53 protein-coding genes and 1 riboswitch (1 of these 54 running past the window's edge) are annotated in these 56,048 nt (G+C 67.0%); of the genes, 31 read left to right on the forward strand and 22 right to left on the reverse strand.

The genetic code is table 11. The features are described 5' to 3' along the window. Positions 1-257: transposase (locus tag BLS66_RS17540; RefSeq protein ID WP_143025190.1), on the forward strand; the 257-nt coding region annotated here is incomplete at its 5' end. A gap of 11 nt (positions 258-268) precedes the next feature. Here BLS66_RS17540 and BLS66_RS17545 read toward each other — a convergent pair. Next, positions 269-1,174: a LysR family transcriptional regulator gene (locus BLS66_RS17545; RefSeq protein ID WP_074726429.1), complete on the reverse strand. Its 906-nt coding sequence runs from the start codon at positions 1,172-1,174 to the stop codon at positions 269-271. A 118-nt stretch (positions 1,175-1,292) separates the two neighbouring features. Between BLS66_RS17545 and BLS66_RS17550 the strand changes: the two genes are divergently transcribed. Next, positions 1,293-2,066: an SDR family oxidoreductase gene (locus tag BLS66_RS17550; protein WP_049469943.1), complete on the forward strand. Its 774-nt coding sequence runs from the start codon at positions 1,293-1,295 to the stop codon at positions 2,064-2,066. Positions 2,067-2,173: 107 nt separating this feature from the next. On the opposite strand, the gene leuB is transcribed toward BLS66_RS17550, so the two are convergent. From leuB to ilvC, 9 genes are all read right to left on the reverse strand, one after another. Beyond that, a complete protein-coding gene (gene leuB / locus BLS66_RS17555) occupies positions 2,174-3,235 on the reverse strand; it encodes a 3-isopropylmalate dehydrogenase (RefSeq protein ID WP_074726430.1) in 1,062 nt (353 codons plus the stop codon). Beyond that, on the reverse strand, positions 3,225-3,803 hold the full coding sequence (gene leuD, locus BLS66_RS17560; RefSeq protein WP_005410953.1) for a 3-isopropylmalate dehydratase small subunit: 579 nt from the start codon (positions 3,801-3,803) through the stop codon (positions 3,225-3,227). Before leuD ends, leuB begins: the two co-directional genes overlap by 11 nt. After that, positions 3,803-5,221: a 3-isopropylmalate dehydratase large subunit gene (leuC, locus tag BLS66_RS17565; protein ID WP_074726431.1), complete on the reverse strand. Its 1,419-nt coding sequence runs from the start codon at positions 5,219-5,221 to the stop codon at positions 3,803-3,805. The genes leuD and leuC overlap by 1 nt, the downstream gene beginning before the upstream one ends. 60 nt (positions 5,222-5,281) lie before the next feature. Then, positions 5,282-6,061: a class I SAM-dependent methyltransferase gene (locus BLS66_RS17570; protein ID WP_074726432.1), complete on the reverse strand. Its 780-nt coding sequence runs from the start codon at positions 6,059-6,061 to the stop codon at positions 5,282-5,284. A gap of 10 nt (positions 6,062-6,071) precedes the next feature. Further along, the gene (locus BLS66_RS17575; protein ID WP_053461333.1) at positions 6,072-7,658 is read right to left on the reverse strand and encodes a 2-isopropylmalate synthase; all 1,587 of its coding nucleotides are present in this window, start codon (positions 7,656-7,658) and stop codon (positions 6,072-6,074) included. Beyond that, positions 7,655-8,746 carry a threonine dehydratase gene (locus BLS66_RS17580; protein ID WP_074726433.1) on the reverse strand — a complete coding sequence of 364 codons (1,092 nt, stop codon included), beginning with the start codon at positions 8,744-8,746 and terminating at the stop codon, positions 7,655-7,657. Before BLS66_RS17580 ends, BLS66_RS17575 begins: the two co-directional genes overlap by 4 nt. Positions 8,747-8,842: 96 nt before the next feature. Further along, complete coding sequence (locus BLS66_RS17585; RefSeq protein ID WP_049469921.1) at positions 8,843-9,094, reverse strand: ACT domain-containing protein; 252 nt, start codon at positions 9,092-9,094, stop codon at positions 8,843-8,845. Further along, entirely contained in the window at positions 9,078-10,814 is a 1,737-nt protein-coding gene (gene ilvG, locus BLS66_RS17590; protein WP_057494572.1) for an acetolactate synthase 2 catalytic subunit, read from the reverse strand. The genes BLS66_RS17585 and ilvG overlap by 17 nt, the downstream gene beginning before the upstream one ends. Before the next feature lie 39 nt (positions 10,815-10,853). Continuing rightward, complete coding sequence (gene ilvC / locus BLS66_RS17595; RefSeq protein WP_074726434.1) at positions 10,854-11,828, reverse strand: ketol-acid reductoisomerase; 975 nt, start codon at positions 11,826-11,828, stop codon at positions 10,854-10,856. 673 nt (positions 11,829-12,501) lie between these two features. Between ilvC and ggt the strand changes: the two genes are divergently transcribed. Beyond that, positions 12,502-14,220: a gamma-glutamyltransferase gene (gene ggt, locus BLS66_RS17600; RefSeq protein ID WP_049469915.1), complete on the forward strand. Its 1,719-nt coding sequence runs from the start codon at positions 12,502-12,504 to the stop codon at positions 14,218-14,220. 257 nt (positions 14,221-14,477) lie between these two features. Here the strand turns inward: ggt and BLS66_RS17605 are convergent, their stop codons facing one another. Further along, positions 14,478-16,055, reverse strand: coding sequence for a BCCT family transporter (locus tag BLS66_RS17605; protein ID WP_049466615.1), 1,578 nt, complete (start codon positions 16,053-16,055; stop codon positions 14,478-14,480). Positions 16,056-16,321: 266 nt separating this feature from the next. Further along, positions 16,322-16,425: riboswitch (TPP riboswitch) on the forward strand. Between the two features lie 82 nt (positions 16,426-16,507). Between BLS66_RS17605 and thiC the strand changes: the two genes are divergently transcribed. The 6 genes from thiC (at position 16,508) to BLS66_RS17640 (ending at position 25,984) form a co-directional block, all read left to right on the forward strand. Further along, positions 16,508-18,352 carry a phosphomethylpyrimidine synthase ThiC gene (gene thiC / locus BLS66_RS17615; RefSeq protein ID WP_049466619.1) on the forward strand — a complete coding sequence of 615 codons (1,845 nt, stop codon included), beginning with the start codon at positions 16,508-16,510 and terminating at the stop codon, positions 18,350-18,352. Positions 18,353-18,444: 92 nt separating this feature from the next. Continuing rightward, entirely contained in the window at positions 18,445-19,116 is a 672-nt protein-coding gene (locus BLS66_RS17620) for an ion channel (RefSeq protein ID WP_064239142.1), read from the forward strand. A gap of 258 nt (positions 19,117-19,374) precedes the next feature. Next, entirely contained in the window at positions 19,375-21,693 is a 2,319-nt protein-coding gene (locus BLS66_RS17625) for a winged helix-turn-helix domain-containing protein (RefSeq protein WP_074726435.1), read from the forward strand. A 115-nt stretch (positions 21,694-21,808) separates the two neighbouring features. Beyond that, positions 21,809-22,708, forward strand: coding sequence for a helix-turn-helix transcriptional regulator (locus BLS66_RS17630; protein ID WP_049466623.1), 900 nt, complete (start codon positions 21,809-21,811; stop codon positions 22,706-22,708). Between the two features lie 49 nt (positions 22,709-22,757). After that, positions 22,758-25,604 carry a TonB-dependent receptor gene (locus BLS66_RS17635; protein ID WP_049466624.1) on the forward strand — a complete coding sequence of 949 codons (2,847 nt, stop codon included), beginning with the start codon at positions 22,758-22,760 and terminating at the stop codon, positions 25,602-25,604. A 170-nt stretch (positions 25,605-25,774) separates the two neighbouring features. Then, positions 25,775-25,984 (forward strand): hypothetical protein, encoded by a 210-nt coding sequence (locus BLS66_RS17640; RefSeq protein WP_049466627.1) that lies wholly within the window; start codon positions 25,775-25,777, stop codon positions 25,982-25,984. Positions 25,985-26,042: 58 nt separating this feature from the next. Here the strand turns inward: BLS66_RS17640 and BLS66_RS17645 are convergent, their stop codons facing one another. Further along, complete coding sequence (locus BLS66_RS17645; protein WP_057495195.1) at positions 26,043-27,164, reverse strand: HDOD domain-containing protein; 1,122 nt, start codon at positions 27,162-27,164, stop codon at positions 26,043-26,045. A 152-nt stretch (positions 27,165-27,316) separates the two neighbouring features. Continuing rightward, the gene (ppa, locus tag BLS66_RS17650; protein WP_005410935.1) at positions 27,317-27,853 is read right to left on the reverse strand and encodes an inorganic diphosphatase; all 537 of its coding nucleotides are present in this window, start codon (positions 27,851-27,853) and stop codon (positions 27,317-27,319) included. Positions 27,854-28,038: 185 nt separating this feature from the next. On the opposite strand from ppa, the gene BLS66_RS17655 reads away from it, so the two are divergent. The 4 genes from BLS66_RS17655 to BLS66_RS17670 all read left to right on the forward strand — a co-directional run bounded on the left by BLS66_RS17655 (position 28,039) and on the right by BLS66_RS17670 (position 33,236). Then, positions 28,039-28,512, forward strand: coding sequence for a hypothetical protein (locus tag BLS66_RS17655; RefSeq protein WP_057495196.1), 474 nt, complete (start codon positions 28,039-28,041; stop codon positions 28,510-28,512). Between the two features lie 71 nt (positions 28,513-28,583). Then, complete coding sequence (locus tag BLS66_RS17660) at positions 28,584-29,084, forward strand: RNA polymerase sigma factor (RefSeq protein ID WP_057495197.1); 501 nt, start codon at positions 28,584-28,586, stop codon at positions 29,082-29,084. Between the two features lie 99 nt (positions 29,085-29,183). Then, positions 29,184-30,116, forward strand: a complete 933-nt coding sequence (locus BLS66_RS17665) for a FecR family protein (RefSeq protein WP_057495198.1) — start codon at positions 29,184-29,186, stop codon at positions 30,114-30,116. Positions 30,117-30,317: 201 nt separating this feature from the next. After that, entirely contained in the window at positions 30,318-33,236 is a 2,919-nt protein-coding gene (locus BLS66_RS17670) for a TonB-dependent receptor (protein ID WP_074726436.1), read from the forward strand. A gap of 78 nt (positions 33,237-33,314) precedes the next feature. Here the strand turns inward: BLS66_RS17670 and BLS66_RS17675 are convergent, their stop codons facing one another. Next, a complete protein-coding gene (locus BLS66_RS17675; RefSeq protein WP_053461321.1) occupies positions 33,315-33,572 on the reverse strand; it encodes a DUF2789 domain-containing protein in 258 nt (85 codons plus the stop codon). Positions 33,573-33,678: 106 nt separating this feature from the next. On the opposite strand from BLS66_RS17675, the gene BLS66_RS17680 reads away from it, so the two are divergent. From BLS66_RS17680 to BLS66_RS20970, 3 genes are read left to right on the forward strand one after another with little or no spacing between them, the layout of a single operon-like run. Continuing rightward, positions 33,679-34,266 (forward strand): biliverdin-producing heme oxygenase, encoded by a 588-nt coding sequence (locus BLS66_RS17680; protein WP_049466640.1) that lies wholly within the window; start codon positions 33,679-33,681, stop codon positions 34,264-34,266. Between the two features lie 31 nt (positions 34,267-34,297). Continuing rightward, positions 34,298-34,765 carry a YbaN family protein gene (locus tag BLS66_RS17685; RefSeq protein WP_057495212.1) on the forward strand — a complete coding sequence of 156 codons (468 nt, stop codon included), beginning with the start codon at positions 34,298-34,300 and terminating at the stop codon, positions 34,763-34,765. Continuing rightward, positions 34,752-35,072, forward strand: a complete 321-nt coding sequence (locus BLS66_RS20970) for a hypothetical protein (RefSeq protein WP_244153013.1) — start codon at positions 34,752-34,754, stop codon at positions 35,070-35,072. Before BLS66_RS17685 ends, BLS66_RS20970 begins: the two co-directional genes overlap by 14 nt. On the opposite strand, the gene BLS66_RS17695 is transcribed toward BLS66_RS20970, so the two are convergent. Further along, positions 35,035-37,062: a sodium-translocating pyrophosphatase gene (locus BLS66_RS17695; protein WP_074726437.1), complete on the reverse strand. Its 2,028-nt coding sequence runs from the start codon at positions 37,060-37,062 to the stop codon at positions 35,035-35,037. The two genes, BLS66_RS20970 and BLS66_RS17695, sit on opposite strands and share 38 nt — an antisense overlap. Positions 37,063-37,373: 311 nt before the next feature. Between BLS66_RS17695 and BLS66_RS17700 the strand changes: the two genes are divergently transcribed. Beyond that, positions 37,374-37,877, forward strand: a complete 504-nt coding sequence (locus BLS66_RS17700; protein ID WP_049438804.1) for a hypothetical protein — start codon at positions 37,374-37,376, stop codon at positions 37,875-37,877. A gap of 91 nt (positions 37,878-37,968) precedes the next feature. On the opposite strand, the gene BLS66_RS17705 is transcribed toward BLS66_RS17700, so the two are convergent. Both BLS66_RS17705 and BLS66_RS17710 read right to left on the reverse strand, forming a co-directional pair. Continuing rightward, positions 37,969-38,358 (reverse strand): DUF488 domain-containing protein, encoded by a 390-nt coding sequence (locus BLS66_RS17705; protein WP_074726438.1) that lies wholly within the window; start codon positions 38,356-38,358, stop codon positions 37,969-37,971. Positions 38,359-38,472: 114 nt separating this feature from the next. Further along, positions 38,473-39,729 carry a 6-phosphofructokinase gene (locus BLS66_RS17710; RefSeq protein ID WP_057495204.1) on the reverse strand — a complete coding sequence of 419 codons (1,257 nt, stop codon included), beginning with the start codon at positions 39,727-39,729 and terminating at the stop codon, positions 38,473-38,475. 136 nt (positions 39,730-39,865) lie between these two features. On the opposite strand from BLS66_RS17710, the gene BLS66_RS17715 reads away from it, so the two are divergent. The 3 genes from BLS66_RS17715 (at position 39,866) to BLS66_RS17725 (ending at position 42,696) form a co-directional block, all read left to right on the forward strand. After that, positions 39,866-40,429, forward strand: a complete 564-nt coding sequence (locus BLS66_RS17715) for an adenylate kinase (protein ID WP_005419045.1) — start codon at positions 39,866-39,868, stop codon at positions 40,427-40,429. A 327-nt stretch (positions 40,430-40,756) separates the two neighbouring features. After that, on the forward strand, positions 40,757-42,121 hold the full coding sequence (gene mpl, locus BLS66_RS17720; RefSeq protein ID WP_053505849.1) for a UDP-N-acetylmuramate:L-alanyl-gamma-D-glutamyl-meso-diaminopimelate ligase: 1,365 nt from the start codon (positions 40,757-40,759) through the stop codon (positions 42,119-42,121). Beyond that, positions 42,118-42,696 (forward strand): LON peptidase substrate-binding domain-containing protein, encoded by a 579-nt coding sequence (locus BLS66_RS17725; protein ID WP_074726439.1) that lies wholly within the window; start codon positions 42,118-42,120, stop codon positions 42,694-42,696. The genes mpl and BLS66_RS17725 overlap by 4 nt, the downstream gene beginning before the upstream one ends. Positions 42,697-42,818: 122 nt before the next feature. On the opposite strand, the gene BLS66_RS17730 is transcribed toward BLS66_RS17725, so the two are convergent. Further along, positions 42,819-44,816, reverse strand: a complete 1,998-nt coding sequence (locus tag BLS66_RS17730) for a bifunctional DedA family/phosphatase PAP2 family protein (protein WP_053505847.1) — start codon at positions 44,814-44,816, stop codon at positions 42,819-42,821. Between the two features lie 85 nt (positions 44,817-44,901). Here BLS66_RS17730 and BLS66_RS17735 point away from each other — a divergent pair, with 85 nt between their 5' ends. From BLS66_RS17735 to BLS66_RS17755, 6 genes are all read left to right on the forward strand, one after another. Further along, positions 44,902-45,564 (forward strand): serine/threonine-protein kinase, encoded by a 663-nt coding sequence (locus BLS66_RS17735; protein WP_057495206.1) that lies wholly within the window; start codon positions 44,902-44,904, stop codon positions 45,562-45,564. Beyond that, on the forward strand, positions 45,561-46,067 hold the full coding sequence (locus BLS66_RS17740; protein WP_049466658.1) for a DUF2867 domain-containing protein: 507 nt from the start codon (positions 45,561-45,563) through the stop codon (positions 46,065-46,067). Before BLS66_RS17735 ends, BLS66_RS17740 begins: the two co-directional genes overlap by 4 nt. Before the next feature lie 181 nt (positions 46,068-46,248). Continuing rightward, the gene (locus BLS66_RS20650) at positions 46,249-46,605 is read left to right on the forward strand and encodes a hypothetical protein (RefSeq protein WP_143025191.1); all 357 of its coding nucleotides are present in this window, start codon (positions 46,249-46,251) and stop codon (positions 46,603-46,605) included. Between the two features lie 229 nt (positions 46,606-46,834). After that, complete coding sequence (locus BLS66_RS17745) at positions 46,835-47,182, forward strand: DUF6984 family protein (protein WP_074726440.1); 348 nt, start codon at positions 46,835-46,837, stop codon at positions 47,180-47,182. A 1-nt stretch (position 47,183) separates the two neighbouring features. Next, positions 47,184-47,747 (forward strand): hypothetical protein, encoded by a 564-nt coding sequence (locus BLS66_RS17750; protein WP_074726441.1) that lies wholly within the window; start codon positions 47,184-47,186, stop codon positions 47,745-47,747. A 157-nt stretch (positions 47,748-47,904) separates the two neighbouring features. Further along, positions 47,905-48,267 (forward strand): DUF4288 domain-containing protein, encoded by a 363-nt coding sequence (locus BLS66_RS17755; RefSeq protein WP_074726442.1) that lies wholly within the window; start codon positions 47,905-47,907, stop codon positions 48,265-48,267. Between the two features lie 45 nt (positions 48,268-48,312). Here BLS66_RS17755 and BLS66_RS17760 read toward each other — a convergent pair whose 3' ends face one another. After that, on the reverse strand, positions 48,313-48,996 hold the full coding sequence (locus tag BLS66_RS17760; protein ID WP_074726443.1) for a hypothetical protein: 684 nt from the start codon (positions 48,994-48,996) through the stop codon (positions 48,313-48,315). 108 nt (positions 48,997-49,104) lie between these two features. On the opposite strand from BLS66_RS17760, the gene BLS66_RS17765 reads away from it, so the two are divergent. From BLS66_RS17765 to BLS66_RS17775, 3 genes are all read left to right on the forward strand, one after another. After that, positions 49,105-49,923 carry an SDR family oxidoreductase gene (locus BLS66_RS17765; RefSeq protein ID WP_074726444.1) on the forward strand — a complete coding sequence of 273 codons (819 nt, stop codon included), beginning with the start codon at positions 49,105-49,107 and terminating at the stop codon, positions 49,921-49,923. Positions 49,924-50,016: 93 nt separating this feature from the next. Then, a complete protein-coding gene (locus BLS66_RS17770) occupies positions 50,017-51,009 on the forward strand; it encodes a YiiG family protein (protein ID WP_074726445.1) in 993 nt (330 codons plus the stop codon). Between the two features lie 160 nt (positions 51,010-51,169). After that, the gene (locus BLS66_RS17775) at positions 51,170-52,111 is read left to right on the forward strand and encodes a YiiG family protein (RefSeq protein ID WP_074726446.1); all 942 of its coding nucleotides are present in this window, start codon (positions 51,170-51,172) and stop codon (positions 52,109-52,111) included. A gap of 102 nt (positions 52,112-52,213) precedes the next feature. On the opposite strand, the gene BLS66_RS17780 is transcribed toward BLS66_RS17775, so the two are convergent. Beyond that, entirely contained in the window at positions 52,214-53,086 is an 873-nt protein-coding gene (locus BLS66_RS17780) for an ion transporter (protein ID WP_049413719.1), read from the reverse strand. Positions 53,087-53,149: 63 nt separating this feature from the next. On the opposite strand from BLS66_RS17780, the gene BLS66_RS17785 reads away from it, so the two are divergent. Continuing rightward, on the forward strand, positions 53,150-54,376 hold the full coding sequence (locus tag BLS66_RS17785) for an acetylornithine transaminase (RefSeq protein ID WP_049413720.1): 1,227 nt from the start codon (positions 53,150-53,152) through the stop codon (positions 54,374-54,376). Positions 54,377-54,429: 53 nt separating this feature from the next. On the opposite strand, the gene BLS66_RS17790 is transcribed toward BLS66_RS17785, so the two are convergent. Next, positions 54,430-55,032, reverse strand: coding sequence for an HAD-IA family hydrolase (locus tag BLS66_RS17790; protein WP_074726447.1), 603 nt, complete (start codon positions 55,030-55,032; stop codon positions 54,430-54,432). A gap of 122 nt (positions 55,033-55,154) precedes the next feature. Here BLS66_RS17790 and azu point away from each other — a divergent pair, with 122 nt between their 5' ends. Further along, a complete protein-coding gene (azu, locus tag BLS66_RS17795; protein WP_049466671.1) occupies positions 55,155-55,604 on the forward strand; it encodes an azurin in 450 nt (149 codons plus the stop codon). Positions 55,605-55,675: 71 nt separating this feature from the next. On the opposite strand, the gene hemL is transcribed toward azu, so the two are convergent. Further along, positions 55,676-56,048: the final stretch of a glutamate-1-semialdehyde 2,1-aminomutase gene (gene hemL, locus BLS66_RS17800; protein WP_074726448.1), read on the reverse strand. Its footprint extends 917 nt past the window's final position; 373 of the gene's 1,290 nt are visible here — the last part of the coding sequence; its start codon lies beyond the right edge, outside the window; the stop codon is at positions 55,676-55,678.

A 56,048-nucleotide genomic window follows, 5' to 3' on the forward strand; every position in this document is an offset into this window, starting at 1 on the left:
TGGCCCCGATGAACCGCGAAAGTGGCACCTGGCAGGGCCAACGGCGGATCAGTGGTGGGCGCGCGGTGGTACGCGAAGCCCTTTACATGGCGGCCCTGACGGCCATCCGGTACGAGCCAAGACTGCGCGCGTTTTACGCTGGTCTGAAGGCCAAGGGCAAAGCGAGCAAGGTGGCGCTCGTGGCGGTCATGCGCAAAATGCTGGTGATCCTAAACGCCCGTAAGCGGGACGCCGAGGTGGCCCTCGGCTGCCCCTGACAAGACAGTTGCTACTGCAGCTGCAGGCCGGTCCGTAGCACCGGCAGCAGCCACTCGACGAACACCTGCACGCGTAGTGCGCGGTGTTGCCGGTGCGGTTGCAGCAGGGTCACCGGCAGCGGCTGCGCTACGTGCTGCGGCATGACCTCCACCAGGGCGCCGGATTGCAGCTCGGCCTGCACGTCGTAGCGCGGAATCTGCAGCAGCCCCAAACCCGCCACGCAGCACGCGATCGACGCCTCGGCGCTGTTGACCCGCACCCAGCCGGGCATCGGCAGCGTGCGCAGCTGGGCGCCATCCTGCCATTCCCACGGTTCCACCCGTGCCGTGGTCGGCGACGCATAGTTCACCGCGCGGTGCTGCTGCAGCTCGGCAGGATGCTGCGGAACACCGTGCTCGCGCAGGTAGGCGGGCGCGGCCACGTTGACGAAGTCGAGCTGGCCCAGCGTGCGCGCCACCAGGCTGGAATCGCCCAGCTGGCCGACCCGCAGCACGGCATCGCAGCCGTCTTCGATCAGGTTCACCGCGCGATCGGTCATGCCCAGGTCCACTTCCACCTGCGGCTGGCGCGCGAAGAAGTCGGGCAGGGCCGGGGCGATGATGCGGCGGCCGATGCGGCTGGGCACATCGATCTTCAGCAAGCCCATCGGCTGCGCGTCGTCCTGGCGGAACAGCGATTCGGCGTCCTCAACCTCGGCGATCAGGCGCAGGCAGCGCGCATGGAACACGTCGCCGTCGTGGGTGGTGGACACCCGGCGGGTCGAGCGCTGCAGCAGGCGGGTGCCGAGCCGCTGCTCCAGCTCCGCAATCGCCGCCGAAACGGTGGAGCGGGGCAGGCCGAGCTGGTCGGCGGCGCGGGTGAAGCTGGCGCACTCCACAACCCGGGTGAAGATGCGGAAGCGGTCGATCCGGTCCATTGTTCGCGGGCTCTGGAAAGTTAAGTCAATGCGGCGGGCTTTATCCGCATTTTCTGCACGATATCGTCGTCAGGGCAGGGTTGCCACCCCGGGCCACCCTCCTCCCGAGACTCACGCCATGACCGACCATTCCCTGAAGGGCAAGACCGTGCTGATCGCCGGTGGCGCCAAGAACCTGGGCGGACTGATCGCCCGCGACTTCGCCCGCCAGGGCGCCAAAGCCATCGTCATCCACTACAACAGCGCCGCCAGCCAGGCCGACGCCGAAGCGACCGTTGCCGCCGTGCAGGCTGCCGGCAGCAAAGCGGTGGCGCTGCAGGGCGACCTGACGACGGCGGCAGCGATGGAGCGCCTGTTCGCCGAGGCCGTGGCAGCGGTCGGACGTCCCGACATCGCCATCAATACGGTCGGCAAGGTGCTGAAGAAGCCGCTGCTGGACATCAGCGAAGCGGAGTATGACGAGATGAGCGCGGTCAACGCCAAGGCCGCATTCTTCTTCCTGAAGGAGGCCGGCCGTCATGTCAACGACGGCGGCCGCATCTGCACTCTGGTCACCTCGCTGCTGGGTGCGTTCACGCCGTTCTATTCCAGCTATGCCGGCACCAAGGCGCCGGTCGAGCATTTCACTCGCGCGGCGTCGAAGGAGTTCGGTGAGCGCGGCATCTCGGTGACCGCGATCGGCCCCGGTCCGATGGACACGCCGTTCTTCTATCCGGCTGAGAGTGCCGACGCGCAGGCGTATCACAAGACCGCGGCGGCGCTGTCGGCGTTCACCCGCACCGGGCTGACCGACATCGCCGACATCGTGCCGTGGATCCGCTTCCTGGTCACCGATGGCTGGTGGATGACCGGTCAGACCATCCTGGTCAATGGCGGTTACACCACCAAATAACGCAGCCATGCAGGGCGTGGCCGCGGCATATCTGTAGCGTCGAGCCATGCCCGACTGCTGTTGCATGAGTCGAGCACGGTTTGACGCTACAGGTATTACCGGATGGGTCAGCCCAGCTTCGCCAGCACCGCATCGGTCGCGGCGGCGGTGCTCACCGCCTGGCCCTTGGCCGCCAGATCGGCGGTGAACACGCCGTCGTCCAGCACCGCGTGCACCGCCGCTTCCACCGCTGCGGCTTCGTCTTCCAGCCCCAGCGAATGGCGCAGCAGCATCGCGGCGCTGAAGATCGTCGCGTACGGGTTGGCGATGCCCTTGCCGGCGATATCCGGCGCCGAACCATGGATCGGTTCGTAGATGCCGACCGCACCCGGCTCGCCCAGTGAGGCCGACGGCAGCAGGCCCAGCGAACCGGCCAGCATCGAAGCTTCGTCGGTGAGGATGTCGCCGAACATGTTCTCGGTGACGATCACGTCGTACTCGCGCGGCTTGGCCAGCAGGTGCATGGCCATCGAATCGACCAGCTGGTGCTCCAGCGCCACGTCCGGGAACTCCTCGCGGCCGATGCGCGCGGCCACGTCACGCCACAGGCGCGAGGTTTCCAGCACGTTGGCCTTGTCCACCGAGGTGAGCTTGCCGCGGCGCTGCTGGGCCAGGCGGAAGGCGCTGCGCAGCACGCGCTCGATCTCGGCCACGGTGTAGCGGCACAGGTCGCTGGCGCTGTCGGCGTCGCGGGTCTTGTCGCCGAAGTAGATGCCGCCGGTCAGTTCGCGCACCACCACGAAGTCAACGCCCTGCAGCAGCTCGGCCTTGATCGGCGAGGCGTGCAGCGCGGCGTCGTGGGTACGCACCGGGCGCAGGTTGGCGTACAGGCCCAGCGCCTTGCGGATCGCCAGCAGGCCCTGTTCCGGGCGCACCTTGGCATTGGGGTCGGACCACTTCGGGCCGCCGACCGCACCCAGCAGCACCGCATGGGCGGCCTGGCACGCAGCCAGCGTCGACGCCGGCAGCGGTTCGCCGTGGCGGTCGATGGCGATGCCACCAATGTCGTGCTCGCTGAAGGTGAAGGTGTGGTTGAAGCGCGTGGCAACCGCCTTCAGGACGGCAACGGCCGCAGCGGCCACTTCCGGGCCGATGCCATCGCCGGGCAGGACAACAATTTCAGCGTGCATGCTCACTCTCGTAACGTTCGATTTCAGGGACACGGCCCAACAGATACCCCAACTGGTCGACGCCTTCCAGCAGGCAGGTCTGCGAGAAGCCATCCAGCGGGAAGGAATAGACGCGGCCATCGGGCGTGCGCAGTTCGCGCGCGGCCACGTCGATGGTCAGTTCGTCGTCGGGGCGCTGCATCAGCGCCTGCACGTCGGCTTCGTCCAGCACGATCGGCAGCAGGCCGTTCTTCAGTGAATTGCCGCGGAAGATATCGGCGATCTCGCTGCTGACAATGGCGCGCAGGCCCAGGTCGGTCAGCGCCCAGGGGGCATGCTCACGCGACGAGCCGCAGCCGAAGTTGCGCCCCGCCAGCAGGATGCTGCGGCCGGCGTTGTGCGGCTGGTTGAAGGCGAAGTCGGCCACCGGCGAACCGTCGGCCTGCCAGCGCCAGTCATTGAACGCGTTGCGGCCCAGGCCGGCGCGTTCGGTGGTGGACAGGAACCGCGCCGGGATGATCTGGTCGGTGTCGATGTTGGTCTGGCGCAGCACCACGCTGGCCGAGGTCAAGGTACGGAAACCGGCCATTACGCCACCTCCTGTGCGAACAGTTCGCGGGTATCGGCAACATGCCCGTTCACCGCGGCCCACGCCGCGCTCATCGGCGAGGCCAGCAGCGTGCGCGAACCGGGGCCCTGGCGGCCTTCGAAATTGCGGTTGCTGGTGCTCACGGCCAGCTGGCCGGGCGCCACCAGGTCGCCGTTCATGGCGATGCACATCGAGCAGCCCGGCTCGCGCCACTCGGCGCCGGCGGCGCGCACGATCTCGTCGATGCCTTCTGCTTCAGCTTCGCGCTTGACGATCTCCGAGCCCGGCACCACCAGCATGCGTACCCGCTCGGCGACACGACGGCCGCGCAGCACCTGCGCGACTTCGCGCATGTCGCTCAGGCGACCGTTGGTGCAGGATCCGACGAACACCACGTCCACCGGCGTACCGGCCAGCGCCCTGCCGGGCTGGAAGTGCATGTAGTCCAGGCCCTTCTGTGCGGCGGCATCGTTGGCTGCCGGGATCGGCGCATCGACCGCGATGGCGGTACCTGGATGAGTGCCCCAGGTCAGGGTCGGACGGACGTCGGCCGCGTCGATGTGCACTTCGCTGTCGAAGCGTGCACCCTCATCACTGCGCAGCTGCTGCCAGCGCGACACCGCGGCCTCGAAGTCGGCACCCTTGGGGCCGCGCGGCGTGTTGGCGACGAAGTCGAAGGTGACCTGGTCCGGCGCCACCATGCCGGCGCGTGCACCGGCCTCGATCGACATGTTGCACAGGGTCATGCGCTGTTCCATGTCCATCGCTTCGATGGTGCTGCCACGGAACTCGATCACATGGCCGGTGCCGCCGTTGACGCCGATCACGCCGATGATGTGCAGCACCACGTCCTTGGCGCCGACCCCCGGCGCCAGCGCACCGTCAACGGTGATTGCCAGGGTCTTGGCCTTGCGCTGCAGCAGGCACTGGGTGGCCAGCACGTGGCCGACTTCGCTGGTGCCGATGCCGAACGCCAGCGACCCGAACGCGCCGTGGGTGGAGGTGTGGCTGTCGCCGCAGACGATGGTCATGCCGGGCTGGGTGAAACCCTGTTCCGGCGCGATCACGTGGACGATGCCGCGGTTGTCAGAAGCCATGTCGAACAGTTCGATGCCGTACTCGGCACAGTTGCGCGCCAGAGTGGCGACCTGTGCTTCGGCGGCGGCGCTGGCGTAGGGCAGCGAGCCGTCGGCGGCGGCAGGCAACGTCGGCGTGGAATGGTCCATCGTGGCCTTGGTGCGATCCGGGCGGCGCGGCGACAGGCCACGCGCGCGCAGCTCGGTGAACGCCTGCGGTGAGGTCACCTCGTGGATCAGGTGCAGGTCGATGTACAGCACGGCGGGCGCGCTGTCGGATTCGGGGACGACCACGTGGGCGTCCCACAGTTTGTCGTACAGGGTGCGGGGTGCGGAGGTCATGCGTATGCCTGGCAGAAGTACGAAGGAGCGGACATCGGGAATGTAGATGAAAGAGGCCGGTCAGCGGCGGCGTGCGAGCACGCGCAGCCGGACGTAGTCGGCCAGCGGCTGGCCGGCGGCATTGCGCGGCAGGTCGGCCAGCAGCGCGCTGGCGGCTTCGCGCACGGCCGCACGGGCCTCGGCCGGCAGATCGTCGAGCAGCGGCGCGGCGAAAACCCGCAGCCAGCCGGCCACGCCGGTCGGCAGCGCGGTCGGGCGCGGCGTGCATTCGATCAGCTGCACGTGGAAGCCATGCTGGCGCAGGCGGTCGGCGTAGGCGTCGGCCGTGGGGAAGTACCACTGGAACGTGCTGGCACCATGGCCATGCGCTGCACGCGCGGCCTGCACTGCGGCGATGATCGTGGCCACGTTGCCATGGCCGCCGAACTCGGCGACGAAGCGCCCGCCGGGGCGCAGCGCGCGGCGCACGCCTTCCAGCACGCGGTCCGGCGTGGTCATCCAATGCAGTGCGGCATTGCTGAACACGGCATCGAATTCGCCGTCGAAGGACAGCGCGTGCCCATCCATCACCTGGGCGTCGACACCGCGGGCACGGGCGGCGATGACCAGTTCCGGCGAGGCATCCACGCCGTGGATGCGGGCGCCGCTGAGGGCCAGCTCGGTGCTGAGCACGCCATCGCCACAGCCCAGGTCGAGGATGCGTTCACCGGCGCGCGGGTCGAGCAGGCGCGATACCGCGCCACCCAGCAGCGGCACGAAGCCAGCATCGATCGCATAGTCCTGGGCGTTCCACTGTTGGCCAGCGGCGTTGGCCGGGGTGGGGGTGTCGAAGGCGATCATGGTGGGTTCCTCAGGCGGTGGCGGAAGCGGGAACGTCGGTGCCGCTGTGGGTGGCGGCCTGGCGCTGGCGCAGCAGGCGGTTGGCCACGTCCAGCCACGCCAGTGCGGAGGCCTCGATGATGTCCTTGCTGGTACCGGTGCCGTCGTACTCCACGCCTTCGTGGCGCACGCTCAGATTGGCTTCACCGCGCGCATCGGCGCCGATGCCGACGCTGTGCACGTGGTAGCTGTCCAGCATCAGCTGCACGCCGGTGGCGGCCGACAGTGCGCCGAACAGCGCATCGACCGGGCCATCGCCCTGCGCGGTCTCAGCCACGCGATTGCCGTCCGGGTCGGACAGTTCGACCAGCGCATTGGCGCGGCTGCCGACATCGCTGATGGTCATCGAGGCCAGCCGGTAGCCCTGCGCGTTGGAGCCACCCTGCATCAGCGCCTGCAGGTCGGCATCGGTCACCACGCGCTGCTGTTCGCACAGGCCCTTGAACTGCTCGAACACCAGCTTCAGTTCGTCTTCGTCCAGCCAGAAGCCCAGCGCACGCAGGCGCGCTTCGACGGCGGCGCGACCGCTGTGGCGGCCCAGCACCATCTGCGAATCCTCCCAGCCGACGTCTTCCGGACGCATGATTTCGTAGGTGCCGCGGTGGCGCAGCATGCCGTGCTGGTGGATGCCCGATTCGTGGGCGAACGCATTGGCGCCGACGATGGCCTTGTTGCGCTGCACCGGCATGCCGACCAGGCGCTGCAGCAGCTGCGAGGTGCCGACGATGCGCGGCGTGTTGATCGAACTGTCCTGTTCGTAGAAGGCTTGGCGCACCTTCAGCACCATCGCGATTTCTTCCAGCGAACAGTTGCCTGCACGTTCGCCGATGCCATTGATGGTGCACTCGACCTGGCGTGCGCCGCCTTCGATGGCAGCCAGCGAGTTGGCCACGGCCAGGCCGAGGTCGTTGTGGCAGTGCGCGCTGAAGATCACATTGGCGGCGTTCGGCACGTCGGCGACGCCAGCGATGACCTGCTGGAACATCGCGCGGATCTCTTCCGGCGTGGTGAAGCCGACGGTGTCGGGCAGGTTGATGGTGGTGGCGCCGGCGGCAATGGCCACGCGCGAGACTTCGATCAGGTAGTCCAGCTCGGTGCGGGTGGCATCCTCGGCCGAGAATTCGACATCGTCGATGTACGAGCGTGCCAGCGATACATGCTTGCGTACCGACTCCAATACCTGCTCGCGGGTCATCCGCAGCTTGTGCTCGCGGTGCAGCGGGCTGGTCGACAGGAACACGTGCAGGCGCGGGTTGGCCGCCGCTTCCAGTGCACGTGCCGAGGTCTCGATATCGGCCTGCAGGCAGCGCGACAGCACCGCCAGGCTCAGGCTCGGGCGGCGCAGTTCGCGGCCGATCAGGGCCATCGCCTCGCGGTCGGACTGCGAGCTGGCCGGAAAGCCGGTCTCGATGATGTCCACGCCCAGTTCGTCCAGCGCACGCGCCATCACCAGCTTCTGCGGCGGGCTCATGCTGCAGCCGGGGGACTGCTCGCCGTCACGCAGGGTGGTGTCGAAGATGCGGATGCGCGGGGTGGTAATTCGTTCGATGGTGGTCACAGGGAAATCTCCTCGACAGCGGGTGCGACGGCTTGCAGGGGGGAAGGGGAAGAGGCGGGGGAGGCGAGGGCGCTGGCCTTGCCGGGCGAGCGCGGTGTTTCGCTGCGCCGTCGCCGAGGCTTGCGCGGCGGGCGCGGACGGATGTCGGTGAGCAGGCCGGCCAGGACACCGGCATCGATGTTGCCGCCGGATACCACCGCGCACTTGCGGCGGCCGGCCACGCGGCGGCCTGCGGCCAGGGCCAGCGCGCCGGCGCCCTCGGCGATGATGTGTTCTTCCAGTGCCAGCCGGACCAGGGTTTCGCGCAGCTCGGCCTCGCGCACGATCACCACGTCATCCAGCAGTGAGGTGCACAGGCGGCGGGTGAGGAAACCGGGAATCTTGACCCGCACGCCGTCGGCCAGCGAGGCGACGGGGGCGATCTCGTGCACGTCGCCGCGGATCGCGCGTGCCATCGAATCAACGCCTTCCACCTGCGCGCCGACCACGCGCACGCCCTGTGATTTCAGCGCCAGTGCAACGCCGGAAGCCAGCCCGCCGCCACCGATCGGCACGATCACCACGTCCGGCGCGTGCGCGGCCAGCTCGATGCCGACGGTGCCCTGGCCGGCGATCACGTCGGCGTCGTCGAAAGCGGACAGGAAGCGGTAACCGTGGCGTTGCGCCAGTTCGACGGCGAAGGCGTAGGCCTCGTCGTAGCTGGTGCCATGCTGGCGCACGGTGGCGCCCCAATGGGCGACGCCGGCGATCTTGGTGGCCGGTGCGCCATGCGGCATCACGGTGATGGCCGGCACGTCCAGGCGGTAGGCGGCCCATGCCACGCCCTGGGCGTGGTTGCCGGCCGAGGCGCAGATCACCGGCCGGGTGTCACCGCGCTCGCGGCCGGCCAGCAGCGCGTTCAGGGCGCCGCGTACCTTGTAGGAACCGGTGCGCTGCAGGTTCTCCAGCTTCAGCCAGGTGCCGAAGCGCTCGGCATGGTGCAGCGGGGTGGGCGGCAGGAAGCGGCGCAGGCGGGCCTGCGCTGCCAGGACGTCGGCAACGCTTACGTCGCCGACATCGCTTTCCTGGTTGGTGTCAGCGGCCGGCATGGGCCACCAGCGCGGTGCGGAGGACCGCCGCATGCGGGCACGGACGACGAAGAAGACGCCTCCGTACCGGCACCGTGGTCGCTACGGTACGGGTGTTCATGGGGCTGCTCCTTCCACGGCCGTGACCTGCACGGACACGCAGTCGTAGATCTTCTCGATCTGGCGGCACAGCGTTTCCGCCGGGCGCTGGCCATCCACCACCAGCTGCAGGTGCCAGCGGCCATCGTCGGCGGCCACCGGCGCACCGCTGATCGCGCGCGGCGCGAAGCCGCGGCGTTCGGCCATGCCGATCACGCGCAGCAGCGCGCCTTCGGCCGGGTGCAGCACCAGGTCAAGCCGGTAGTGCATTGGGGGTCTCCTGGCGGGCGTGGGCGGGGTTGCTTTCCAGCATCGTGCTGTTGGCGGTGTTCGGCGGCACCAGCGGCCACACGTTGGCGCGCGCATCGATGGCCACGTGCAGCAGCGCCGGGCCCGGCTCGGCCAGCAGCGCGGCCAGGCCGCCCTCGACGTCGTCGCGTGCGTCGATGCGGGTCGCGGCGATGCCGAACACCTGCGCCAGCGCGACGAAGTCGGGGTTGTCGGACAGGTCGATCTCGCTGTAGCGCTCGGCGAAGAACAGCTCCTGCCACTGCCGCACCATGCCCAGCGAACTGTTGTCCAGCAGCACGATCTTCACCGGCAGGCGGCAGCGCGCGATGGTGGCCAGCTCCTGCACGTTCATCATGAAGCTGCCATCGCCGGACACCAGCACCACCGTACGTTCCGGGCACGCAAACTGCGCGCCCATCGCCGCTGGCAGGCCAAAGCCCATGGTGCCCAGCGCGCCACTGGTCAGGTGGTTGCGCGGGTGGTTGAAGCGGCAGTGCTGCGCGACCCACATCTGGTGCTGGCCGACGTCGCAGGCGATCACCGCATCGGCCGGCGCCAGTTCGCTCAGGCGCTTCAGCAGTGCCGGGGCGTAGATGTGCTGGCCCGGTGCGTCGTAGCGCGCGGCGAAGCGATCGCGGTGCTGTGCACAGCGCTTGCGCCATGCGTCCTGATGGGCCTTGGGGGAGGGGAAGGCCGCACGCAGGGCACGGATGGCATGGCCGACGTTGCCGGGCACGGCGATATCGGCGCTGCGCAGCTTGGAGATCTCGTAGGCGTCGGCATCGATATGGACGACGCGGGCGAACGGTGCGAATTCGGCCAGCTTGCCAGTGGCACGGTCATCGAAGCGTGCGCCCAGCACCAGCAGCAGGTCGCTTTCCTGCACCGCCATGTTGGCCGCGCGGGTACCGTGCATGCCCAGCATGCCCAGCGACTGCGGATGGCTGGCCGGCAGCGCGCCCAGCCCGCGCAGCGTCATCACGGTGGGGATGGCGCTGGCTTCGACGAAGTCGCGCAGGTCCTGCACCGCATCGCCCAGCGCGATGCCGCCCCCGGCGTAGACCACCGGCTTCTCGGCCGCGGCCAGCGCGGCAATGGCCTCGGCGATGGCGGCCTCGGCCGGTGCTGGCGGCGGTTCGACGCCGCTGGGCACATGCGCCGGCAGATGGCTGGCATCGGCCAACTGCACGTCCTTGGGCAGGTCGATCAGCACCGGGCCGGGGCGACCCTCACGGGCAATGCGGAACGCATCGGCCACCACGCGCGGCAGGTCATCGACGCTGCGCACCAGCCAGCTGTGCTTGACGATCGGCATCGTCAGGCCGAACACATCCAGTTCCTGGAAGGCGTCGGTACCCAGCAGCGGCGTGCCGACCTGGCCGGTGATGCAGACCATCGGCACCGAGTCGAGCATCGCATCGGCGATGCCGGTCACCAGGTTTGAGGCGCCGGGGCCGGAGGTGGCCACGCAGACGCCGACCTGGCCACTGGCGCGGGCGAAGCCATTCGCCGCCAGTGCGGCACCCTGCTCGTGGCGCACCAGGATGTGCTTCAGCGACGAATCCACCAGCGCGTCGTAGAACGGCATGATGGTGCCGCCGGGATAGCCGAACAGCGTGCGGACGCCTTCGGCTTCCAGCGCCTGGGTCAGCCAGCGCGCGCCGTTGGGCGGCGCGCTGCGGTGTGTGGAAGAGTTCATGGGGGAACCTTGCAAAGCGGGTGGGGGAGGGCCGCGCGGTTACGCGGCCTGTCCTTGCAACCAGACCATCTTGGCGCGCAGTTCCTTGCCCACCTTCTCGATCGGGTGCTCCAGGTCGGCCTGCTTGAACCGGTTGTAGTTCGGCAGGCCCGCTTCGTACTCGGCCACCCAGTTCTTGGTGAAGGTGCCGTCCTGGATGTCCTTCAGCACTTCCTTCATGCGCGCCTTGGTGCTGGCGTCGATCACCCGCGGGCCGCTGACGTAGTCGCCGTACTGCGCGGTTTCAGAGATGAATTCCAGCATGCGCGAGATGCCACCTTCGTAGAACAGGTCGACGATCAGTTTCAGTTCGTGCAGCACTTCGTAGTAGGCGATCTCCGGCTGGTAGCCCGCTTCCACCAGGGTCTCGAAACCGGCCTGCACCAGCGCCGAGGCGCCGCCGCACAGCACCGCCTGCTCGCCGAACAGGTCGGTCTCGGTCTCTTCCTTGAAGGTGGTCTGGATCAGGTTGGCGCGTGCACCGCCGAGGCCGGCCGCATAGGCCAGTGCGTACTCGGCGGCCTTGCCGCTCTTGTCCTGGTAGACCGCCCAGATGCAGGGCACGCCACGGCCGATCTCGTACTCGCGGCGCACCAGCGCGCCCGGGCCCTTGGGCGCAACCAGCACCACGTCCAGGTCTTCGCGCGGCCTGATCATGTCGAAGTGCACGTTCAGGCCGTGCGCGAACAACAGCACCGCACCCTGTTTCATGTTCGGCGCCAGCACGTCGTCGTAGAGCTTCTTCTGCACCATGTCCGGCGTCAGCACGGCGACCAGGTCGGCATCCCTCACCGCATCCGCCGGTGCTTTCACGGTGAAGCCATCGGCCTGTGCCTTGACCTCGGTCGGGCCGCCCGGACGCAGGCCTACCACCACGTCGAAGCCGGATTCGCGCAGGTTCAGTGCGTGGGCGCGGCCCTGGCTGCCGTAGCCGATGACGGCGATCTTGGTCTGGGGCAGGTCGTTGGTGCTCATGGGGGAGGTTCCTTGCGGTGGGAAGAAAAAAGAACGGCCGGTCGTCGAGGTGACGTACCGGCCGGTCAGGGGAAAGCGGTGGAGGAGGCACCATGCGCCGCACAGGCACAGCCACCACGAGGTGTCGTGGCGGTGCTGCTCCAGGTGTTGACGTTGGCGGAGTTCATGGTGGTTGCGTCTGAAACCAGGTCCTGAAATGAAAAAACCCGCACCGGGGCGGGTGCGGGTTTTGATGAGTTCCGGTGTATCTGCTGCTTACACGCTGGCTCGTCCCGCACCTGTTGGCTGGGTAATAAGTACGAGCACAAGAATCGAACGCAGCGAGGCGGCGCCGGTGGCGGCGGCTTCGATGTGGGTTCGCGGTGGCGTGTTGTGATGCAACATGTGATCGAGAGAAACACAGCCGTTTTGGCGGTGTCAACCCTCGCGGCAGAATTTTTCAAGGTTTCGGCTGCATCCGGCGCAATCGCTTGTGGCGCAAGGATGGTTGCCGCTGAAAGTGTTTCGGTGAACCCGAATTCACTCCTTTCAGGGCGGTTTTTGCGCGGAATCCGGCGGCTTTCTGCCTTGGTCTGCATCCACCCCGGGATCAACGTCCATGACCTCTGCCCGATACCGCAGGGAGGTCGCAGCGGCGAAGATCAGGGGATCACCCTTCCATCGGAACCCGACCGTGTCCCGACGCCTTGCCCGATCCCTGCTGGCCGCCGCCGTGCTGGCCGCCGTGCCCGCATTGTCCCTCGCCGCCGACCGCATCACCGGCCACACCTTCGCCACCCGTTCGGAGGTGATCGCCCCGCATGCGATGGCCGCCACCTCGCAGCCGCTGGCCACCCAGATCGCGCTGGACGTGATGAAGGGGGGGGGTTCGGCGGTGGACGCGGCGATTGCCGCCAACGCGGCGCTTGGCCTGATGGAGCCGACCGGCAATGGCATCGGCGGCGACCTGTTCGCCATCGTCTGGGACCCGAAGACACAGAAGCTCTATGGCTACAACGGATCGGGCCGCTCGCCGAAGTCGCTCACCCTGGCCGAGTTCCAGCGCCGTGGCCTGAAGGACATCCCGGCCACCGGCCCGTTGCCGGTGTCGGTGCCCGGTGCCGTCGACGGCTGGTTTGCCCTGCACGGCCGCTTCGGCCGCAAGCCGATGGCCGACAACCTGGCGCCGGCCATCCGTTACGCCCGCGAAGGCCACCCGGTGGCCGAAGTGATCGCCTACTACTGGGACCGCTCGGTGCCGAAGCTGTCGCAGTACCCGGGCTTCAAGGAGCAGTTCACGATCAACGGCCACGCCCCGCGCAAGGGCGAGATGTGGAAGAACCCGAACCTGGCCAGCACGCTGCAGAAGATCGCCGACGGCGGGCGCGACGCCTTCTACAAGGGCGACATCGCCCGCACCATCGGTGACTACTTCAAGGCCAACGGTGGCTACCTGAGCTACCAGGACATGGCCGATCACCAGGGTGAATGGGTCGAGCCGGTCAGCAGCAACTACCGTGGCTACGACGTCTGGGAGCTGCCGCCGAACAGCCAGGGCATCGCTGCGCTGCAGATCCTCAACGTGCTGGAAGGCTACGATTTCTCGAAGATCCCGTTCGGCTCACCCGAGCACGTGCACCTGTTCGTTGAAGCGAAGAAGCTGGCCTTCGCCGACCGTGCGCGCTTCTATGCCGACATGGCGTTCCAGCCGGCACCCGTGCAGAAGCTGATCTCCAAGGAGTACGCCGCGCAGCGCCGCGCGCTGATCTCGATGGACAAGGCGTTGAAGGAAGTACAGCCGGGCACGCCGAAGCAGCTGGAGGAGGGCGACACGATCTACATGACCGTGGCCGACGCCGACGGCATGATGGTGTCACTGATCCAGTCCAACTACCGCGGCATGGGCAGCGGCATGGCGCCGCCGGGGCTGGGCTTCATCCTGCAGGATCGTGGCGAGATGTTCGTGCTGCAGAAGAACCATCCCAACGGCTATGCCCCGGGCAAGCGCCCGTTCCAGACCATCATCCCGGCCTTCATCACCAAGGGCGGCAAGCCGTATGCCAGCTTCGGCGTGATGGGGGGTGCGATGCAGCCGCAGGGGCACGCGCAGATCGTGATGAACCTGGTCGACTTCGGCATGAACCTGCAGGAGGCCGGCGACGCACCGCGGATCCAGCATGAAGGTTCGACCGAGCCGACCGGGCAGGCCACGGCGATGACCGACGGTGGTGAAGTGAACCTGGAAACCGGCTTCCCGTATGAAACCGTGCGTGCGTTGATGCGCAAGGGGCATCGCATCGTGTTCGCCGATGGTCCGTATGGCGGGTACCAGGCGATCATGCGCGATCCGGAGACCGGGGTTTACTACGGGGCTTCGGAGAGCCGCAAGGATGGGCAGGCGGCGGGGTATTGAGGTTTCCCGGCCAACGGGCTGAGCCCCCTCTGCGGTGGGTTCAGAAGCGGAATAGCTTGTTGGGCCGGGTGGGTAGGCTGTTCGGGGGACGCCGCAAGTACGTCCTTGTAGGCTTGGCAGCCGCATCCATGCGGCTGACACCCCCGCCCAGCCCACCCACACCGCCCCACCCAACCAGCAGAAACCCGGAGCCGCCTTTGAATTTGACCTTGGCCCTTGCCTGGAAAAGCAGTGCAGCCGCAGGCTGCAAAACCCCCTCAATCCCGATCCTGCGCGCGCGCGGCCTCCGCCTGCGTCTCCTCCTGCGCCGCCATCTCGCGTGCGATCCACGCATCGATCATGTGCCGCTGACGCTGCGCTTGGCGTCGCTCACGCGTGTATTCCTGGTCCAGCACCCGGTACAGCGACACCATCACCAGCACCATCAGCAGCGCGAACGGCAACGCCGCGATCGTGATCATGCCCTGCAGCGCATCCAGTCCTCCGGCCAGCAGCAGTGCACCGGCAATCAGCGCCACGCCCACACCCCAGGCCAGCTTGCGCTTGGACGGTGGGTCACCAGCTTCATCGGTGGACATGCTGGCCAGCACCAGTACCGCCGAGTCGGCCGACGTCACGAAGAAGATCATCAACAGCACCAGCGCGATGCACGACAGCAGCAACGGCAGCGGCATGCTGTCGAACATCGTGAACAGCACCGTCTCATAGCCATTGCCCAGTGCCTGCACCAGGTCGGCCTGGCCGAAGATCTGCATCCAGATTGCGGTGCCGCCGAACACCGAGAACCAGAAGAAGCCCAGCAGCGTTGGGGCCAGCACCACGCCGATCACGAACTCGCGCACGCTGCGCCCGCGCGAAATGCGCGCGATGAACGAACCGACGAACGGTGCCCAGGAAATCCACCAGGCCCAGTAGAAGATCGTCCAGTCGGCCACCCAGGTGCTGGATGAGAACGGCGACATGCGCAGGCTCATCGTCACCAGTTGGTTGAGGTAGGAGCCGAGCGTGGTGGTGAACGTGTTGAAGATCGCGCCGGTCGGGCCCAGCACCAGCACCAGCAGCAACAGCACGGCCGCCAGGGCCAGGTTGAAGTTGGACAGCCATTTGACGCCGCGGTCGACGCCGCTGAGCGTGGAGGCCATGTACAGCACGAAGGCCACTGCGATGATCACCAGCTGCAGCGTGGGGCCGGCGTGCAGGCCGAATACGCGCTCCATGCCCGCGGCGATCTGAATGGTGCCGAAACCCAGCGTGGTGGCAACACCGATCGCGGTGGCGACGACAGCGGCGATGTTGACCACGCGGCCGATCCAGCCGCGGTGGTGGCGGCCGATGATCGGCTGCAGCATGTCACTGACCAGGCCGCGACCATTGCGGTTGAACTGGAACCAGGCCATTGCCAGGCCGATCAACGCGTAGATCGCCCAGGGGTGCAGGCCCCAATGGAAGAACGCGTAGCGCATCGATGCACGCGCAGCGTCCATGCTCTCCGGCGCCAGTCCCTCCGGTGGCTTGCTGAAGTGCGAAATGGGCTCGGCGGCGCCCCAGAACACCAGGCCGATGCCCATGCCGGCGGCGAACAGCATCGACATCCAGCTGGCCCGCGAGAACTCCGGCTCGGCGTCTTCGCCGCCGATGCGCAGATTGCCGAAGCGGCCAAAGGCCAGGTACATCAGGAACACCAGGGCCAGGAACACGACCAGCAGGTAGAGCCAGCCGATGCCACGGATTAGTTCGCCGAGGATGCTCTGCACCACGGCGTTGAAGGGGCCGGGGGCGATGCCGGCGAGCAGCACCAGCAGCAGGACCAGTGCGATGGAAACGCGAAACACCATGAAGGAGCTTCTCCGATCAAGGGGATTGAGGGGAGCGAGCAGAGCTTGCAGCGGGGGGCCGGCGGCGTGCAGCACGGACCGGGCAGGGACCGCAGGGGCGGCGAGGGAAGCATCGGTCGCAGCGACACGATGGGCGTGCACGTTACTGAACGCGACGTCATGGTTCTGTTAACGGGCAGCGATCAGGGGCAGATCCGCTTCCCGCAGGAAAACGGAGCTGACCCCGCAGGCAACGCCGGAGGCGGGCGGTCTATGCTCTAATGCACGCCAAGAAGCGGGGGTACCGCGGCCACAGTTGGCCACGGTTGAGACAGTCCCTTGGAACCTGATCCGGCTCATACCGGCGTAGGGAAGCTTCGCAGTGCCGCCGTGCCCGGACGCCGCCCAAGGACCGTCCGCGCGCGTTCGCAGTGCGCCGCCGCTTCGTCCCTGACCTCCCTGGACGATGCCCGATGAACGCACAGCTCTCTGCCCTGCAGCAACAGGCCCAGCAACTCTCCGAATCCGTGACCCGGCCCATTCCCGGCTCGCGCAAGATCCACGTGCCCGGTTCGCGCCCGGATCTGCAGGTGCCGATGCGCGAGATCGCGTTGACCCGCACCCCGACGCTGTTCGGTGGCGAAGAGAATGCGCCGGTCACGGTCTATGACACGTCCGGCCCGTACACCGATCCGGACGTGCGCATCGACCTGTCTTCGGGCCTGCCGGCGCTGCGCCGGAGCTGGGTGGAGGAACGCGGCGATACCGAACAGCTCGATGGCCTGAGCTCGTCGTTCGGTCGCGATCGCGAGCATGACCCCAGGCTCGATGCCGTGCGCTTCCCCGCGCGCAGCCTGCCGCGGCGTGCCCGCGCAGGCGCCAATGTCACCCAGATGCACTACGCGCGCCGCGGCATCATCACGCCGGAAATGGAATTCGTCGCCATCCGCGAGAACCAGCGGCTGGACGCCATCCGCGATGCGGGCCTGCTGCAGCAGCATCCAGGCGAGGCGTTCGGCGCGTCGATCCAGAAGATCATCACCCCCGAGTTCGTACGTGACGAGATCGCGCGCGGCCGTGCGGTGCTGCCCAACAACATCAATCATCCGGAAAGCGAGCCGATGATCATCGGTCGCAATTTCCTGACCAAGATCAATGCCAACATCGGCAACAGTGCGGTTTCCTCGGGCATTGCCGAGGAAGTGGAGAAGCTGGTGTGGGCGATCCGCTGGGGCGGTGACACGGTGATGGACCTGTCCACCGGCAAGCACATCCACGAGACCCGCGAATGGATCATCCGCAATTCGCCGGTGGCGATCGGTACCGTGCCGATCTACCAGGCGCTGGAAAAGGTCGACGGCCGCGCCGAAGCGCTTACCTGGGAGATTTTCCGCGACACGCTGATCGAGCAGGCGGAACAGGGCGTGGACTACTTCACCATCCATGCCGGCGTGCTGCTGCGCTACGTGCCGCTCACCGCCAAGCGGGTGACCGGCATCGTCAGCCGCGGTGGTTCGATCATGGCAAAGTGGTGCCTGGCACACCACAAGGAGAACTTCCTCTACACGCACTTCGAAGACATCTGCGAGATCATGAAGGCCTACGACGTGACCTTCTCGCTGGGCGACGGCCTGCGCCCGGGCTGCATCGCCGACGCCAACGATGCCGCGCAGTTCGGTGAGCTGGAAACGCTGGGCGAGCTGACGAAGATCGCCTGGAAGCACGACGTGCAGACCATGATCGAAGGCCCCGGCCACGTGCCGATGCAGCTGATCAAGGAGAACATGGACAAGCAGCTGCGCGAGTGCGGCGAAGCGCCGTTCTATACGCTGGGGCCGTTGACCACCGATATCGCGCCGGGCTACGACCACATCACCAGCGCGATCGGTGCGGCGATGATTGGTTGGTTCGGCACGGCGATGCTCTGCTACGTGACGCCGAAGGAGCACCTCGGCCTGCCCAATCGCCAGGACGTGCGTGACGGCATCATGGCCTACCGCATCGCCGCGCATGCGGCCGACCTGGCCAAGGGCCATCCGGGCGCGCAGGTGCGCGACAACGCGCTGAGCAAGGCGCGCTTCGAGTTCCGCTGGGAAGACCAGTTCCACCTGGGCCTGGATCCGGAGAAGGCCAAGGAGTTCCATGACGAGACGCTGCCGAAGGATGCTCACAAGCTGGCGCACTTCTGCTCGATGTGCGGCCCGCACTTCTGTTCGATGAAGATCACCCAGGATGTGCGCGACTACGCCGAGGCGGGCATGAAGGAGAAGTCGGAGGAGTTCCGTGCCGCCGGCGCCGAGGTATACCACCAGGGCTGATGCGGAAACGGGGTGCCGGCCAGCGGCCGGCACTACCGCTCATCACGCCGCGCCCGGCTATTCTCCGCCCATCACCCAGGGGAATGCACGCCATGCCCGTTGCGATCACCACCCGTTGGCTGGCCATTGCCCGCCGTCATCCCTCGGCCTGGTTGCTGGGCGCGCAGTTGCTGGCGGTGCTGCTGTACCCCGCGCTGGATGACACCGCCGCCGGCCGCGCGGCACTGGGCATGTTCGGCATGGCGGTTCTCGGCCTGGCGCTGTGGGTGGTCCAGCGCAGCCCGCTGGGTACCTGGCTGGCACTGTTGCTGGCCATTCCGTCGGTGGTGTTTTCGCTGGCCGGTGCGCTGCTCGACCGCACCACGCTGCTGACCACCGCGCAGTTGCTGGAAAGCCTGCTGTACTTCTATACGGCCGGCGCACTGATCGCCTACATGCTCCAGGACCACAAGGTCACCCGTGACGAGCTGTTCGCCGCCGGCGCGACCTTTACGCTGCTGGCGTGGGCGTTCGCCTTCGCATTCGCGGTGTGCCAGCAGTGGTATCCAGGCAGTTTCCACGGCTCCAGTGGTGGTGCGCAGCGCAGTTGGATGGAGCTGCTTTATCTGAGCTTCAGCTTGCTCTCCGGCGTCGGTCTGAGTGACGTCGTGCCACTGCATCCGCAGGCACGTGCACTGGTCATGCTGGAGCAGTTTTCCGGCGTGATGTACGTCGCTTTGGTGGTTTCGCGACTGGTCGGACTGACCATGTTGCGGCGTGTATGAAAATGAACGCCAGATAAAAATTTCGCGCCCAAAAGGGCGCGAATGGTGTCGCGAATTATGTGAATGCGTCGGCGAGAGAGAGCCTGATGTCGACCACGCGATAGGCGAGGTAACCGGCATAGGCTAGTATTCGCGCGCTCGATTGTTTTTGCGGTATGCGCCGATGCTTTGTGCGGAGTCTGGCTTTTCGCTGTTCCCAGGACGGGGCGGTATCGAAGGCAAACGCTGCCCGGGACTGTCTCTACTGTGTAGCAGAAAATGAACAGCAGCGAAATCCAGCCACCTGTATCCGACCGGATACGGATAGGAGAGTGCACCGTCACTCTGTCCTCGCGTGAGGTCGAGGTCGTCGGTGCGCGTCGTGCGCGCCGGCTGACGCCGAAAGCGCTGGGTGTGCTGCGCGTGCTGCTGCGGCAGCCGGGGCGCGTGGTGACCCGCGATGAACTGTTCGCGGAAGTGTGGCCGGACACGCTGCCGACCAACGATGTGCTCACCCAGGCTGTCACCCAGTTGCGCAAGGCGTTCAGCAACGACGACGGCAACGGGCAGGCCTATATCGAAACCATCGCCAAGACCGGCTACCGGCTGCGGGTGCCGGTGCAGGTGCTGGACGATGCCGGGCCTGCGGCCGCAGTCGCGGCTGAGGACGAAGACCTGGCCGTGCAGCCGGAGACTGCTGCTGCGTTGCCCGCGCATGCAGAGGGCGCGCGTCGTCGCTGGCGCCATGTCCGCCGTCGCGTGCTGCTGGCACTGGGCCTGGTGATGCTGGCGTTGCTGCTGGTGCTCACCGCGCTGTTGCTGCGTCGGGCGCCGGCCAGCAGTTCGGCGGTAGAGGCTGCCGTGGAAAACGGCACGCGGGTGATCGGCAGCCCCCAGCGTCCGTATCGGTTGATCACCGCGACCAGCGGCTTTGAAACCTATCCCACGCTGTCACCGGACGGTTCGCTGGTGGCCTATGAAGGGGCCAACGAAGACGGCAACGGTGGTGGCGCGATCAAGGTGCAGACCTCCGGCAACGCGCCGGCGCGCCAGTTGTTGGTTCCCCCGGCCGGTGCGGTCGATCGCTTCCCGAACTGGTCGCCGGATGGTCGTGAGATCGCCTTTGCGCGGTTCTCCGCCGACGGTGGCTGCCAGGTGCTGATCGCCAGCGCCACCGGCGGCGCGCTGCGCCAGGCCACCCGCTGCGATGGCACTGAACTGCTCAGCTTCGACTGGACGCCTGATGGGCGTGGCCTGGTGTTCGGCAGCATGGTCGGGCGCTATGCACACCGTGGCATCCGCGTGCTGGACCTGGCCAGTGGCCAGTGGCGGGCGCTGGCGTACAGCGTCGACGAGGATGACTTCGACTACGCGCCGCGCTATTCGCCCGACGGGCAATGGCTGGTGTTCGTGCGCAATCCGCAGCTCGGTGATCTGTGGCGGGTGCCCGCTGCGGGGGGCACGCCGGAGCAGTTGACCAACGAAGCGGCCGAGCTGCGTGGCTGGGCCTGGCTGGACGACGGCCGCACCATCGTGTTCGGCCGTCGCGTCGACAGCGAAGCCCGGCTCTATTACCTGGATGTGGAGCGGCACACGCTGCGCGATGCCGGCCTGGATGATGCGCAATGGCCGGCCGTGTCACGACGCGGTGGCATGCTGGCCTTCGTTCACCGGCGCGCACAGTTCGGCGTGTTCAAGGTGCCCATGCAGGGCAGCGGCGCGCCCGAGCGCCTGTTTGCCTCCAGCGGCCGCGATGGGCAGCCGATGGCAGCGCCCGATGGGCGCCAGCTGGTCTTTACCTCCGATCGCTCCGGCAGCTTCGCGCTGTGGTGGGCGGACATGCAGCGGCCCGATTCGCTGCGTCCCATCGAAGGCCTGCGGCCCGAAGCGCGGCAGGCACCGGACTGGTCGGCCGACAGCCGTCGGCTGCTGGTGGTCGGCCGCGATGCGCATGGGCGGACCGTGGTCTACGAGATCGCGCCACGCGATGAACGCCTGCAACCGCTGCCGGTGCCGGCCGAACAGCCGCTGCAGGCGCTGTATGGCGCGGCGCCGGAGCAGCTGTTCGTGGTCGAACGCGATGCCGACCAGCGCACCCGGTTGAGCCTGTATGACCGCAGCGCCCAGCCGTGGCGGCGGCTGGCCAGCATCGACGGGGTGTCGCAGGCGCGCTTCGACCGCAACAGCGGCCGGGTGTTGTTCACCCGCCTGGCGGCCGGGGGACTGTGGTCGGTGGACGCAGGATTGTCGCCGGCCAGCGTGCAGCAGATCAGCGATGACCGGCCCAGCCGCTGGCGATACCGGGCCTGGACGGTGGCCGGCAACAACGGCATCGGCTACCTCGGTACCTCGACCACGTGTGGCACCACCTTCGTGCGCATCCAGCCCGGCCACGAAGAGCCGGAACGCTGCCTGGACGCCGAACGGCTCAGTGCCGGCAACGGGCTCAGCGCCAGCGCGGATGGGCGTGACCTGTTCGTGGCGATGGCGGTCAGTGATGGCGCCGACATCGGCGTGATGCGGTTGCCCGAGCGCCCTCCCGCGCTGTTCCCGGCGTTCTCCAAGTTGTTGTTGTTCAAGGGAAATGGACCTTCGTAATTTCTTCGTCGCGATCTCGTGGCGATTTCGTGGCGATCTCGTCTGACTTTCCTGACGCGGTGCCGCCTCATTTGGCAAAACGGAGGCCTGTACTAGGCAAATCCGTGGTGCCCCCATGCGTCAACTCTCGCTGGCCGATCGCGGCCAATCCGTTTCCCTGGACCGGTCGATCGACGACGCCGCGCCGACCTGCCTCGGCGTGGCCCGCCTGGGCAGCCTGCAGACCGCCGGTTCGAGCTTCACCGTCTGGATGCAGGTACGTGGCAGTTCCTGGGTCGAGGCCAAGGAAGGGCGCTTCCGCCTGCGCCAGGGCGAGTGGATCGCGTTCGAGAAGGAATCGCGGCCGCTGGTGCAGGCCGGCCGCAACGGGCTGTGCGTCGGCCTGAACCTGAACGTCGAAGCGCTTCGCGTGTTGACCGAAATGGCCGACTGCGGCCTGTATGCCGGGCGCGGCCGCATGAACCGCAGTGATGCCCGCGTCGCGCTGCGCCTGTGGCGCGACGCGCTGGCCAGCGGCCAGCCGGCCCAGGCCCTGCGCCCGCTGCTGCTGCACCTGGCGGGCCTGCAGCGTGGCCTCGCCGACAACGTGCAGCGCTGTCCGGGCCGCTCGCGCAGCCGCAAGCGCCAGGTGTTCGGCCGCATGCAGCGCGCGCGCCTCTATCTGGAAGGCAACAGCCACCGGGTGGTGCGCATCGGCGAACTGGCCGAGCTGACCAACTTCTCCAGCTGGTATCTCTCCAAGACCTTCCAGAGCCTGTACGAGGAAAGCCCGCAGTCGCTTTCGGCACGGCTGCGCCTCGAACGCGCCGCTGATCTGCTGCGCGACACCGACATGATGGTGGGCGAGGTCGCCGCCGCCAGCGGTTTCGACAACTGCTGCAGCTTCGCGCGTGCGTTCCGTGCCCGCTACGGCCAGTCCGCGTCGCGCTTCAGGGAGAACGGTGGCTTGCTCCCGCCACAATCCGCAAAGTCTCCGGTTGGTTCGCGCAAATACAGCGCTGCAACGCAATCGTAACGTGCTGGGGTGTTTTAACACGCTGCTAACACGTACCTTGGAGAGATAGATGAACGTTCGTAATCCCGCAGTGCGGTTCGGCCTGCTGCCGGCCGGCATTGCGCTGGCGCTGGCGCCGGCCTTTGCTTCCGCCCAGGAAGCAAAGGGCACCACCGACCTGGACCGCATTTCGGTCACCGGCTCGCGCATCCGCGGCGCTTCGGTGGAGACCCAGCAGCCGATCCTGACGATGACCCGCGAATCCCTGGAAAAGCAGGGCTTCTCGAGCGTCGCCGACGTGCTGAACAACCTGACCTCGGCCGGCTCCCCGGCCATTTCGCGTTCGGAGTCGCTGGCTTCGGGCGAGAACGTGGGCGGCTACTACGTCGACATCCGCAATCTGGGCGCCCAGCGCACCCTGGTGCTGATGAACGGCAAGCGCCTGGGCGCAACCACCGCCGGTTACCAGGATCTGAGCCAGATCCCGATGTCGGCCGTTGAGCGCATCGAAATCCTGAAGGACGGCGCCTCGTCGATCTACGGTTCCGACGCCATCGCCGGCGTGGTCAACGTGATCACCCGCAAGAACTTCGACGGCGGCGAAGCCAACGTCTACGTCGGCCAGTACGGCAAGGGCGACGGCGACACCGAAACCTATTCGATGACCCTCGGTGCCCGCGGCGAGCGCGGCAGCCTGACCCTGTCGGCCGAGTACTCGAAGCAGGACCCGGTGTGGGCCAAGGACCGCTGGTACAGCCGTGACGGCTCGCTGGGTCCGAACTCGACCTCGGCCACCTGGAGCCCGATCAGCCAGAACGGCAGCTGGTGCAACCCGACCCAGGTCAACTGCGGCGACTCCAAGCAGGCTGTCTGGAAGACCCTGAACGCCGGCGGCAACCCGAAGAACCCGAATGACTACCACGTCATCACGGCAGACGAATTCGCCAACTCCAACGAGCAGATGACCCTGCTGACCGGTGTGAAGCGCAAGTCGGTCTACATCAACGGTACCTACGACTTCACCGATTCGATCAGCCTGAACACCGACGTGCTCTACAACGAGCGCCAGACGTTCCAGCAGATCGCCGGCTATCCGTTCCAGTCCAACTCCTTCGGCACCCCGCTGGAAGGTTCGAGCGCCTTCAACCCGGTCGGCCAGGACGTCAGCTTCCGTCGTCGCCTGTGGGAAGTGCCGCGTACCACTGACAGCCAGCTGAAGACCCTGCGCTTCGCTCCGACCCTGACCGGCTTCTTCGAGCTGGGCGGCAAGACCTTCGACTGGGATGTCGGCGCGCTGTGGAACCGCAACGAGTCGATCAAGAGCAACCGCGGCGACATGAGCCTGATCGCTGCAGGCCAGGCGCTGGGCCCGTCGTTCATCGACGCCGGCGGCATTGCCCGCTGCGGCACCTCGGCCAAGCCGATCCTGGGCGACTGCCGCCCGTGGAACCCGCTGCTGCCGTACGGTGTTGATGGCCAGGGTTCGCTGGCGAACCAGGAACTGCAGGACTTCCTGTTCCCGACCTTCACCACCCGCGGCGTCACCAAGACCACCAGCTTCACCGCCAACCTGTCGGGCGCCATCGTGACCCTGCCGGCCGGCGACCTGGGCTTCGCCCTGGGTGTCGAGCACCGCAAGGAAGAAGGCAACTACGTGCCGGACGCCTTCGCGCAGTCGGGCCAGTCCACCGGCCTGGGCCAGAAGCCGACCCGCGGCCAGTACGATCTGAACGAGGTCTACCTCGAGCTGAACGTGCCGCTGCTGGCCGACATGGCCTTCGCCAAGGAACTGACCCTGAACGTTGCCAGCCGTTACTCGGACTACAGCAACTTCGGCGGCACCACCAACAGCAAGTTCGGCCTGACCTGGCGTCCGCTGGATGAGCTGCTGGTCCGCGGCACCTACGCCGAGGGCTTCCGCGCTCCGACCATCAGCGACCTGTACGGTGGCCTGAGCTCGAGCTTCGAGTCGTACATCGATCCGTGCGGCGTGAAGGCCCCGGGCAGCGTTGCCGGCAATGCCGCATGCACCGCCGCCGGCGCTCCGGCCAACTACGTGCAGCTGGGCCAGGGCAACCTGCCGTGCTCGACCCTGCCGTGCCAGTCGGGTGACCAGTTCGTCTCGGGTGCCAACCCGAACCTGAAGCCGGAAACCTCCAAGAGCACCACCTTCGGCCTGGTGTGGAGCCCGCGTTGGGTGCAGGGCCTGGACGTCTCGCTGGATTGGTACAAGTACGAAATCAGCGACATGATCATCGCTGACAGCGTCGACCGCATCCTGCGTGACTGCTACGTGCTGGGCAACGCCGAGCGCTGCTCGAGCGTGACCCGTGCGGCTGACGGCCACGTCAGTGCGATCACCTACGGCACCGCCAACCTCGGCAAGATGAAGACCGAAGGTTACGACCTGGGCATCAAGTACCGCCTGCCGGAACTGGCCATCGGTCAGTTCAGCATCGACTGGCAGACCAGCTACACCGCCAAGTACGACGAGCAGGGCCAGAACAGCGCGGGTGACAACATCATGATCGGCCGCGTCGGCGAGCCGGGCCTGTTCCGCGTGCGTTCGAACCTGGGAGTCAACTGGCAGTACGGCGATTTCGGTGTGAACTACACCGCGCGCTACTACTCCGGCATGAAGGAAAGCTGCATCTCGCTGGCTGATGGCTGGTGCGATGCGCCGAACCACATGGCCAACGGCGAGACCGATCCGCTGCGTCACACCGGTTCCAACACCTTCCACGACCTGCAGGTCAGCTGGAAGGCACCGTGGGATGCGACGATCGCCCTGGGCGCGAACAACGTGTTCGACCACAAGGGTCCGCTGCAGTACTCGGCTCCGAACTCGGCGTTCGCCTACTACGGCGGCTTCGACGTGGGTCGCTTCCTGTACATGAAGTACACCCAGCGCTTCTGATCCATCGAAGTGCGGTAGCAACAGAAGGAGGGCGGACCGAACGGTCCGCCCTCTTTTTTTGTAGGGTTTTTCCGGAAACTGTTGGAAGGTGAGCGCAGTCACGGTCCCGTCGTGTCGTAATCAACACAGTCAGGAGGTCCAATACCGGACGCTTGCATGTGGAGAGGGATATGAAGCACACGTTGCTGCGCCAGGCATCAGCGGCTGTACTGATCTATGCGACGCTGGTGGGCGCGGTGTTCGCGCAGGGCCTCGGGGTCTGCGGTGGCGGCCTCTACTGCGAAGAGTTCCGCCAGCAATGCCTGGCCAGTGGCAAGTCACCGGTCATCTGCGAGTCGCAGTACCGTCGTTGCGTGCAGGACGCCTGCGGTACTCGCTGATGCAGCAAGGGCGCACCGCGTGGGTGCGCCCCTTGTCATTGGGCCATCGGCAACGCGCTCAGGCGTCGCTGGGTGCCAGCCCCATCAGCGCATTGGCGTGCTCGCGCCACTGCGGCAGCTTGTTGAGCACGCCTGCACGCTGCAGGTAGTCCTCGTCCACCGGGTCGCCATTGACCAGCGCCAGCGCCACATGCACCGCCCCGGTCACCCAGAAGCTGCGGGTGTTGGCACGCTGCGGCTGCAGGTGGAAGGCCACCGCTTCGATGATCGGCATCGGCAGGCCCCACAGGCCCAGCAGGTAGGCACCGGCCTCGGCATGGCCGGGGCGCGCATCGCCGGCCAGCGAAGGTTCGCTGCGTTCGTTGCGTACGCCCGGCAGCAGCAGGCCGATGTCGGCCAGCAGCGCGGCGGTCGCACCCAGTTCGGCACTGGACTCGGGCAGCAGGCGCGCGGCCAGCCGCGAGGCAAGCAGTGCCCGCTGCTGCAGCGAATTGCGCTCGGCAGGCGACAGCGTCGGTGCCGAGAAGACTTCGCTGGCCAGCACCAGGTCGCGCAGCGTCGCCAGGCCCAGCCGGGTCACCGCGGTCCGCAGGTCGGCGATGGTGCGGCCCTGGCTGAAGAACGCCGAGTTCGACAGCTGCAGCACCTTGGCTGCGATCGCAGGATCGGCGGCCACCAGCTTGGCCACGTCGGCGCTGTCGGTGTCGTCGTCATGCTCCAGCGCCTGGGTCAGGCTCAGGTACAGGTGTGGCGGCGAAGGCAGTTTCTCGATGCGGCCGATGGCATCGCGCAGGCGCGGGCTGTCCAGCACTTCGCGCAGCTCTTCCAGGCTGGTCAGCGCTTCCAGCAGCACTTCCGGCGCCAGCGGCAGCGGCAGGAAACGATGGGCGACACCGATCAGGCGCGCCGGCGGCGGCCGGTTGCCGTGCTGGGCATCAACCAGCGCGATGCGGATGGTTTCCGGGCGCAAGGTGCGGATCTGGCCCAGCAACGTGGTGGCATTGAGATCGGGCAACTGCGGGCAGACGATCACCGCATCGACGCCCTGCGTGGCCACCGCGTTCATCGCGGCCTGGCCATCGGTGGCGGTCAACGGCTGCCAGTCTTCCCCAAGATCGGCAATGAATTCGGTCAGCTCGGCCGGCAGGCTGGCTGCATCCCCAACAAGCAGAATACGCACGACACATTCCCCTGGCTGTCTCGACGATGGATGTCGATGACGTGTGAAGTGACGCAATTTACCTAATACGGCACCAAGTGTGATGTGCCGTCGTCATGAAACGTGACCCGCATCGCTCCGGCGGACTGCCGCCGGAGCGATGCGGTTCAGGCTCAGGCCTTGCTGTCGAGATGGCGCTGGTGCGCCTCGATCAGGATCTGCTTGGCCTCGGCGGCGCCGCCCCAACCGTCGAGCTTGACCCACTTGCCCTTTTCCAGGTCCTTGTAGTGCTCGAAGAAGTGGCCGATGCGCTCCAGCCAGTGGCTGGACACCTGGGCAATGTCTTCGACGTGGGCGTAGCCGCTGAAGATCTTCGAGACCGGCACGGCCAGGATCTTCTCGTCGCTGCCGGCCTCATCGCTCATCTTCAGCACGCCGACCGGGCGGCAGCGCACGACCGAGCCCGGCACCAGCGGCAGCGGCAGCACCACCAGCACGTCGGCCGGATCGCCGTCGCCACACAGGGTGCTCGGCACGTAGCCGTAGTTGCACGGGTAGCGCATCGGGGTGGACAGGATGCGGTCGACGAAGATCGCGCCGGTTTCCTTGTCCACTTCGTACTTCACCGGCTCCGAGTCCTTCGGAATCTCGATGATGACGTTGATTTCTTCCGGCGGGTTCTTGCCGGGCGAGACGAGTTCCAGACCCATGGTGTGCTCCAGGTGGGGGATGTAGACGGATAGCTGGCCATTTTATGCCTTTGCCGGGCGCTGTGCAGCGGGGAAGGTGCTGACGGCGGTGCGCGGCAGGTGCCCACCTGGCGGGCCGGGGTTGGCTGATGGGGCCTGCCGGTGCGGCAGGGCAGGCTGTACGCACCTTCCCGAGGAGTCTTCATATGAGAATGTCCGCACTGCCGCTCTGCCTGTCCTGCGCGCTGCTTGTTGCGCCCGCGGCCCAGGCCGACCCCTACGTGGATCTGATCGACTATCCGCAGCAGGAAGCCAACTGGGACCGCTTCTTTGCATTGGAGGGCAGGCTGCAGCAGGGTTTCGACAGCATCTGCGGGGACACCTTCTGCGAAGGGGAATACAGCGATATTCACCCCCTGCGACTGCGCTGCTCGGTGGATGCCGCGCGGGGAACGGTTCGCGAGTGCCTGTGGGCATTTGCCGCCAGCGATCTGGCGGTGTCCGCGAACGATGGCGCGATCGAGGCCCGGCAACCGACCTGGTTGTGCCGCCTGCCGCTGGTGGCGGGTACCCCGGTGGAGTCCTTCCATGCCGCGCTGGCCGCGCGTGATCCCTTGCATGACCCGCTGCCGGGCAGCTCGCAGAGCGTCTATGACGCGCTGACCGAGTGCATCCATTGATGTAAACGTGACGTATTCGCATTTAAAGGGTAGCATGCGCGGCGCTCCCGTCTGTCGTCCCGGCCTCGCGCATGTCTTCCAATGCTGCCTCCCTCACCGAACTGCTGATCCGCGAGCGGCCCGCGCTGTTGCGTCGTGTGCAACGGATACTGGGGGGCGACAACGGCGCCGAAGACGTGATCCAGGCGGTGTGGTTCAAGGCGCGTGGGGTCGATGACAGCCAGGCCATCGACAACCCGCGCGCCTATCTGTATCGGTTGGCCGCCAACCTGGCCACCGACCACGGCCGCGAGTCGACCCGGCGCAACCGCCTGCTGGCCGATCATTACCTGTGGGGGCCGGACGAGGTGATCTCGACCGAAGAACAGGCCATGGCACAGGATGAACTGCAGCGCGTGCTCGACGCGGCCGGCCATCTGCCCGAGCCGACCCGCACCATCTTCCGGCTCAACCGCCTGCAGGGCCAGACCCAGGCGGAGATCGCACGCCGCCTCGGGGTTTCGGTGACCACCGTGGAAAACCATGTACGCAGCGCGCTGCAACGCCTGGCCTGGGCGCGCAGTGGCCGATGATCACGCCGGCTTGGGGTTGGCGCGCGCGCAGACGTCTTGATCATTGACCGTGGATGCGGTCCAGTTCCCCCGCGCTTGAACGCGCCTGTCAGCCAGCCGATGCGCCCGCCGAACATGCCGCCTGCCGCCGATGACAATGCCCTGGCCGAACAGGCCCGGGGCTGGATCGCGTGGCTGGCCTCGGGCGACATCAGCGATGCGCGCATGCAGGCGTTTGAACGCTGGCTGCAACAGCCGGGACACCGCCGGGTCTTCGAATACGAGCGTGCGCTGTGGCGCAGTGTCGGGCCGCGCGCACCGGCCGCGGGCCCGGGCCGTCGGCGCCCGCGACGATTGCGCTGGGCCATGGCTGCGGCGGCGATGCTGGCGATGCTGGTGGCCTGGCCCGAGGCCTGGCTGCGCCTGCAGTCCGATCATCGCAGCACGTATCAGGTACGGAGCGTGCTGCTACCCGACGGCAGCCATGCGGTGCTGGATGCCGACAGTGCGATTGCGGTGCACTTTGATGCGAACGCGCGCGAGGTCGAGCTGCTGCGCGGGCGTGCCTGGTTCGAGGTCGGCCCGGATCCGCAGCGGCGTTTCCGCGTGCGCGCCGGCAATGGCCTGGTCGAGGACATCTCCACCGCGTTCACCGTCGCGCGTGGCGACCACGGGGTGGAAACCCAGGTCGGGCAGGGCAGGGTACGCGTGGCCAGCCCGGTCGACGGCGGCTGGACCTACCTGCAGCAGGGGCAACGTGCGGTCTACGCTGAGCACGGCGGCGTCATGCGGCTGGCCGACGTGACCACCGACAGCGTCGGCGCCTGGCGCCGGGGCGAGCTGCTGCTGGAACAGGCCAACGTGGCCGATGCCGTGCAGTGGGTGGGGCGCTATCGCACGGGCCCGACCTTCGTGCGCGGTGATCTGTCACGACTGCCTGCAGTCAGTGCCGCATTGCGCATCGATCGTCCGGAACAGGCGCTGGATGCGCTGGCCGCGACGGCTGGATTGCAGGTCACACGCCTGCCACTGGGCGTCGCCATCGTGCAGTAGATCCACGCCCTGCGTGGATGATCGTCCCAGTGTGCCGGTCAACGGTCGGCACCTGCCGCGGCCGCACATCGCTCTTGGGGCTGTCGCGCGCCCAGCCGTCTTACCCCGCGAACGTACACGCCGCCGCCACGTACGTCGCCGTGTCCGCCCGTGCTGCGGATGACGCCGCGTTCGCGGCACCGATTACCTGACAGGTTTCCCATGTACAACTTCCACCGCTCGGGCCGCGTGCTGCGCCCGTCCCGCCTGTGCATCGCGCTGCTCGCCGCCGGCCTGGCCACTGCTGCGCCGGCCGCCTTGGCCCAGAGTGCCGGCAGTGACCACGCTGTCGTGCAGCGCTTCGACATTCCCGCGCAACCACTGGATGAGGCGCTGCGCAGCTACATGCGCCAGTCTGGCGTGCAGGTGGTCTACCCCGCTGCGCTGGCACGTGGCGTAACCTCCCGCGCAGTCAGTGGCAGCCTTCCGGCGCACCAGGCGTTGCAACAGCTGCTGCAGGGCAGCGGCCTGGCGGTGCGCCGGGTCGGCGCAGAGGCCGTCACCCTGCAAGCGACGACGCTGGCGCAGGCGGACAGTGAAGTGATCGTCACCGACACACTGAGCGTGGCCGGCGACCGGGTCGACAGCGGCGCGAGCAGTGATGAAGCACGCCTGCTCGACAGCTACCGCAGCGTGGGCTCCACCACCACGCTCAGTCGCGCCCATTTGGAGCGTTTCCGTGGTACCTCCAACGGCGACATCATCAAGGGCGTGGCCGGTGTCACCGCCGGTGATCCGCGCGTGGGCAACGGCTTCGACGTCAACATCCGCGGCATCCAGGGCCAGGGCCGTGTGCCGGTGATCATCGATGGCGGTCAGTCCAGCATGGACACCTACCGCGGCTATGCGGGCCAGTCGCAGCGCACCTACCTCGACCCGGACCTGATCTCCAGCCTGACCATCAGCAAGGGCCCGAGCCTGCAGGCCAACGCCTCCGGTGGCATCGGCGGCGTGGTCGAGATGGAGACGTTGAAGATCGGCGACGTGCTGCGCGAGGGCCGCGACGTCGGCGTGCGCGTGCGCGGTGGCCTGGCCAATGGCAGCGCCAACAACCTGCCGTCCTACAGTGCGGCGCCACGCACCGATCGCAGCGCCACCGGCAGCCAGTTCTTCAACGTGGCCGCCGCCGGTCATTGGGACCGCTTCGATCTGGTCGCTGCCTACGCTTACCGCGACAATGGCAACTACTTCTCGGGCCGGCATGGCTACGACGATTTCCCGCAGACCCGTCGCACCCTGGCGCCGTTGAATCCGCCGCGTACCGAGGTGTTCAACACCTCCTCGCGCTCGAAGTCGGCGCTGCTCAAGGGCACCTGGCGCATCGACGACGCGCAGACGCTGGAGGCCGGTTACCGCCGTTATGAAGGCACCGCCGGCGAGATCATGGCCTCGCAGATCATCCGGGTGGATCGTGACCGCATTCCGCAGTGGGATCCGGGCCACGTCGACATGGACAGCTACAGCCTGCGCTACCGCTTCAACCCGGACAGTGAGCGGGTCGACCTCCGCATCAATGCCGCCTACACCGATACCGACAGCGTGATGTACAACAGCCTGACCGGCATCACGCCGTGGTACTTCGATCGCCGCACCGAGTGGTACGACGCGCCCAGCTTCAGTGGCGATCCCGGCTACAAGGATGCCTACCGGAACCCGCTGCGGCAGAAGCGCTTCAACCTGGATGCCAGCAACACCTCGACGTTCGACACCCACGCCGGTGCGTTCACGCTGGACTACGGCCTGTCCTACAGCGACGAAGACATCGCGCCGGGCAGCTCGGGCCCGATCAAGCACGACGACCTGGTCAACAACCGCTTCCTGCGCAACGCCGAGCGCAAGGAATACAGCGCCGTGGCCTCGCTGAAGTGGCAGCCCGATGAACATTGGGAACTGCTGGCCGGCGGCCGCTGGAACCGCGTGGAGGTGCACGACCGCAACCGCTTGGCCACGCCCGAGGCCTACGCGGTGCAGGGCCAGTACCGCTACACCGAGCTGCTCAACGGCAACCCGGCACTGCCGTCGTGGCGCGCCAAGCGCATCGCGCTGCTGAACTGGTATCCGGATGCCAGCGGCAACTTCACCCAGGCCTCGCTGCTGGCCTCGCCGTATAAGAAGGGCACGGTGGCCGACATCGCCGGCTGGAACTTCTACGACGCCGGCAAGGCGCAGGACCTGGAGGTGCCGGTCAGCTGGAGCTGGTCGCAGCCGATCCGCCGCCGCGACTCCGCGTTCTCGCCTACCGCCAGCGTGGCCTACCGCTTCAGCGAAGACACCCTGGTCTACGTGAAGTACGCCGAAGGCACCAAGCTGCCGAGCCTGTTCGAGACCACGCTGGGCCTGTTCACCGCCGCTAAACCGGTGGGTGAGCTCAAGCCGGAGCGTGCGCGCAGCTGGGAAATCGGCGCCAGCACCCTCCGCTACGACCTGTTCACTGCCGGCGACCGCCTGGCGCTGAAGCTGGCGTATTTCGATACCCGCATCGACGACCTGATCACCCGCGATTACCGCACGCTGTCGGCCGGCCTGATCCGCAACGTGGACCAGTTCAAGGTCTCGGGCATGGAGTTCCAGTCCAGCTATGACAGCGGGAAGGTGTTTGCCGACCTGTCCGCGCATTATTACTTCAAGGCCAAGACCTGCGCGCCAGACATCGCCGCCGAGCGCCGGGCCTATGGCGCACAGCGCAGGAACGATGAGCTGGCCCACACGCCCGACTGCGTGGACGGCGGCTTCGAGGGGTCGTACACCAACACCCAGAACCCGCCGCGCTACATGGTCAACCTGACCCTGGGCTCGCGCCTGTTCGACGAGCGCCTGGCCTTCGGCACCCGCGTGGTCCACAACGCCGGCCCGATCAGCGCGCTGGACAAGGACTGGAACGTGGGCCTGTCGGCGATCCAGCAGCTGTACCGGCCAACCACGCTGGTGGATCTGTTCGCCAGCTGGCGCTTCAACGACCAGCTGTCGGTCGACGCCGGCGTGGACAACCTGACCGACCGCTACTACCTGGATCCGCTGGCGTTGGGCGTGATGCCGGCCCCGGGCCGCACTGCGCGGCTGGCGCTGACCTGGAAGTACTGACCGATCGTGGATGAGCGATGGGGTCGGATCCCTTTCCTGCGGAAAGGGCTCTGACCCCAACAGCGCGGGATACCCCGCTTACAGCCCCGTCGCCGCCTTCACGGCGTCCTCGTGCAGCGACTCGTTCAGCTCGTCCACCACGGTGGTCCATGCCGCATCAGCCTGCAGCGACTCGGACAGGAACTGGCGCTGGGCGTCGGTCCAGTAGGGCGCCTCGACCACTTCCACGTCGGTGGCCAGCTGGTGCTCGCGGATGAAGCGGGCGATGCCCTCGGCGCTGGCGTCCAGGCCCAGTTGGAGGAACAGGTTGGTCATGCGCGGTTCGGTGGTGATCATCAGCGGTGTCCTGCAGCAAGAAGGGATGGTCCATTATCGGTATCCACCGCCTTGGGGAAAGCCCCGTGGCAAACGTCTACAGCACGACGACTCCCTGGCATTCCCCATGAACGCATACCTCGCTCCCGAAGACAGCCGCAGCCTACGGCTCAAGGCCGCCACCCGCGACAGTCACGCTGCCCTGGACAAGCGCATCATGGCCGGCGACATCTTCGCCGACCGCAGCAACTTCGCCCGTTTCCTGCGCGTGCAGTACCGCTTCCACCGCAGCATTGATGCGCTGTACGCCAACCCTGCGCTGGACGCGCTGCTGCCCGGCCTGGGCGAGCGCCGCCGCCTGGCCCAGGTTGCCCGCGATCTGCAGGACCTGGAGCAGGCGCTCCCGGGCGCGGACATCGCCGCACTGCCCTCGGACTTGGCGCTGCCGGCGGCCCTCGGCTGGCTGTACGTGGCCGAAGGCTCCAACCTGGGCGGCACCGTGCTGTACAAGATGGCCGCCAGGCTCGGCCTGGACCGTGATTTCGGCGCCCGCCACCTGGCCGCGCATCCGGATGGCGCCGCGCGCCACTGGCGCGAGTTCACCGCTGCGCTGGACGCGGTTGCGCTGAGCGCCGAGCAGGAACAGCAGGTGATCGACGCCGCCGATGCCGCGTTCCGCAGCGTGCACGGCCATGTCGAAGCGGAATTCGACTGATGTGCCACGTCTGCGCACGGAGACCGCGCTGATGCGCTGGCTCTGGTTCGCGCTGGGCTGGGTGATGGTCGGCCTCGGGGTGATCGGCGCGTTGCTGCCGGTGATGCCCACCACCATCTTCCTGATCCTGGCCGTGGGCTGCTTCGCGCGCAGCTCGCCGAAGTTCGAGCAGCGCCTGCTCGCACATCCGCGCTATGGCCCGTCGCTGCGGCTGTGGCGCGAGCAGGGCGCGGTGTCGCGCAAGGGCAAGGCGTTCGCCAGTGCAGGGATGGCGCTGGGCTTTGTGCTGTTCTGCTGGGGCGCGCAGCCGTCATGGCGCCTGCTGCTGGGCGTGGGCCTGTTCTTTGCGGCCAGCGCTGGCTACGTGCTCAGCCGGCCAGCACCGCGTCTGGAGTCCCCTCCGGTCGTGGAAGTGGACGATGCCACGGACCCGCGCGCGGCCCGCCACCGCGCCGCGCCCCCGGGCGATGAGGGAACCCGGAACGATGCTGCCTGCTGACCTGGCCCCCGACGTAGTGGTGAAGTCGGTGATGATCGCGCTGGCCCTGGCCTCGCTGGCGACCTGGGCCGTGCTGCTGGCCAAGGGCTGCGAACTGGCCCGCGCCGAGCCTGCCCGGCGAGCGCGCCGCATCTTCATGGTGGCCGCACCGCTGGCCCGTGCCGGTTTCGTTCTTCCTGCGTGGCCGCTGACCGCCGTCGGGGTCGGATCCCTTTCCGCAGGAAAGGGCTCTGACCCCGTCAAGCCTGCCATCCACGCATCGCGTGGACCTACAACAACGGCACCAGCAGCAGCGCCACGATGTTGATGATCTTGATCAGCGGATTGATCGCCGGCCCGGCGGTGTCCTTGTACGGGTCACCGACGGTATCGCCGGTCACCGCAGCCTTGTGCGCTTCGCTGCCCTTGCCGCCGAAGTGGCCGTCCTCGATGTACTTCTTGGCGTTGTCCCAGGCGCCGCCGCCGGTGGTCATCGAAATGGCCACGAACAGGCCGGTCACGATCGTGCCGATCAGCAGGCCGCCCAGCGCGCGGGGCCCCAGCAGCAGGCCGACCACCACCGGCACCGCCACCGGCAGCAATGACGGCACGATCATTTCGCGGATCGCCGACCGGGTCAGCATGTCCACCGCCTTGTCGTACTGCGGCTTGCCGGTGCCCTGCATGATGCCGGGGATCTCGCGGAACTGGCGGCGCACTTCTTCCACCACTGCGCCCGCCGCGCGGCCGACCGCTTCCATCGCCATCGCACCGAACAGGTACGGAATCAGGCCGCCGATCAGCAGGCCGATGATCACCGTGTGGTCGCTGAGGTCGAAGCGGAATTCCTGTCCGGGATGCGCGGCCTGCAGGTTGTGCGTGTAGTCGGCGAACAGCACGAGCGCGGCCAGTGCCGCCGAGCCGATCGCATAGCCCTTGGTCACCGCCTTGGTGGTGTTGCCCACCGCATCCAGTGGATCGGTGATGTCGCGGATCTCGGAAGGCAGCTCGGCCATTTCAGCGATGCCGCCGGCGTTGTCGGTGATCGGCCCGTAGGCGTCCAGGGCGACGATCATGCCGGCCATCGACAGCATCGCGGTGGCGGCGATGGCGATGCCGTACAGGCCCCCCAGCGCGAACGCGCCCCAGATTGCCGCACACACCGCCACCACCGGCAGCGCGGTGGACTTCATCGAGATGCCGAGGCCGGCGATGATGTTGGTGCCGTGGCCGGTGGTCGAGGCCTGTGCCACGTGCTGCACCGGCTTGTACTGGGTGCCGGTGTAGTACTCGGTGATCCACACGATCAGGCCGGTCAGGAGCAGCCCGATCAGCGCGCAGCCATACAGCGCCATCGGCCCATGTACGTTGTCCGACATCAGCCCGGTGGTGATCGGGTAGAAGGCGATCGCGGCCAGCACGCCGGACACCATCACGCCCTTGTACAGCGCACCCATGATCGAGCCGCCGGGCTTCACCTTGACGAACAGCGCGCCGATGATCGACGCGATGATCGACACGCCGCCCAGCACCAGTGGGTAGAGCACGGCATTGGCGCCTGCCTCGGCCAGCATCAGGCTGCCCAGCAGCATCGTTGCGATGACGGTGACCGCATAGGTTTCGAACAGGTCGGCGGCCATGCCGGCGCAGTCGCCGACGTTGTCACCGACGTTGTCGGCGATCACCGCCGGGTTGCGCGGGTCGTCCTCGGGAATGCCGGCTTCAACCTTGCCGACCAGATCGGCGCCGACGTCGGCGCCCTTGGTGAAGATGCCACCCCCCAGCCGCGCGAAGATCGAGATCAGCGAGGAACCGAAGGCCAGGCCGACCAGCGCATGCAGCGCCTGCTCCATCGGCAGGCCCAGGCGCAGCAGCAACGCGTAGTAGCCGGCCACGCCCAGCAGGCCCAGCCCGACCACCAGCATGCCGGTGATCGCGCCACCGCGGAAGGCGACGTCCATCGCCGCGCTGATGCCATGGCGTGCAGCTTCGGCAGTGCGCACGTTGGCGCGTACCGACACGTTCATGCCGATGTAGCCGGCCGCGCCGGACAGCACTGCGCCCACCGCAAAACCAATCGCGGTGTACCAGCTGAGGAAGATGCCGACCAGCACGAACAGCACCACGCCGGCGATGCCGATGGTCAGGTACTGGCGGTTGAGGTAGGCGCGCGCGCCCTCCTGGATCGCGGTGGCGATCGCGACCATGCGCTCATTGCCGGTGGGTTGGCGCAGGATCCAGCGCGCCGAGACGATTCCGAACAGGATCGCGAGAATGGCGCAGCCCAGCGCCAATGACAGCCCGTGACGTTCCAGCATTAGACCCCTCCGCAGAATGGATGTAGGCATCCAGTGGCGATGAACGGCACCACGAGGGGGACGACGGGCTGCAGCCTGGAACCAACCCGTACCGACCTTGGCGGTCGTCCGACGTATGGCGGTGTTCAGCATTCCCTGGTGCCCGCAGTATGCGTGCCGCCACTTGTAGAGTCGAGCCATGCTCGACTGGCGCTCTACGAGCGCGCGGGCCCTGCCGCCGGGCCATGGGCACGATCCGAGAGCCATCCGGCCTTTGCGCCCCGTTAAGCCAGTCTCTGCAAGCCTGCGCACAGTCCCGTAGGAGATCCCACATGCGCCTGTCCCTGTTGATGCTTGCCGCCCTGGTCCCGGCCGTGCCGGCATTCGCCGCGGAAACCCCGGAACTGCAGCGTGCCGTGGGCGCGCCCCAGGCGGTGGGTGCGGTGCATACGTTGCGCCAGATCCCCGAGGCCTGCGCGCGGCTGGAAGGTGCGTTCACCGGCGATGCCGCCGCGCCGTACCGCTTCTCTGCCGTGCGTACCAGCGAACAGTGCCAGCCACGCGCGCGCTTCGTCGATTACACCAAGGCGCAGCCAAGTGCGGACAAGGGCTGGAAACTCAACGATGTGATCCGCGTGCCGAACGCGGCGTGCCCGGCCCAGCAGGCCGTGGTGCGGGTGTGGCGCCTTCCGTCGAGCAACAAGGTCGAGCTGGACGGCCAGGGCCAGTCGCGCATCTACCTGGAGGAGGCGAAGAAGCAGGCCGCGGCCGGGCAGATTCCGCAGGTGACGATGTTCGCCGCGCAGTTGCAGATGGAAGGCAAGGCCTGCAATTGAGGCCGTCCAGCAGCGCGAATCCACGCAGGGCGTGGATCTACTGGATGGGAGACCTGGGTAGTGCCGGCCGCTGGCCGGCATCCCGCCATCTTCACTCCGCCAGCGTCGCCCCACGCGCCACCAGCAGCTCGCGCAACGCCCTGCGATGGCAGTGCGCTTCGTCTTCGCAGTAGCAGCCCACGCTGAGGTCGCTGTGCCGCGACATCGCGGCCAGCAGGTCCAGCGCGTGGGCCGCATCCGGGGCCTTCATCTCAGTCGTGTAGCGGCGGAAGAAGGCCGTCCAGTCGGCCACCGACTTGGCCTCGTGCGCCTGCTTCACCAGCGCCGCGCTGGGTGACAGGGTCGGGAACCAGACGTCGTACCAGTCCTGTCGTGCGAACTCGCTGCGTGGCACGCCCCGCGGCGGCCGCCTGACGGTGCCGATGCGCAGCCCCTCGCCGGGGTGGCGCGGCGTACCCAGTCGAACAACACGCAGTGCCATGGCATCTCTCCAAAAAGGGGACGGAGGGGATTAAGTCGTATCCGGCCCGTTGCTGACGCCGAGGGGCACGGAGGGGCCTATGCGACTTAATCCCCTCCGTCCCCTTTTTAGTGATCAGCCCTCGAAGGCCGGCAGCTTCTGCTTCACCGCCACATTCTTCAGGGTGACGTACTTGGGCAGGCCATCGGTGCCATACGGCAGCGGTGCTTCGCCCTTGATCAGCGGTGACAGGTAGGCGCGCGCCTTGGCCGTGATGCCGAAGCCATCGCGGCGGATGAAACCGGCCGGCATCTTCTTCTCGTGGTTGGCGATCTTCGACAACGGCGCGGCTTCGATCTTCCAGCGATACGGTGCATCGCTGCTGCGCACGATCACCGGCATCACGCCGTTCTGGCCCTTCAGTGCCAGCTGCACCGCGGCCTTGCCCACCGCCTGCGCCTGCTCCCAGTCGGTCCTGCTGGCCAGGTGGCGGGCCGAGCGCTGCAGGTAGTCGGGCAGTGCCCAGTGCACCTTCAGGCCCAGCTGATCCTTGACCCGGCCAGCCAGGTGCGCGGCCACGCCGCCCAGCTGCGCATGCCCAAACGAGTCCTTGCCACCGCCGGCATCGGCAACGAAGCGGCCATCGGCGGTGGCAATGCCCTCCGAGGCCACCACCACGCAATAGCCGACGCGCTCGACCACCGCCTTGACCCTGGCCAGGAACGCGGCCTCGTCGTAGGCGCGTTCGGGCAGCAGGATGATGTGCGGTGCTTCGTCATCACCGTTGCCGGCCAGGCCGGCGGCGGCGGCCAGCCAGCCGGCATGTCGGCCCATCGCCTCGTAGATGAAGACACGGGTCGAGGTCTCGGCCATCGCCGCGACGTCCAGCGCCGCTTCGCGCACCGAGACGGCGGTGTACTTGGCGGCGGAGCCGAAGCCAGGGCAGGTGTCGGTCACCGCCAGATCGTTGTCGATGGTCTTGGGCACGCCGATGCAGGTCAGGTCGTAGCCGGAGGCCTTGGCCAGCTGTGAGACCTTCAGCGCGGTATCGGCCGAGTCGTTGCCACCGTTGTAGAGGAACCAGCGCACGTCATGCGCGCGCAGCACCTCCAGCAGGCGGTCATAGCGGGCGCGGTCGGCGTCCAGCGACTTCAGCTTGACCCGGCACGAACCGAAGGCCCCGCCCGGGGTATGGGCGAGCGCACGGATCGCGGCGGCGCTCTCCTTGCTGGTGTCGATCAGCTCCTCGCGCAGCGCGCCGAGGATGCCGTTGCGGGCGGCCAGGACCTTGATGCCCTTGGCCCGGGCCTGCTCGATCACCGCCGCTGCCGTGGCATTGATGACGGCGGTGACACCGCCGGACTGGGCATAAAGGAGGGTACCGTTGCGCATGCTTCTACCTGTTGGGGGGAAGGGACATTGCAGGGACATTACCCGGATGCGGTAAAGTGGCGCTATTGCGGTGCAGCGATACCGGACCGTCCGGGACGCGAACCTTCTTTGTTTTCAACACGTTGGAGTCAGGTCAATGCGATTGGTTCTGTTGGGACCGCCCGGTTCGGGCAAGGGGACACAGGCGACGCGCCTGAAGGAAAAGCTGGGGATCGCCCACATTTCGACCGGTGACATGCTGCGCGCGGAAATCGCCGCCGGCACCGAGCTGGGCAAGCAGGCCAAGACGGTGATGGATGCCGGCAACCTGGTGTCGGACGACATCCTGCTGGGCATGCTGGAGTCGCGCCTGACCCAGGCCGATGTCGCCAAGGGCTTCATCCTCGATGGTTATCCGCGCAACGTGGCCCAGGCCAATGCGATGGACGGCCTGCTGGCCAAGATCGGCCAGCCGCTGGACGCGGTGGTGCAGCTGGATGTGCCCACCGAGCTGCTGGTGGACCGCATTGCCGGTCGTGCCAAGGAGCAGGGCCGCGCCGATGACAACCCGGAAGCAGTGCGCCAGCGCCTGCAGGTCTACAACGACCAGACCGCCCCGGTGGTCGACTTCTACGCCGGCCGTGGCACCCTGGCCCGCGTCGATGGCGTCGGCGAGCTGGACGAGATCGAAGCCCGCATCCTGGCGGCGATCAAGGCCTGATCCGGCAGGGCCGCGTGCTGCTGGCCCTGCGGGCGCAAAAAACACAGGCCTGGTCCGCGAGGATCAGGCCTGTGTCGTTTGATAGGCGCCAGCGAAGGGCTTGCTCAGGGCCCCGCAGCATGAGCTCCCTTGGGGATGGCCTCTTGGGGAGTAGGACCGGTTCGGGTACTGCGGCTGGCAGTTCGAATTGTGTCCGGGTTCACAGAACATCGCTATCGGGAATTCCCTGACAGCTGATTGGAGTTTTCTCACATCCCGTGTAGGGGTTGTCTTACCCGATAGCGGACATTGGCCCTATACAGCCGTCATCGGTCACAATCCTCGGTCATGAGCAGCGTACATATCCTTGCAATCGCCGGCACCTTCATGGGCGGCGTGGCCGCCCTGGCGCGTGAACTCGGGCATGCCGTCAGCGGCAGCGACCAGGCCATCTATCCGCCGATGTCGACCCAGCTCGAACAGTTGGGCATCACCCTGGACCAGGGCTACCGCGCCGACAGCGTGCCGGCCGGCACCGACGAGGTGGTGATCGGCAATGCGCTGTCGCGCGGCAATGCGGCCGTCGAAGCCGTGCTCGATGCCGGCCAGCGCTATATCTCCGGTGCGCAGTGGCTGTCCGAGCAGGTGTTGCCGGGCCGCGACACCCTGGCCGTGGCCGGTACCCACGGCAAGACCACCACCACCACCATCCTCACCTGGCTGCTGGAAAGCGCCGGGCGCTCGCCGGGCTTCCTGATCGGGGGCGTCGCCGAGGATTTCGGCGTCTCCGCGCGGCTGGGCCAGGGACGCGAGTTCGTGGTCGAAGCCGATGAGTACGACACGGCCTTCTTCGACAAGCGCAGCAAGTTCGTGCACTACCGGCCGCTGGTGGCCATCCTCAACAATCTTGAATACGACCACGCCGACATCTTCCCGGACGTGGCGGCGATCCAGCGCCAGTTCCACCACCTGGTGCGTACCGTACCCGCACGTGGGCGGCTGATCGTCAACGGCGAGGATCAGCACCTGGCCGAAGTGCTCGCGATGGGCTGCTGGACCCCGGTCGAGCGGTTTGGTTTCGATCCGTCGCTGGAGTGGCATGCCGAGCTGCTGGCCGCCGATGGCAGCGCGTTCCGCGTGCACCATCGTGGGCAGGCGCTGGGCGACGTGCAGTGGTCGCTGCTGGGCCGCCACAACGTGCTCAACGGATTGGCTGCGCTGGCCGCCGCGCATGCAGTGGGCGTGGCGCCGGCCGAGGTGATCCCGGCGCTGGCGCGCTTCCGCAGCGTCAAGCGCCGCATGGAAGTGATCGGCAGCCATGACGGCATCACCGTTTACGATGATTTCGCCCATCACCCGACCGCAATCGCCACCACCCTGGAAGGTCTGCGTGCCAAGGTGGGCGATGCGCGCATCGTGGTCGCGATGGAACCGCGCAGCAACTCGATGCGGCTGGGCGCGCACGCGCAGGCACTGGCCCCATCGCTGGCGCTGGCCGATGAAGTGGTGTTCCTGCATCGTCCGGAACTGGCCTGGGATGCAGCGGCGGTGATTGCCGCAGTGCGTGGCGAAGCGCACGCGGTGCCTGATACCGACGCATTGCTGGCACAGCTGCAGGCCAGCGCGCGCAGTGGCGACCACGTGGTGTTCATGTCCAACGGTGGCTTCGACGGCGCGCCGCGCCGCTTCCTCGCCGCGCTGCAGGCGCGATGACCGGCGATGGCTCGCTGCCGCTGTTCCCGCTGCACACCACGCTGGTGCCGGGTGCAGCGGTGGGCCTGCGTGTGTTCGAGCGCCGCTATCTGGACCTGGTCCGCGACAGCGGCCGCAGCGGTGAGGGATTTGGTGTCTGCCTGATCCTCGACGGCCAGGAAGTGGGCGCTCCGGCGACGCCGGCCGCCTTTGGCGTGCAGGTGCGCATCGAAGACTTCGATGTCGGCGCCGACGGCGTGCTGCAGCTGCGCCTGCGCGGCACCCGCCGTTTCCATGTCGAGCGTACCCGCGTGCGCGACAACGGCCTGGTGGTGGCCGACGTGCGTTGGTGCGATGAGGACCCCGACGACGAACTGCGGCCGCAGCACGCGCTGCTGGCCACGGTGCTGGGGCACATCATCGAACAGGCTGGCGAGGCCTATGCGCCGTCCAACCCGGCGTTGCTGGACCAGGCGAGCTGGGTCGGCTGGCGGTTGGCCGAGCTGTTGCCGCTGAGCGAGCAGCAGCGCCTGCAGCTGCTGCAGATGGACGACCCGCACCAGCGATTGCAGCAGTTGCTGGGCTGGATGCCGTAGCAGCCATCCACGCATGGCGTGGATCTACTGTAGCGCCGAGCCCATGCTCGGCGTGTTGGATCGTGCGAAGCGCAGCCGGGCATGGGCCCGGCGCTGCAGTGGGTGATCGCGCACCGGCCCCGTCAGGGCGTGGGGGTCTTCAACCGCAGCACCGGCAACCCGGTTTCGCTGTGCACATCCTCGCGCTGCGGCAGCTCCTGCACGGCCTCCTTCACCGCATTCAAGGCCGGGTCGACGCCGCGCAGCGGGTGCCACATGCCGATCCATTCGAAGTGGCGCTCGTAGCGCAGGGTCTGCGCACTGCCCAGCCATAGCGGCGTATTGCCCGGTTGCAACTGCGCAGGGGCCGGCCACAGGCGCAGTACGTAGCGCTCATCGCGGTGTGTACCCGGGCGCACCATCAACAGCGCCTCCACGCGCGTGTCCAGCGTGGCGGGCAGTACCGGCAGCGCATCGGCGCCGGTGTTCTTGTCCAGCATCAGCAGCGCTTCCTGCCAGCCGGCCTGTTCCTGCCGCTTCCAGCCGCGTGCTTCCAGCTGCGCCTGCAGCGGCGCCAACGGGCCCGCCACCTGCACGTCCAGCGGCCAGCGCTGGTCGTCGTCGAACTCGTTGCGGCGCGCCGGCAGTGTCGCCCAGTCGTGCTGCCACCAGGCCTGCATGTCCATCGCCTGCGCGGCCGGCAGGGTCGGCTCGAAGCGTTCCAGCTTCACCGGGATGTTGCGCGGCGCGTACCACATCGCCGCCACGGCAAAGACACCGTAGAACAGCCACGCCACCGGCTTCACCCAGAACGAGCGGTTGAAGCGGCGGCGGTAGGCGATGCCCAGCACCAGCAGCCAGAACGTGCCGAACAGCATGCCGCCGATCACATCGCTCAGCCAATGCGCGCCCAGGTACAGGCGCGAGAAGCCGATCAGGCTGACCACGATGCCCGACACCAGGTACGGCCAGACACGGGTGCGGCCGGGCATCTCGCGGGCGATCAGCACTGCGAAGAAGCCGAAGGTGATGGTGGCCATCGTCACCGACACCGACGGGAAGCCGAAGCCGCTGCTGGCGTCGACCGGGCGCACCACATCGACGGTGGCACCGAGCAGCATGGTCAATGCGAGGCCGAAGGCAAGCGCGGCCAGCCAGTGCGCGGCCGCCATCCAGCGCCGGCGCCAGATCAGGTAGCCCATCGCCGCCGCAGTGGCCGGCAGCAGTACCTGCCAGGCGCCCAGCGAGGCCAGCGCGGCCATCGGGTAATCGGCCAGCGGGTTGCGCAGGGCCAGCATGGCCTGGTGCACCAGCAGGTCGATCGCCAGCGGTTCCCCGTGCGCGACCACCACGGTCAGCAGCGCGAACCAGCCCCAGCCCAGCACCAGCAGCATCAGTGCCAGCATCGCCAGCGGCACCGACTCGCGCCGCTTCGGGTCCAGCACACCGACGGTGTAGCGGCCCAGCGTCGGGTGCCGGTTGGACCAGTCCAGCAGCCGCGCCAGCCAGTTGTCCATGCGCGCGGCCGACCAGCGGTAGCCGTACAGCACGATGGCCCAGACCAGGCCTAGGATCACCGCCAGCAGGCCGACCACCACCACCAGTCGCCCGGCCACTGCGGCTACCGCGTCGTAGGCCTCGCCGAGCACCCAGCCCGGCGCCAGGAACAACACCGCCCACGAAATGCTGGCGATGCCGCTGGCCTGCATGTAGCGGCTGGCCGGCATTTTCATCATGCCCGCGATGGCCGGTACGAACGGCCGGATCGCGCCCACGTAGCGTGCCACCAGGATGCTCTTGAAGGCATTGCGGCGGAACAGGTTTTCGCCGCGGTCGAGCAGCTGCGGGTAACGGCTGAAGGGCCACACGCCACGCAGGCGGTCACCCCAGCGGCGCCCGATCCAGTAACTGATGCCATCACCGGCGAATGCGCCCAGTGCGGCGGCGGCCACCGCGTACGGCCCGGAGATCTGGCCCAGGCCGATGAACACGCCCACCGCGAACAGCAGCGGCAGGGCCGGCACGATGGCACCGAGAATGATCACCGCGTCGCAGAAGGCGATGAGGAAGATAACGGCACCCGCCAGCACGGGGTGAGCGGCAATCCACGCGAGCGTGGCGTCGATCCATGAAGAGTCCATTGCCCGATTATAGGGGCGTGAAGGTGACTGGTTCCCAGCCGCTTGGTGACCGTTTGCAACCATCGCCATCGCCTAGAATGGGGTCATGCCGCATACGCCAGACACTCCACCGCATGCTTTGAAGGCCGACAGCTTCGGTCGCATCCTCCTTGTGGAAGGGCCGGCCGGCCCCTTCGTGCGCCGTGATCTGGGCGCCACACCACTGTGGTTGCGGCTGCCGGCCTGGTGGCTGGCCCGCCGCGAAGCGCGCGCGCTGCGCCATATCCACGGCATGGCCGATGTGCCGCAGCTGCTGGCGTGGGATGGCCGTCATCTCGACCGCAGCTTCATGGCCGGCGACGCCATGTACCAGCGTCCGCCCCGCGGCGACCTGGCCTGGTTCCGCGCCGCGCGTCGCCTGCTGCAGCAGCTGCATCGCAATGGCGTGGCCCACAACGATCTGGCCAAGGAAGCCAACTGGCTGGTGACCGAGGACGGCCGTCCGGCATTGATCGACTTCCAGCTGGCGGTGATCGGCAACCCGCGCTCGCGCTGGATGCGCCTGCTGGCCCGCGAGGACCTGCGCCACCTGCTCAAGCACAAGCGCATGTACTGCCGCGAGTCGCTCACCCCGGTGGAGAAGCGCGTGCTCAAGCGCACCTCGTGGGTGCGCGAACTGTGGTTCGCCACCGGCAAGCCGGTCTACCGCTTCGTCACCCGCCGCATCCTGCATTGGGAAGACAACGAGGGGCAGGGGCCGAAGCCGTGAGCTCTGCGCAGGTGATGACCGGCCCGCCGAGCGCGGGCAATGTCCTGCGCCCACAGCTGGCCAACGCCGACTTCGTGCATGCCTGCCAGGCAACGACCCATCGTGATGGACGTTCAGCCTTGCAGGCCTATCGCGATATGGCCGCGACCATTCCCGGCTGGTTCGACGGATTGATGGCGCTACGCAACCACGGCATGCGCCTGCTCGGCATGAAGGACCTGGGCTCGTTGCGTGCGGTGCAGGGTGTTGCGGATCCTCAACCCGGGCAGCGGCTGGGCATCTTCACCCTGCAGTCGCTGGATGACGATGCCATCGTGCTGGAAGACGACGATCGCCACCTGCGTGTGCAGCTGGCCCTGCAGTGGCACGGCGACGTGCTGGAAGTGGCAACGGTGGTGCATACGCACAACGCGTTCGGGCGGGTGTACATGCTGCCGGTTGCACCCGTGCATCGGCTGATCGTGCCGCATCTGCTGAGGAAGCAGGTGCAGGGGTACCGGTAGATCCACGCCATGCGTGGATGCATTAAGCAATTCAATGGTCGCGTGCAAGTGAGTTTGCCGTCACCGATGTCAGCCTGCCAGGCAACAACGCGGAGCTGTGAGCGGCGGGGTCGGAGGGGCATTGATCGGTGCCATTGGTCGAGGGACAGTTTCAGTGGGAGGAGCTGTCGCGATTCAAGCGGTGACCAATGCCTTCACGGGAGCGGGCAGTGTTCTTGCTCAGAATGCCTATGAAGGAAAGCCCACGTCCGGTGCGGAGCTTGCGTCAGCGACGGCGGGTAGTGTCGGTGGCGGTCTAGTTGCGAGCGGAATTGGTGTAGCTGCTGGTGATTTTGCGGGAGCTGCGGCCAAAGGGAATCTACAAAGGATGGTCGCCTCCTCTGCACCCGGGGTGCCAAATATGGCCCATGCGACCGCGTCAACTGCAGCAGCTATTCCGAAGCAGAGCTTGGGGCAGGCCACCATGTCACAGACCGCCCAGGCACCAGCTCAGATGGCGACTGGGGCAGCACAAAAGGAACTGGAGAAAAAGAAGTGAAGACATCAACACGTTCTTTGTTGGTTTATGAGATAGGAGGGGGGCTGTTCTTTGCGCTGATCTACGTCATCCTTGACTACAGAGGCATTGGCAACGCGGCCCGAATTGCTCTTTACCCATTTCTTGTGTTTCAAGCCTTTCTACTGTTGTCATATTTTGTAGATGCCTGGAAGGGTAGATGGCGTCGCTGAGCTAGAATGCTGGCAAAAGGGCGAAAATGAGCAGCCCAATGCGTACCGTTTCCAGCGTCGAAAGAGCGCTGATTGAAGCTGTGGCAGTCCGTCTGCATGCGGCCTCTGCTTCGCAGCTTCAGGCCGACCTGGCTTCCGCAATCGCCGTGGAAATCGGTCTGGGTGGAGCTCGGGTGGGATTCGTCATTTCTGGATATGAGCGTCTGCCGTATCAAGGGCAGCACGCATATCCCGTCGAGCTGCAGATGCAGGACGCAGATGGTGCTGAACTCACGCCGATTCTTCATGCGGACGCAAGTGGCCGCCTGCTGGAGCTGGAGATCATCCGCTGGGACGGTGCCGAGCTGATATCTCCGCAGATCGAGAGCGTGGTCTGCTATGCATGAGGTGGCGAAGAAGGATTCTGGTGACGACAAGGGCAATGTGCGGAATGCCAGCCTCGAAGAGCCAGTGGATGTCGCGGAAGCGCTTGCGATGTATCAGCGCTTGATGCTTGAACGAAGCGATGCGACGTTCGTCGCCGACTTCATGGTGTTCTGTTGGCAGGCCGTTGATCCCGGGCGCGTCGCCGCATTGGACTTGCCTGGGGACGTTGTGGACGCGTGCGCTGATCAGCTATCCCTGCTGATGCGGATGGAGGATCAGCAGGATCAGCAGGATCAGCAGCGCGCGGCGCCAGCGTTCTGGAAGCGCTACATCGAGTGGGCGGACTACGCCATCGATTTCCCGCTTGATGAACGCAAGCGGTTCATCTGTGAGGCAGCTGGCTACCTGGAGCCAGCATTTTCTGTGTTCGTGGCCACTGGCGGCGCTGAGATGAGGTCTGAGGCGATGGAGCTCCTGGCTGAGTACTCCGGGTCTGGCACAGCGAGGGCTGCTTATGTCAGATCGGTGATCGAGAGTCGGCTCAGCTCTGAAGGGTCATATGGTCATCAACCCGTCGGTGGCTGATGGGTGCCAAATGGGTCTGCCCATCACAAGGGAAAGTGGTCGATGTGCAACGGTCTGAATAGTGCAGGCGGTGTCGACCTGCTGTGTTCCCCGTTTCGTAGAAAGCTCGCGACATCCAGACCAGGGACAATCCGCAAGAGCATCATTGAGGTGACGTATGTGGTATTGTGCGCATGCCATTTTTTACTATGAATGCGAAGGGCAGGACTCGATTCTTGTCCATGAGAACGTCTATCTCCTCAGTGCGGATGGCGAAGAGCAAGCTCTCGACAATGCGAAAGCGCTTGCCTCTGAGTATGAGGATCTGAGCGGCCGCCTGATGGGTGAAGACGGTAGACCGTCCCTCTATCGATTCGCAGGAATCCGCAAGCTGATATCAGTAGAGACTGATGAGGACACTGCCGAGGGACGCCTGCACTCCGGTGTGGAGGTCACGTACTCCGTCATGGCGGTGGATACGTTGGATCAGGTGAGACGTCTTGCCCGTGGTGATGGCGTGGAAGTGCTATACCAAGAGTAGAAACCTAGAGCCGAGCATGGCTCGGCTCTACAGACGCCGGTGACCTTACGGCGTCGCCGGCACCACCTGCTGGCCGATGAAGTTGCGCTTGGCGTCGAAGTCGTAGGCGATCTGCAGTTGGCCCACATCCGGGCAGGCGTGGCAGTCGCGCAGCGGCGTGCGGTACAGCAGGCGGATGCCGCCGTTCTCCAGCGGCGTGGCCCCGGCCGACTGCGCCGGTGCGAACGGCGTGGCCTGCGGGTGGTCCTTCAGCAGGGCCTGCACGCTGGGGTCGGCACGCAGGGTGTCGTCCAGCTGCACGGCATCCACATCGATGCGCTTGCCGGTGGCGTCGACCAGGCGGGTGCCCTCGTTGGTGTTGGCGCGGAACGGATACTCGACCGTGGCAATGCCCAGGCCTTCGTTCTCGTGCCAGGCCGTCACGTAGGCCAGCTCGCCGCCGGTGGACAGCTGTTCGGCGGCGGTGATCGCATCGGCGCTGGCGCCGCCGGCGCGCATCGCATCGCGCAGGCAATCACGCGTGGCCGCGTTCTCGCCCTGGCGGCAGGCGTTGAGGTCGCCATCCCACACCACTGCCTCGCTCCAGCGCAGCTTGCCGTCGGCGGCGGCCTTCTCTGCGCTGGGGGTGTCACCGGCAGGCGGCTCCTTGCCGGGTTCCGGCGAACGGCCCTGGCAGGCAGTCAGCAGGGCAAGCCCCAGGGCAGGCAGCAACAGGCGGGAACGGCGCATGGCGTGGACCTCGTGCGTTGACTGGAGGCCCGAGTATCGTCAAGGCCGGGTGAACTCCACGTCGGCGCGGCATACTAGCGGCTCATTGCATACGCTGGAGTGTGGAACGTGGGCAGTCTGCAGGGCAAAACGCTTTTCATCACCGGTGCCTCGCGCGGCATCGGCCTGGGCATCGCACTGCGCGCTGCGCGCGACGGCGCCAATGTGGCCATTGCGGCCAAGTCATCGGTGCCGAATCCGAAGTTGCCAGGCACCATCCATACCGCAGCCGAAGCCGTTACGGCGGCCGGCGGCCAGGGGCTGGCGCTGAAGTGCGATATCCGCGAGGAAGAGCAGGTACAGGCGGCGGTTGCCGCCACGGTCGACACCTTCGGTGGCATCGACATCCTGGTCAACAATGCCAGCGCGATCTGGCTGCGTGGCACGCTGGATACGCCGATGAAACGCTTCGACCTGATGCAGCAGGTCAATTCGCGCGGCAGTTTCCTGTGCGCGCAGGCCTGCCTGCCGTACCTGCTGCAGGCGCCGAATCCGCACATCCTGACCCTGGCGCCGCCGCCGAGCCTCGAACCGAAGTGGTGGGGCGCGCACACCGGCTACACGCTGGCGAAGATGGGCATGAGCTTCGTCACGCTCGGCCTGGCCGCGGAATTCGGCCCGCAGGGTGTGGCGGTGAACGCGCTGTGGCCGCGCACGGTGATCGCCACCGATGCGATCAACATGATTCCGGGCGTCGATGCGGCCGGCTGCCGCACGCCGCAGATCATGGCCGATGCTGCGCACGCGGTGCTGGTGCGCGAGGCGGCTGGTTTCCACGGCCAGTTCCTGATCGACGATGACGTGCTGGCGCAGGCGGGTATCACCGATCTGTCCAGCTATGCGGTGGATCCATCGCGTCCGTTGTTGCCGGATCTGTTCCTGGACTGATCGCGCGTCGCCGGCAGAGGCCGAGGGCTGCGACCTTCGGCCCGCTGCGCTAGAATGCGCGGCTGTAATCGTTTTCAACAAGGACGTGAACCCATGTCACGCACTCTTTCCGTTGCGGCGCTGGCCGCTTCGCTGTCGATTGTCCTGGCTGCCTGCGGCAGCAAGGCGCCTGCAACCACTGGCGACGCCGGCCCTTCCAGCACGCCCGAGGCCAGCGCAGCGCCGTCGGACACACAGCAGCAGTTGACCGCCAAGCTCAACGCCTACATCGGCTGCTTCAACACGCTTGATTCGAAGACCCACGGCAGCATCGAGTCCTATACGCGCTGGATCAAGGACGTCGAGGCCGGCCCGACCGGGCGCGAGACCCAGGTGTACGGTCCGTTCGAGATCAGCGACTACGACATGAAGCAGTGCGATGGCCCTGTGACCGAGGCGATGGCTGCCAAGCCGGCGCTGGCCGAGCTCGATGCCGCTGCTGGCCATTACCAGCAGGCGCTGAAGGCACTGGTGCCGATCAGCAAGGAGGCGCACGACTACTACGATCGCCAGGACTACGAAGATGACCGGTTCGCCAAGGGCAAGCAGCTGCATGCGCCCTTGATGGCCGCCTTCAAGGAGTTCGTCGCTGCCAGCGCAACGTTCAACGCCGAGCTGGAGCGCCAGAACGACGCCGCCCAGCGCGAGCAGCTCAAGGCGCTGGAACAGGCCGAGGGGCGCACGCGCGAGTACTACCGTCTGGCGATGATGCTGGAAGCCAAGGCCATCATGGATCTGATGAGCGAGGACGATTTCGACCAGGCCAAGGCGCGCGAGCGTCTGGATGCGTTCAACCGCATTTCCGACGAAGCGCATGCGAAGGTGGCTGATCAGGAGCCGGGCAAGCTGGACTGGAACAGCTTCGAGCGTGAGGCCGAGAACTTCCGGCGCGAAGGCAAGGAGCGGCTGAAGCGCGTCAGCGAGAATACGCCCTATACCGATTTCGAACGGCGCATGCTGGATTCGCCCTCGATGGCGCCGAGCGGCTCTGCCAGCAAGCTGATGCAGGAGTACAACTCGCTGGTTTTCCAGAGCAACCGCCAGTAGGCGGGAAGCTCAACGCGTTTTTTTTGTCGCGATCGAGCAGGTCGATCGCGACATGACACGCCCCGCAGCCCCGAATGCCAGCACCTTCCCGAGGTGCTGGAGCGCGCGCTCGCGCCATGCAGGACGATGGCTGCAGTTTTCACTGGTGCAAGGAACTGATTTGAACGCATCCACACGCCTGATTCCCGTTCTCCTGCTCGGCGCGCTGGCCGGCTGCAACAGCCCGGCGGGGCTGGCGGTCGCCGACCCCGGGCTGGAGAAGGTGAACGCCTACATCGAGTGCTACAACGGCGTCGAACAGCCCATCCACGAAGGCTTCCAGGCTTACACCGGCTGGATGAAGGACCCCAAGGCGGGGCCGACCGGCAAGGAAGCGCAGCCGCGCTCACCGGGCAAGCTGTTGTCGCACCGCGTCGAGTACTGCGGCCAGCCGCTGACCGATGCGCTGGCAAAGACCCCTGCCACGCCGCTGGATGCACCCGCGCGACAGTACCAGCAGGCATTCCAGGCACTGAACACCCTGATCGAGCGTGCCGATGGGTACTTCACCCGCGAGGACTATCGTCGCGATGGTGGCGAAGGGATGCGCAGCCAGCATGCCCCGCTGATGCAGGCCTATGCTGATTTCTTCAAGGCCAGCGAAGCAATGGATGCGGCGCTGGAAAAGAACGAGAACGATCGCCGCGCCGCCCAGCTGAAGCAGATCGAGGAGAGCGAAGGCCGCTCGCTGGCCTATTACCACCTGCGCCTTGTCGGCGATGGCAAGCAGCTGGCGATGGCGTTCCAGAGCGACGCGCCGGATGTTGCGGCGTTGCGCGGCCAGCTGGCCGACTATCAGGCGCTGGTGACGGAAATCCAGAACAGTGGTGTCGGCAAGGACGACCCGATGTGGGGCCATGTGCAGCGTTCGGCCGACAAGCTGGTGCGTACCGCCGGGCGCGGTGTGGAGCGTCTGGAGCAGGGCAAGCCGATCACCGCCGATGCGTTGGCCGCCGAGCGCAAGGCGTCGGGCAGCTGGCTGACCACCGATCCTGAAGGCGCACAGTCGACGATCCTGGACGCCTACAACGACCTGGTGACCACCAGCAACCGCATGCGCTGAGGGCGATCCACTCAGGGCGTGGCCCTGTCCACGGTGGCACCGGGCCATGCCCGGCGCGCACCCTGCGGGGTTGGTAGTGCCGGCCGCTGGCCGGCATGTGCCTCAATGGCTGAATGCGTCCGGCAGTTCACCGCCACACTTGCGGCAGTGGCGCGCATCCGGTTCATGCCCTTCCAGCCCGCAGTGCGGGCAGCCGCGCGCATCCCGGCGCGCCGCCAGTTCGGCTTCGCGCATGGTGCTGGCCAGTTCGGCGGTGTAGATGCCGGTCGGCACGGCGATGATGCTGTAGCCGATCAGGATCAGCACCGAGGTGACGAAGCGGCCAAGCACGGTCTGCGGCACGATGTCGCCGAAGCCGACCGTGGCCATGGTCACCACTGCCCAGTACATGCTGGCCGGGATGTTGGTGAAGCCGTGTTCGGGGCCCTCGATCACGTACATCAGCGCCCCGGCGATGATGGTGATGGTGATCACCGTGAACAGGAACACCAGCACCTTGCGCCGGCTGCGCCACAGCGACGTCATCAGGACGCCGCTTTCCTCGATGTAGCGGGTCAGCTTGAGGATGCGGAACACGCGCAGGATGCGCAGCGCACGCACCACCAGCAGGCTCTGCGCGCCGGGGATGAACATCGACAGGTAGGCGGGCAGGATCGACAGCAGGTCGATGATGCCCCAGATGCTCACCGCGTAACGCAGCGGGCGCTTGACCACCGCCAGGCGCAGCAGGTACTCGGCGGTGAAGATGATCGTGAAGCCCCATTCCAGGATGTACAGGCCGGTGGACCATTCGGCATGCAGGTGCTGCACGCTGTCGATCATCACCACCAGGATGCTGGCAACGATCGCCACCACCAGGATCAGGTCGAAATTGCGCGAGGGCCGCGAGTCATGGCGGTAGATGATGTCGAACCACCGACGGCGCCAGCCGGTCTCGGTGGCGGGGTTGAGCTGGGGGGCGGAAAACGGTCGCATGGGCGCATTGTGCCGCAGGGGTTCCGGCGCGAGAATGGGCATTCCTGAACCCTGCCGACTGCCATGACCGCCGCGACCGATCCGCTGATTTCCCTTTCGCACTACTACCTGCCGGTCTACAAGCCCCGCCAGGTGGTGCTGGAGCGAGGGCAGGGCGCCCGCGTGTGGGACAGCCAGGGGCGTGAGTTCATCGACCTGGCCGCCGGCATCGCCGTGTGCGGCCTGGGCCACAACGATCCGGACCTGGTGGCCGCGCTGGTCGAGCAGGCCGGCAAGCTCTGGCACACCAGCAACGTGTTCTACAGTGCGCCGCCGCTGCACCTGGCCGAGGAGCTGGTGAAGGCCAGCCGCTTCGCCGAGCGCGTGTTCCTGTGCAATTCCGGCGCCGAAGCCAACGAAGTGGCGATCAAGATGGTCCGCAAGTGGGCCTCCAGCCAGGGCCGCCCGGCCGACAAGCGGGTAATCATCACCTTCCGTGGCAGCTTCCACGGCCGCACCCTGGGCGCGGTGACCGCCACGGCCCAGCCGAAGTACCAGGAGGGCTACGAGCCGCTGCCCGGTGGCTTCCGCTACATCGATTTCAACGATGAAGTGCAGCTGGAAACCGCGATGGCCGCCGGCGACGTGGCAGCGGTGATGCTGGAGCCGATCCAGGGCGAGGGCGGCGTGATGCCGGCCAAGTCCGGCTTCCTCAAGCGCGTGCGCGAACTGTGCGACCAGCACAACGCACTGCTGGTACTGGACGAGATCCAGGCCGGCATGGGCCGCACCGGCACGCTGTTCGCGCACTGGCAGGACGATGTAGTGCCGGACATGGTCACCCTGGCCAAGGCACTCGGCGGCGGCTTCCCGATCGGCGCGATGCTGGCCGGCCCGAAGGTGGCCGAGACCATGCAGTTCGGCGCGCACGGCACCACCTTCGGCGGCAATCCGCTGGCCGCTGCGGTGGCCCGCGTGGCACTGCGCAAGCTGGCCTCGGCGGAGATCGCCGCCAACGTCAGCCGCCAGTCCAAGGCGCTGCGCGATGGCTTCGCCCGCATCAACGACGAGTTCGGTGTGTTCAGCGACGTGCGTGGCCGCGGCCTGATGCTGGGCGCGGTGCTGGGCAAGGACTTCGCCGGCCAGGCCGGTGCGATCCTCGACCATGCCGCCGAGCACGGCCTGCTGACCCTGCAGGCCGGCCCGGACGTGCTGCGCTTCGTGCCGTCGCTGAACATCACCGACGAAGAAGTGGCCGAAGGCCTGAAGCGCCTGCGCGCAGCGATTGCGGCGTTCATCGCCGCGCGCTGAGGCCATCGTGCCGGGGTCGGATTCCTTTCCTGCGGAGAGGGCTCTGACCCCGATCAGCTCACCGCGTAGCGCTTCAATACCTTGCCCAATCCCCGGCCATCGCGCACGGTCTCCGCGTGCAGGCCGGCAGCGCGCGCGCCACGCACGTTGGCGAACAGGTCATCGACGAACAGCGTGTGCGCCGGGGCCACGTCCAGCGCGTCCAGCGTGCGCAGGAACACCGCCGGTGCGGGCTTGCGCAGGCCGAAATCCGCGCTGCAGAACACGCGGCCCTGCAGCGCAGGGAACAGTTCCGGCAGCAGGGTGGGCAGCGCCTGTACCATCAGCGCGCCGTTGTTGGTGAGTACGGCCATCGGCAGCTGCAGGCCCTGCAGCTGCTGCAGCACGGCCGCCTGCGGATGGCTGGCGGCCTGGCGTGCCGCAATCCATGTCGCGACATCGACGGTCCTGCCCAGGCGCTCCCCCAGCCGCGCCAGATAGGCCGGGCCGTCCAGCGTGCCGTCGTCATGCGCCGCCTCCAGTCCGCTGTCATACAGCGCGGCCTGCACGGCCTGGGTCGGAACCTGCAGTGCGTTCGCCAGCTGCAGCACGCGTTGTGCGCGCTGGTACTGCACCAGCACGCCATCCACATCCAGCAGCAACAGGTCGATCCGCATCGGCCGAGCATGCCATCGCGGTGGATGCGCGGAAACCCTGGAGTGGACGTGCGACAGACGGTCGCAGCCGGGGGCGCAGGCGGGTGCCTAGAATGGCGCTTGAATCCGTAGGAGAGGCAACGATGAAGGCTTGGCTGGTGGCAATGGGACTGGGCGCGGTGATGCTGGCGCCGTCGGCGATGGCACGGGTGTGTGCGGTGAGCATCGACAGCACCGACCAGATGAGCTTCAGCAGCCGCGAGATCAAGGTTGCCGCTGATTGCACCGCCGTGGACCTGACCCTGCGCCATACCGGCAAGCTGGCCGCTACCGCGATGGGCCACAACTGGGTGCTGACCCGCACGGCCGATTACCAGCCGGTGGCGATGGCGGGCATGCGCATGACCTTGGCCGACAGCTACCTGCCGAAGGCCGACAAGCGCGTGCTGGCGCATACCAAAGTGATCGGTGGAGGCGAGACCACCCGTGTGCGTTTCTCCACCCAGGGCCTGCAGAAGGGCGGTGACTACACCTTCTTCTGCTCGTTCCCCGGCCACTTCGCGATGATGAAGGGCACCTTCGTCTTCGGCTAGAAGAAAGGGGACGGAGGGGATTAAGTCGTTTGTGCACAAACGACTTAATCCCCTCCGTCCCCTTTTTGCGATCAGCCCTTGGCGGACCGGAACGCTACGCGTGCGGCGGCGAGGGTGGCCTCGATCACCGCGTCATCGTGGGCGCTGGACAGGAAGCCGGCCTCGTACGCCGACGGTGCCAGGAACACGCCCTGGTCGAGCATCGCGTGGAAGAAGCGGTTGAACGCCGGGATGTCACAGGCGGTGGCCTGCGCATAGGTCTCGACCTTCTCGCTGGTGAAGAACAGCCCGAACATCGCGCCCACGCGGGTGGTGGTCACCGCCAAGCCGGCTTCGGCGGCGGCTGCTTCCAGGCCGGCACACAGGCGTGCGGTGCGCTCGGCCAGGTCGGCGTGGAAGCCCGGCTGCTGGATCAGCTCCAGCATCGCCAGCCCGGCAGCCATC

The sequence above is a fragment of the Stenotrophomonas pavanii genome (assembly GCF_900101175.1).
Taxonomy (GTDB): domain Bacteria; phylum Pseudomonadota; class Gammaproteobacteria; order Xanthomonadales; family Xanthomonadaceae; genus Stenotrophomonas; species Stenotrophomonas pavanii.

Excerpts from the sequence above, each read along its gene's own strand:
- BLS66_RS17585 (WP_049469921.1), bottom strand. The coding sequence starts at position 9,094 with ATGCACTACCGGCTTGACCTGGTGCTGCACCCGGCCGAAGGCGCGCTG.
- leuD (WP_005410953.1), bottom strand. The coding sequence starts at position 3,803 with ATGGCCGGTTTCCGTACCTTGACCTCGGCCAGCGTGGTGCTGCGCCAG.
- BLS66_RS17755 (WP_074726442.1), top strand. The coding sequence starts at position 47,905 with ATGTGGTATTGTGCGCATGCCATTTTTTACTATGAATGCGAAGGGCAG.
- thiC (WP_049466619.1), top strand. The coding sequence starts at position 16,508 with ATGAACGCACAGCTCTCTGCCCTGCAGCAACAGGCCCAGCAACTCTCC.
- BLS66_RS17705 (WP_074726438.1), bottom strand. The coding sequence starts at position 38,358 with ATGGCACTGCGTGTTGTTCGACTGGGTACGCCGCGCCACCCCGGCGAG.
- mpl (WP_053505849.1), top strand. The coding sequence starts at position 40,757 with ATGAGCAGCGTACATATCCTTGCAATCGCCGGCACCTTCATGGGCGGC.
- BLS66_RS17620 (WP_064239142.1), top strand. The coding sequence starts at position 18,445 with ATGCCCGTTGCGATCACCACCCGTTGGCTGGCCATTGCCCGCCGTCAT.
- BLS66_RS17685 (WP_057495212.1), top strand. The coding sequence starts at position 34,298 with ATGCGCTGGCTCTGGTTCGCGCTGGGCTGGGTGATGGTCGGCCTCGGG.
- BLS66_RS17680 (WP_049466640.1), top strand. The coding sequence starts at position 33,679 with ATGAACGCATACCTCGCTCCCGAAGACAGCCGCAGCCTACGGCTCAAG.
- BLS66_RS17670 (WP_074726436.1), top strand. The coding sequence starts at position 30,318 with ATGTACAACTTCCACCGCTCGGGCCGCGTGCTGCGCCCGTCCCGCCTG.
- BLS66_RS17630 (WP_049466623.1), top strand. The coding sequence starts at position 21,809 with ATGCGTCAACTCTCGCTGGCCGATCGCGGCCAATCCGTTTCCCTGGAC.
- BLS66_RS17675 (WP_053461321.1), bottom strand. The coding sequence starts at position 33,572 with ATGATCACCACCGAACCGCGCATGACCAACCTGTTCCTCCAACTGGGC.
- BLS66_RS17730 (WP_053505847.1), bottom strand. The coding sequence starts at position 44,816 with ATGGACTCTTCATGGATCGACGCCACGCTCGCGTGGATTGCCGCTCAC.
- BLS66_RS17735 (WP_057495206.1), top strand. The coding sequence starts at position 44,902 with ATGCCGCATACGCCAGACACTCCACCGCATGCTTTGAAGGCCGACAGC.
- BLS66_RS17745 (WP_074726440.1), top strand. The coding sequence starts at position 46,835 with ATGCGTACCGTTTCCAGCGTCGAAAGAGCGCTGATTGAAGCTGTGGCA.
- BLS66_RS17785 (WP_049413720.1), top strand. The coding sequence starts at position 53,150 with ATGACCGCCGCGACCGATCCGCTGATTTCCCTTTCGCACTACTACCTG.
- ilvG (WP_057494572.1), bottom strand. The coding sequence starts at position 10,814 with ATGAACTCTTCCACACACCGCAGCGCGCCGCCCAACGGCGCGCGCTGG.
- BLS66_RS17665 (WP_057495198.1), top strand. The coding sequence starts at position 29,184 with ATGCGCCCGCCGAACATGCCGCCTGCCGCCGATGACAATGCCCTGGCC.
- leuC (WP_074726431.1), bottom strand. The coding sequence starts at position 5,221 with ATGACCTCCGCACCCCGCACCCTGTACGACAAACTGTGGGACGCCCAC.
- BLS66_RS17570 (WP_074726432.1), bottom strand. The coding sequence starts at position 6,061 with ATGATCGCCTTCGACACCCCCACCCCGGCCAACGCCGCTGGCCAACAG.
- BLS66_RS17640 (WP_049466627.1), top strand. The coding sequence starts at position 25,775 with ATGAAGCACACGTTGCTGCGCCAGGCATCAGCGGCTGTACTGATCTAT.
- BLS66_RS17695 (WP_074726437.1), bottom strand. The coding sequence starts at position 37,062 with ATGCTGGAACGTCACGGGCTGTCATTGGCGCTGGGCTGCGCCATTCTC.
- ppa (WP_005410935.1), bottom strand. The coding sequence starts at position 27,853 with ATGGGTCTGGAACTCGTCTCGCCCGGCAAGAACCCGCCGGAAGAAATC.
- BLS66_RS17655 (WP_057495196.1), top strand. The coding sequence starts at position 28,039 with ATGAGAATGTCCGCACTGCCGCTCTGCCTGTCCTGCGCGCTGCTTGTT.
- BLS66_RS17580 (WP_074726433.1), bottom strand. The coding sequence starts at position 8,746 with ATGCCGGCCGCTGACACCAACCAGGAAAGCGATGTCGGCGACGTAAGC.
- BLS66_RS17725 (WP_074726439.1), top strand. The coding sequence starts at position 42,118 with ATGACCGGCGATGGCTCGCTGCCGCTGTTCCCGCTGCACACCACGCTG.
- BLS66_RS17550 (WP_049469943.1), top strand. The coding sequence starts at position 1,293 with ATGACCGACCATTCCCTGAAGGGCAAGACCGTGCTGATCGCCGGTGGC.
- ilvC (WP_074726434.1), bottom strand. The coding sequence starts at position 11,828 with ATGAGCACCAACGACCTGCCCCAGACCAAGATCGCCGTCATCGGCTAC.
- azu (WP_049466671.1), top strand. The coding sequence starts at position 55,155 with ATGAAGGCTTGGCTGGTGGCAATGGGACTGGGCGCGGTGATGCTGGCG.
- BLS66_RS17715 (WP_005419045.1), top strand. The coding sequence starts at position 39,866 with ATGCGATTGGTTCTGTTGGGACCGCCCGGTTCGGGCAAGGGGACACAG.
- BLS66_RS17700 (WP_049438804.1), top strand. The coding sequence starts at position 37,374 with ATGCGCCTGTCCCTGTTGATGCTTGCCGCCCTGGTCCCGGCCGTGCCG.
- BLS66_RS17710 (WP_057495204.1), bottom strand. The coding sequence starts at position 39,729 with ATGCGCAACGGTACCCTCCTTTATGCCCAGTCCGGCGGTGTCACCGCC.
- BLS66_RS17625 (WP_074726435.1), top strand. The coding sequence starts at position 19,375 with ATGAACAGCAGCGAAATCCAGCCACCTGTATCCGACCGGATACGGATA.
- BLS66_RS17605 (WP_049466615.1), bottom strand. The coding sequence starts at position 16,055 with ATGGTGTTTCGCGTTTCCATCGCACTGGTCCTGCTGCTGGTGCTGCTC.
- BLS66_RS17780 (WP_049413719.1), bottom strand. The coding sequence starts at position 53,086 with ATGCGACCGTTTTCCGCCCCCCAGCTCAACCCCGCCACCGAGACCGGC.
- leuB (WP_074726430.1), bottom strand. The coding sequence starts at position 3,235 with ATGCACGCTGAAATTGTTGTCCTGCCCGGCGATGGCATCGGCCCGGAA.
- BLS66_RS17770 (WP_074726445.1), top strand. The coding sequence starts at position 50,017 with ATGTCACGCACTCTTTCCGTTGCGGCGCTGGCCGCTTCGCTGTCGATT.
- BLS66_RS17790 (WP_074726447.1), bottom strand. The coding sequence starts at position 55,032 with ATGCGGATCGACCTGTTGCTGCTGGATGTGGATGGCGTGCTGGTGCAG.
- BLS66_RS17760 (WP_074726443.1), bottom strand. The coding sequence starts at position 48,996 with ATGCGCCGTTCCCGCCTGTTGCTGCCTGCCCTGGGGCTTGCCCTGCTG.
- BLS66_RS17545 (WP_074726429.1), bottom strand. The coding sequence starts at position 1,174 with ATGGACCGGATCGACCGCTTCCGCATCTTCACCCGGGTTGTGGAGTGC.
- BLS66_RS20970 (WP_244153013.1), top strand. The coding sequence starts at position 34,752 with ATGCTGCCTGCTGACCTGGCCCCCGACGTAGTGGTGAAGTCGGTGATG.
- BLS66_RS17660 (WP_057495197.1), top strand. The coding sequence starts at position 28,584 with ATGTCTTCCAATGCTGCCTCCCTCACCGAACTGCTGATCCGCGAGCGG.
- BLS66_RS17635 (WP_049466624.1), top strand. The coding sequence starts at position 22,758 with ATGAACGTTCGTAATCCCGCAGTGCGGTTCGGCCTGCTGCCGGCCGGC.